Origin of the sequence: Alistipes sp. (genome assembly GCF_020026455.1) — a bacterium.
In the GTDB taxonomy this organism is placed as follows: Bacteria; Bacteroidota; Bacteroidia; order Bacteroidales; family Rikenellaceae; genus Alistipes.
In genome coordinates this window covers 173,015-220,571 of record NZ_JAHHQJ010000003.1, presented here as the reverse complement: position 1 = coordinate 220,571, position 47,557 = coordinate 173,015, and the positions used below count along the sequence as shown (strand labels likewise).

General features: G+C 56.6%; 33 protein-coding genes, 2 tRNA genes and 1 pseudogene (1 of these 36 only partly in view). 18 read left to right on the top strand and 18 right to left on the bottom strand.

The features are described from left to right. The first annotated feature begins 116 nt into the window (after window positions 1-116). Window positions 117-1,037: a DMT family transporter gene (locus tag QZ460_RS03065; protein WP_290540123.1), complete on the top strand. Its 921-nt coding sequence runs from the start codon at window positions 117-119 to the stop codon at window positions 1,035-1,037. 70 nt (window positions 1,038-1,107) lie between these two features. Here the strand turns inward: QZ460_RS03065 and rplI are convergent, their stop codons facing one another. From rplI to thiL, 4 genes are all read right to left on the bottom strand, one after another. After that, window positions 1,108-1,548, bottom strand: coding sequence for a 50S ribosomal protein L9 (gene rplI, locus QZ460_RS03060; RefSeq protein WP_290540122.1), 441 nt, complete (start codon window positions 1,546-1,548; stop codon window positions 1,108-1,110). Between the two features lie 19 nt (window positions 1,549-1,567). Next, window positions 1,568-1,846, bottom strand: coding sequence for a 30S ribosomal protein S18 (gene rpsR, locus QZ460_RS03055; protein ID WP_018694586.1), 279 nt, complete (start codon window positions 1,844-1,846; stop codon window positions 1,568-1,570). A 3-nt stretch (window positions 1,847-1,849) separates the two neighbouring features. Beyond that, window positions 1,850-2,194, bottom strand: coding sequence for a 30S ribosomal protein S6 (rpsF, locus tag QZ460_RS03050; protein WP_064974706.1), 345 nt, complete (start codon window positions 2,192-2,194; stop codon window positions 1,850-1,852). Between the two features lie 246 nt (window positions 2,195-2,440). Continuing rightward, on the bottom strand, window positions 2,441-3,475 hold the full coding sequence (gene thiL / locus QZ460_RS03045) for a thiamine-phosphate kinase (protein ID WP_290540121.1): 1,035 nt from the start codon (window positions 3,473-3,475) through the stop codon (window positions 2,441-2,443). Between the two features lie 94 nt (window positions 3,476-3,569). Between thiL and QZ460_RS03040 the strand changes: the two genes are divergently transcribed. Beyond that, window positions 3,570-4,145, top strand: a complete 576-nt coding sequence (locus QZ460_RS03040; RefSeq protein WP_290540120.1) for an adenylate kinase — start codon at window positions 3,570-3,572, stop codon at window positions 4,143-4,145. A 454-nt stretch (window positions 4,146-4,599) separates the two neighbouring features. Here QZ460_RS03040 and rpsT read toward each other — a convergent pair whose 3' ends face one another. Beyond that, window positions 4,600-4,851 (bottom strand): 30S ribosomal protein S20, encoded by a 252-nt coding sequence (rpsT, locus tag QZ460_RS03035; protein ID WP_015547344.1) that lies wholly within the window; start codon window positions 4,849-4,851, stop codon window positions 4,600-4,602. Between the two features lie 243 nt (window positions 4,852-5,094). Then, window positions 5,095-5,166 (bottom strand) — tRNA-Glu (locus tag QZ460_RS03030). A gap of 143 nt (window positions 5,167-5,309) precedes the next feature. On the opposite strand from QZ460_RS03030, the gene QZ460_RS03025 reads away from it, so the two are divergent. The 3 genes from QZ460_RS03025 to QZ460_RS03015 are packed head-to-tail and all read left to right on the top strand — an operon-like array spanning window position 5,310 to window position 6,316. Next, complete coding sequence (locus QZ460_RS03025) at window positions 5,310-5,498, top strand: glycosyltransferase (protein WP_290540119.1); 189 nt, start codon at window positions 5,310-5,312, stop codon at window positions 5,496-5,498. A gap of 24 nt (window positions 5,499-5,522) precedes the next feature. Then, on the top strand, window positions 5,523-5,975 hold the full coding sequence (locus QZ460_RS03020; RefSeq protein WP_290540118.1) for a hypothetical protein: 453 nt from the start codon (window positions 5,523-5,525) through the stop codon (window positions 5,973-5,975). After that, a complete protein-coding gene (locus tag QZ460_RS03015; protein ID WP_290540117.1) occupies window positions 5,924-6,316 on the top strand; it encodes a glycosyltransferase in 393 nt (130 codons plus the stop codon). Before QZ460_RS03020 ends, QZ460_RS03015 begins: the two co-directional genes overlap by 52 nt. Here the strand turns inward: QZ460_RS03015 and QZ460_RS03010 are convergent. The 3 genes and pseudogenes from QZ460_RS03010 to QZ460_RS10205 form a co-directional block, all read right to left on the bottom strand. Then, window positions 6,229-7,089, bottom strand: coding sequence for an ABC transporter ATP-binding protein (locus QZ460_RS03010; RefSeq protein WP_290540116.1), 861 nt, complete (start codon window positions 7,087-7,089; stop codon window positions 6,229-6,231). The genes QZ460_RS03015 and QZ460_RS03010 overlap by 88 nt on opposite strands. Window position 7,090: 1 nt before the next feature. Further along, window positions 7,091-8,098 (bottom strand): iron ABC transporter permease, encoded by a 1,008-nt coding sequence (locus QZ460_RS03005; RefSeq protein ID WP_290540115.1) that lies wholly within the window; start codon window positions 8,096-8,098, stop codon window positions 7,091-7,093. A gap of 72 nt (window positions 8,099-8,170) precedes the next feature. Beyond that, window positions 8,171-8,326 (bottom strand): annotated as a pseudogene (locus tag QZ460_RS10205) (hypothetical protein); the annotation flags it as partial. A 428-nt stretch (window positions 8,327-8,754) separates the two neighbouring features. On the opposite strand from QZ460_RS10205, the gene QZ460_RS02995 reads away from it, so the two are divergent. The 11 genes from QZ460_RS02995 (at window position 8,755) to QZ460_RS02945 (ending at window position 28,849) form a co-directional block, all read left to right on the top strand. Continuing rightward, window positions 8,755-8,829, top strand: a tRNA-Pro gene (locus tag QZ460_RS02995). A gap of 340 nt (window positions 8,830-9,169) precedes the next feature. After that, complete coding sequence (locus tag QZ460_RS02990) at window positions 9,170-10,828, top strand: DUF6377 domain-containing protein (protein ID WP_290540113.1); 1,659 nt, start codon at window positions 9,170-9,172, stop codon at window positions 10,826-10,828. A gap of 620 nt (window positions 10,829-11,448) precedes the next feature. Next, entirely contained in the window at window positions 11,449-14,538 is a 3,090-nt protein-coding gene (locus QZ460_RS02985; protein WP_290540112.1) for a TonB-dependent receptor, read from the top strand. A gap of 27 nt (window positions 14,539-14,565) precedes the next feature. Beyond that, window positions 14,566-16,422, top strand: a complete 1,857-nt coding sequence (locus tag QZ460_RS02980; protein WP_290540111.1) for a RagB/SusD family nutrient uptake outer membrane protein — start codon at window positions 14,566-14,568, stop codon at window positions 16,420-16,422. Between the two features lie 20 nt (window positions 16,423-16,442). After that, complete coding sequence (locus QZ460_RS02975) at window positions 16,443-17,936, top strand: SusF/SusE family outer membrane protein (protein ID WP_290540110.1); 1,494 nt, start codon at window positions 16,443-16,445, stop codon at window positions 17,934-17,936. Window positions 17,937-18,028: 92 nt separating this feature from the next. Then, complete coding sequence (locus tag QZ460_RS02970) at window positions 18,029-19,471, top strand: glucan 1,6-alpha-isomaltosidase (protein WP_290540128.1); 1,443 nt, start codon at window positions 18,029-18,031, stop codon at window positions 19,469-19,471. A gap of 25 nt (window positions 19,472-19,496) precedes the next feature. Continuing rightward, window positions 19,497-20,936 carry a glucan 1,6-alpha-isomaltosidase gene (locus tag QZ460_RS02965; RefSeq protein WP_290540109.1) on the top strand — a complete coding sequence of 480 codons (1,440 nt, stop codon included), beginning with the start codon at window positions 19,497-19,499 and terminating at the stop codon, window positions 20,934-20,936. Between the two features lie 12 nt (window positions 20,937-20,948). After that, on the top strand, window positions 20,949-23,285 hold the full coding sequence (locus QZ460_RS02960) for a glycoside hydrolase family 31 protein (RefSeq protein WP_290540108.1): 2,337 nt from the start codon (window positions 20,949-20,951) through the stop codon (window positions 23,283-23,285). Between the two features lie 34 nt (window positions 23,286-23,319). Next, on the top strand, window positions 23,320-25,461 hold the full coding sequence (locus QZ460_RS02955; protein ID WP_290540107.1) for a glycoside hydrolase family 97 protein: 2,142 nt from the start codon (window positions 23,320-23,322) through the stop codon (window positions 25,459-25,461). 515 nt (window positions 25,462-25,976) lie between these two features. Continuing rightward, complete coding sequence (locus QZ460_RS02950) at window positions 25,977-28,076, top strand: KamA family protein (RefSeq protein WP_290540106.1); 2,100 nt, start codon at window positions 25,977-25,979, stop codon at window positions 28,074-28,076. Window positions 28,077-28,135: 59 nt separating this feature from the next. Then, window positions 28,136-28,849 (top strand): pirin family protein, encoded by a 714-nt coding sequence (locus tag QZ460_RS02945; RefSeq protein ID WP_290540105.1) that lies wholly within the window; start codon window positions 28,136-28,138, stop codon window positions 28,847-28,849. Between the two features lie 81 nt (window positions 28,850-28,930). On the opposite strand, the gene QZ460_RS02940 is transcribed toward QZ460_RS02945, so the two are convergent. Next, complete coding sequence (locus QZ460_RS02940; RefSeq protein WP_290540104.1) at window positions 28,931-30,514, bottom strand: peptide chain release factor 3; 1,584 nt, start codon at window positions 30,512-30,514, stop codon at window positions 28,931-28,933. Window positions 30,515-30,517: 3 nt separating this feature from the next. Further along, window positions 30,518-32,074: an L-aspartate oxidase gene (gene nadB, locus QZ460_RS02935; protein ID WP_290540103.1), complete on the bottom strand. Its 1,557-nt coding sequence runs from the start codon at window positions 32,072-32,074 to the stop codon at window positions 30,518-30,520. Between the two features lie 81 nt (window positions 32,075-32,155). Between nadB and QZ460_RS02930 the strand changes: the two genes are divergently transcribed. After that, window positions 32,156-33,367, top strand: a complete 1,212-nt coding sequence (locus QZ460_RS02930) for an S-adenosylmethionine:tRNA ribosyltransferase-isomerase (protein WP_290540102.1) — start codon at window positions 32,156-32,158, stop codon at window positions 33,365-33,367. 69 nt (window positions 33,368-33,436) lie between these two features. Here QZ460_RS02930 and QZ460_RS02925 read toward each other — a convergent pair whose 3' ends face one another. Both QZ460_RS02925 and QZ460_RS02920 read right to left on the bottom strand, forming a co-directional pair. Further along, on the bottom strand, window positions 33,437-34,036 hold the full coding sequence (locus QZ460_RS02925) for an outer membrane beta-barrel protein (RefSeq protein WP_290540101.1): 600 nt from the start codon (window positions 34,034-34,036) through the stop codon (window positions 33,437-33,439). A gap of 214 nt (window positions 34,037-34,250) precedes the next feature. Further along, entirely contained in the window at window positions 34,251-35,435 is a 1,185-nt protein-coding gene (locus tag QZ460_RS02920) for a sodium:proton antiporter (RefSeq protein WP_290540100.1), read from the bottom strand. 198 nt (window positions 35,436-35,633) lie between these two features. On the opposite strand from QZ460_RS02920, the gene eno reads away from it, so the two are divergent. After that, a complete protein-coding gene (gene eno / locus QZ460_RS02915) occupies window positions 35,634-36,935 on the top strand; it encodes a phosphopyruvate hydratase (protein WP_290540099.1) in 1,302 nt (433 codons plus the stop codon). A gap of 721 nt (window positions 36,936-37,656) precedes the next feature. On the opposite strand, the gene QZ460_RS02910 is transcribed toward eno, so the two are convergent. The 5 genes in view from QZ460_RS02910 to QZ460_RS02890 are tightly spaced (at most 17 nt apart) and all read right to left on the bottom strand, a layout consistent with a single transcriptional unit that may run on beyond the window. Next, window positions 37,657-40,104 (bottom strand): glycoside hydrolase family 2 TIM barrel-domain containing protein, encoded by a 2,448-nt coding sequence (locus QZ460_RS02910; protein WP_290540098.1) that lies wholly within the window; start codon window positions 40,102-40,104, stop codon window positions 37,657-37,659. Window positions 40,105-40,106: 2 nt separating this feature from the next. Further along, window positions 40,107-41,159, bottom strand: a complete 1,053-nt coding sequence (locus tag QZ460_RS02905) for a glycosyl hydrolase 53 family protein (RefSeq protein WP_290540097.1) — start codon at window positions 41,157-41,159, stop codon at window positions 40,107-40,109. A gap of 17 nt (window positions 41,160-41,176) precedes the next feature. Continuing rightward, complete coding sequence (locus tag QZ460_RS02900; protein ID WP_290540096.1) at window positions 41,177-42,892, bottom strand: DUF5114 domain-containing protein; 1,716 nt, start codon at window positions 42,890-42,892, stop codon at window positions 41,177-41,179. Window positions 42,893-42,900: 8 nt separating this feature from the next. Further along, complete coding sequence (locus tag QZ460_RS02895) at window positions 42,901-44,514, bottom strand: RagB/SusD family nutrient uptake outer membrane protein (RefSeq protein WP_290540095.1); 1,614 nt, start codon at window positions 44,512-44,514, stop codon at window positions 42,901-42,903. A 10-nt stretch (window positions 44,515-44,524) separates the two neighbouring features. Next, window positions 44,525-47,557, bottom strand: partial view of a TonB-dependent receptor gene (locus QZ460_RS02890; RefSeq protein WP_290540094.1) — the 3' portion only. It continues 6 nt past the right edge of the window; the window shows 3,033 of its 3,039 coding nt (coding positions 7-3,039); its start codon lies off the right edge, out of view; its stop codon occupies window positions 44,525-44,527.

The window sequence follows — 47,557 nt, the reverse complement described above, 5'->3', positions numbered from 1 at the left end:
AAACTTACAACTGAATCCTATTTCATTTACACAAAATTTTGGACAGTGTCTTTGTGCCCCTGCCGTGTGGCGACTCAGGTACTGTTTTTGCCTTTGCGGGGGAAACGGCAAAACGAATGAACAGACTCAAACCCCATTTGGCCCTGTTGGCCTGCAACGTCCTCTGGGCCTTGGACTATCCCTTTTACAACATGGTCCTCCCGCGTTATGTGGACCCGATGGCCATGGTCTCGGCGTCGCTCGTCGTCACGGCGCTCCTTTCGCTCGTGCCGCTGCTGTGGCAGAAGCCCGAGAAGGTCGCACGGGCGGATATGCGCAAGCTGATCGGTGCCGCGCTGCTGATCGGCGTATTGCGCAAGGTATTCATCATGTACGGATTGTCGCTGACCTCGCCGATCGACGGGTCGATCATCGGCACCATTGTGCCGCTGCTGGTGCTGGTGCTCTCCGTGCTGCTGGGAATGGACCGCTTCACCCGGCTCCGGATCGCGGGACTGGTGCTCGGCATGGCCGGGGCGGTGGCGGTGGTGCTGACCGGGGGAATGTCGGTGCACGCGCAGTCGCATCTCTGGGGGAATGTGATGATCTTCCTGTGTGCCTGCGTCACTTCGGGATACATGGTGTGGTTCAAGCGGCTGATTGCCCGGTATCGCATTACGACCGTGCTGCGCTGGCTCTACTGTGCGGCGGCGGTCATGGCCCTGCCGTTCGGAATCGGGCCGATTGTTCACACCGATTTTGCGGACATTGCTCGCCACGCCCTGCTTCCGACGCTCTTCGTGCTGGTGCTCCCGACCTATGTGCCCAACCTGATGCTCAACTATGCCCTCAAGACGGTGCAGCCCACCGTGTCGAGTATCTACGCCTATTTGCAGCCCGTGCTGGCGATCGCTGTTTCGGTGGGGATGGGGTTGGACAAACTGCATGCCGACACGGTGGTGTTTGCATCGGTGATTTTCGTGGGGGTGGGGCTGGTGCTCCGTTCCTATGCGGCGAAGCCGCGGCGGGACGGGCCGCCTGCCGTGGGGCCGCATTGACGCATCGTTCGTCGAAAAAAAAGAGCCTCCCGATACCGGAAGGCTCTTTTTGTACAGCTTTCAGTGTGCGTTACTCGGCAGCGGAAACCGAGAACTTGATCGTAGCCTTGACCTCCTTGTGCAGGCGGACCGTAGCCTCGAACTCGCCGACGGTCTTGACAGCATCGACGTTGATCTGCTTGCGGTCTACGGTGATGCCCTTGGCTGCGAGAGCCTCGGCCAGGTCCGTTGCCGTGACCGTACCGAAGAGTTTGCCCTCCTCGGCCTTCACCGACAGCGACAGCGGCAGGTTGGCGATGGTCTCGGCCAAAGCCTGTGCGTCGGCCAGGATCTTGGCGTCCTTGTGGGCGCGCTGCTTCAGGTTCTCGGCGAGGACCTTCTTGGCGGCGGCGGTAGCCGACTTGGCATAGCCCTGGGGAATCAGGTAGTTGTTGGCGTAGCCGGGCTTCACGTTCACGATGTCGTTGGCGTAGCCCAGGTTTTCGATATCTTTGATCAGAATTACTTCCATGGTCTTGTCCTCCTTTTAATTATTTCATGCAATCGGTTACGAAGGGCAGGATGGCCAGGTGGCGCGCACGCTTCACGGCCTGGGCGACCTTCTTCTGGAACTTCTGCGAAGTACCCGTCAGACGGCGCGGAAGAATCTTGCCCTGCTCGTTGAGGAACTTCTTGAGGAACTCTCCGTCCTTATAGTCTACATACTTGATGCCGAGCTTCTTGAAACGGCAGTATTTTTTCTTCTTGACGTCTACCGATACGGGGTTCAGGTAACGGATTTCCGACTGTGCTTTGTTCTCCTGTGCCATGGTTTACTCCTCCTGTTTGTTAGAAAGTTTTGCACGACGCTTCTCCGAATATTCCACGGCGTATTTGTCCTGCTTGAAAGTTAAGAAACGGATCACGCGCTCGTCGCGGCGGTACTGCGTTTCGAGCGTGTTGATGAGCGAACCTTCGCCCGTGAACTCTACCAGGAAGTAGAAACCGGTGGTCTTCTTCTGAATGGGATAGGCGAGCTTGCGAAGGCCCCACGACTCCTTGTTCACAATCTGACCGCCGTTTTCGGTGATGACACCCTGGAATTTGTCAGCAACCTCCTGCACCTGTGCATCGGACAGAACCGGCGTGACAATGAAAACGGTTTCGTAATTGTTCATAATGCTTTTAATTAGTTGATTAAATCCCCTAAGGGACCGCAAAGATAGGGATAAATCCGGGAAAAACAAAATATACCCTCCGATTTTATCTCCGGCGGCCGGATTTTGGCAGCCCCGGGCGGCGGGTCTGACCCTCGGGCAGGGAAAACCGGGGCGGCGGCTGTGGTCGGTTGTCGCGCTGGGCCGGATTCCGGTTTGCGTCGCTGCTTCCTGCTTCCTGCGGGCGGGAGCTGTGGCGGCAGAGGCTTATTTTTCCGGGAAACCCTGCGCTTTCAGCTTTATCTCCTGGCCGTCGGGTGTGACGAGGTAACAGCCCGTGGAGGCGGGGGTGATGTGGCCGATGACGTCGACAAGGCCCAGTTTCATGATCTGCTCCTGCAGCGTGAGCGGCACGGTGAAGAGCAGTTCGTAGTCCTCGCCGCCGTTGAGCGCCGCCACGACCGGGTCCGAGTGCATCTCCTCGGCCAGGGCCGAGGTCTGACGGGCGATCGGGATGCGTTCGAGGTAGATGCGTGCACCGCAGTCCGACGATTTGCAGAGCTGCATCAGGTCGCTCGCCAGACCGTCCGAGAGGTCGATCATCGACGTGGGGAGGATCTTATCCTCGGCCAGAGCCTGGATGATATCGGTGCGGGGACGCGGTTTCAGGTATTTTTCGAGCAGGTATTCGTAGCCCTTGAACTGCGGCTCGGGATCCTTGACATCGCGGAGTACGCGCTTCTCGCGTTCGAGAAGCTGCAGGCCCATGTAGGCGGCCCCGAGGTTGCCCGTGATGCAGATGAGGTCGTTCTGCCGTGCGCCGTCGCGGTAGACGATCGTCTCCTTTTCGGCGTAGCCGAGGGTGGTGACGGTGATGACCAGTCCGGTCATCGAGGCCCGCGTGTCGCCCCCCACGAGGTCGATATTCTGCTCCCGGCATGCGAAGGCGATGCCTTCGTAGAGGTCCTGGAGGGCCTCGACGGGCAGTTTCGACGAGACACCGAGCGATACGGTGATCTGTGCCGGGAGGGCATTCATGGCCAGGATGTCGCTCACACCGGAGGTGACGACCTTATAGCCCAGGTGCTTGAGCGGGAAGTAGGTGAGGTCGAAATCGACGCCTTCGTAGAAGGAGTCGGTCGTGCAGAGCACCGCCTCGCCGTGTCCCGGGGCGAGCACCGCGGCGTCGTCCCCCGCGCCCCTGAGCGTCGAGGCATTCTTCGGGGTGAATCCGCTGGTCAGCAGGTCGATGAGTCCGAATTGTCCGAGCGAAGCGATCTCGGTGCGCTTTTTCTGCTCCATGAATCTGAAATTTTTTACAAAATTAAGGAAATACTCTTGTTTCCCCAAAAAATAACTTAATTTTGCCCAATCCAAATTACTAAAAGGGTTAGTTATGGTAAATATCGTCTTATTCGGCGCTCCGGGTTGCGGCAAAGGCACGCAGGCACAGCGCCTGAAGGAACACTACGGAATTGATCACGTTTCCACGGGCGAGGTGATCCGCGACGAAATTCGCCGCGGTACGCAGCTGGGACAGAGCATGGAAGCCTATATCAAGGCCGGAAAGCTGGCTCCCGATGAGATCGTAATCGGCATGATCGAGAACTATGTCGCCGAGCACAAAGATGTCGCCGGCTGCATTTTCGACGGCTTTCCCCGCACCACGGTGCAGGCCGAGGAGTTCGACAAAATCCTTGCCGGACAGGGGTTGAAGGTCGACATGATGATCGACATTCACGTGCCCGAGGAGGAACTGGTGCGTCGCATCCTGCTGCGCGGCAAGGATTCGGGGCGCGCCGATGACACTTCGGAAGAGGTGATTCGCGGGCGTCTGGACGTGTACCACAAGCAGACGGCCGTCGTGGCCGACTTCTACGCCGCACAGGGCAAATATGCCTCGGTGGACGGCGTGGGGACGATGGAGGAGGTCTTCTCCCGCATTGCCGCGGTGGTCGATGGGCTGAAATAGAGTGCCTGCGTCCGGAGGAGTAATGTCTCCCGAACGGAAATTCGCCCCTGTCGGAATTCAGTCCGGCAGGGGCGAATTGTGTACCGGGGCGAATTGTGTACCGGCCGGCTGGTGTGCAGGGCCCGGGCTGGTGTGCAGGAGGCGAGCTGATTGTGTCGTCCAGGCCGGGCGGGGGTGCAGGTCGGGCAGAGCACAGAGATGGCTGGTGCACACTCTGGATGTGCCGCAGTTCGGGCTTGTGCGTAGGGAGGATATGTATGTAGCTGGTTTTGTGTGTAGGAGGGATGTATTTTGCCCGGATTTGCGTGCCGTTAGGGCAGGAGCGCCGCTCGGGTGCGTCGTCGGTGCTTTTTTGCTGCGCCGGGTGGGACCGGGATACGAAAAAAGCCGCCCGTTTCCGGTGCGGCTTTTCGGTCTCGCTGTGGGAGAGCTGCCCCCCCCCTCGGACGAAGATTTAGAGCGCGTTCACGTGGAGCTGGATCGAGCTCTTCAGGTTCGCAGCCTTGTTCTTGTGCACGATGTTGTGCTTTGCCAGTTTGTCGAGCATAGCGGTTACTTTCGGGAGCAGGGCCTCGGCGGCGCTCTTCTCGGTGGTCGTGCGCAGGGCCTTCACGGCGTTGCGGGCCGTCTTGTGGAACAGACGGTTGTGAGCACGCTTCGTCAGGGTCTGGCGAATTCTCTTCTTCGATGACTTATGGTTTGCCATAATCCGTTAATTGTTATTTTTTTACTTTTTTCAGTCGTTTGGCTTGAAACGGCCTTGGCCGCTTTCGGATAGACCGGAGTCCGCTCCTCGAAAAGTTTTTCACCCGTAGGGGACGCTCCGGCTCTTTTGGCTGCGGCGGAGATTTCAACGCGGTTCGGAGATTTCGATCCTCCTCCCTTTCTCCCTTCCTTCTCTCGTCCTTTCGTCCGTCTGGCTTCTGTTCCGGCCCCGGCCCCTTCGTTGTAGCCCATAGGAGAGTCGAACTCCTCTTTCAAGAATGAAAATCTTGCGTCCTAACCGATAGACGAATGGGCCTTTACCACTATCGCGAACCCCGAATGGGGGCGCTTTAGCGGTGCAAAGGTAAGCAAAAAAGTGACTTGTGCAAAAAATATGTGAAAAAAAGAGCTGAAAAAATGGAATTATTGTATTTTTTGTACGCGTTAACCCCTTGTATTATGGATATTATTCAGGTTGTGGACGCAGTGTTGCCTGCGGTTCGTTACGGCGGTACGGAGCGTGTGGTCTGGGCCCTGGCCCGGGAACTGGTTCGCGCCGGACATCGTGTGACCTTTCTCGCGCGTGCCGGGTCGGTGTGCGATTTCGCCGAGGTGGTCGTGCGTGACGACAGGCCGCTTGCCGAATAGATCGCGGCGATCGGAGGCGACATCGTGCATTTCCACGAAGGGCGCGGAATCTTTACCGATGAGGAGCGGGCGGCGATGAAGCTGCCGTCGGTGACGACCGTCCACGGCAACGTGTCGGGGGAGATCGGTGAAAATGCGATTTTCGTGAGCCGCAACCATGCCGAAAGGCACGGCGCCCGCACGTATGTATATAACGGATTGGATTGGGACGAATACGCTGCGCCCGACCTCGGCGGTTTTCCCGGCCGCCGGTATTTCCATTTCCTGGCCAAGGCAGCATGGCGGGTGAAGAACGTACAGGGGGCCATAGACGTGGTGCGCGGCCTGCCGGACGGGCAGCTTCGCGTGCTGGGCGGAACCCGGCTGAATTTCAAGATGGGATTCCGTTTCACAATTACCCCCCCCCTTGTGTCCGGTTTTTCGGGATGGTGGATCAACGGCAGAAGAGCTTTCACCTGCGCGGCTCCCGTGGCTTGATTTTCCCCGTGAAATGGCACGAGCCTTTCGGCCTTGCCGTAACCGAAAGCCTGTGGTTCGGGATGCCTGTCTTCTGTACCCCTTACGGGTCGTTGCCGGAGCTGGTCGTGCCTGAGGTGGGGGCTTTGTCGGCGAGCGCCTCGGAGTTGCGGGAACGGCTTTTGCAATGGAATGCGTATTCACCCCGTATCTGTCACGAATACGCCCGCGATCTGTTCAATGAGCGGGTCATGGCCGAACATTATCTGGCCAGCTACGAGCGGGTGTTGGGCGGCGGGAAGCTCAATGACGGCCGTTCGCTTGCGTGTGATACTGCTTGCCGGCTTCCTTTCAGCAAATAGGTTTCTTGTTCCTCTCGGGCGAGCCGGACGGTCCGCGTCTCGGGGTCGAAGCGGGCGTTCTCGCCCGAGAAGAGACGCTCGATCAGTCCGCTGCCGACCATCTCTCCGGCGGGGAGGTGGTGCAGCGAGGGTGTGTCGATCAGCGCCACCGAGTCGCAGAGCGAGAGCGCCACGTCGAGGTCGTGTGTCGAGAAGAGGATGCATTTGCCCTCGTCGCGGGTCAGCCGCCGGAGCAGTGTCGCCAGTTCGTAGCGGTTCGGAAGGTCGAGGAAGGCCGTGGGTTCGTCGAGCAGGATGATCGGGGTGTCCTGGGCCAGAGCCCGGGCGATCATCACCCGCTGGCATTCGCCGTCGGACATGCGGTCCATGGTCTTGCGGGCGAAGGACGACATCCCCACCAGGCGGAGTGAGCGTGCGACGATGGTGCGGTCGGTCTCCTGCATGCGCCCGATCCAGTTGGTGTAGGGGGCGCGTCCTAGGGCCACGACGTCCTCGCAGGAGAGGTTGGCGATACGGACCTTGTCGGTGGTGACGAATCCCACGGTCGTGGCCAGCTCGTGGGGCGTGAGCGACGTCAGCGGGCGGCCGCAGAGTCTCACCTCGCCGCCGGTGGTTGCCCCGAGGCCTGCGATGGCCCGCAGCAGGGTGCTTTTGCCCGTGCCGTTGCGGCCGATCAGTGCGGTCAGCGATCCTGGGGCGAAGGCGGTGCTGACATCTTCGAGCAGCGTGCGGCTGCCGTAGGAGAGTGTGGTATGGTTGAGGGTGATGTTCATGTCAGAAGATATTGCGGTTGCGGACGACGACGAAGATGACGACCGGGATGCCCATCAGGGCCGTGATGGTGTTGATCGGCAGGGCGAGGCTCTTGGCCGTGAGGTCGCAGACCAGAAGCAGGGCCGCGCCCGCGAGCATCGATCCCGGCATCAGGATGCGGTGGTCGGCCGAGGCGAAAAGCATGCGCGTGAGGTGCGGCACGGCCAGTCCGATGAACCCCACCGGGCCGCAGAAGGCGGTGACGGTACCCGCGAGCAGGACCGTGGAGAGGAAGATCAGCGTGCGCGTGCGCTGCACGTTGAGGCCCATCGTGCGGGCGTAGTGTTCGCCCAGCAGCAGCAGGTTGAGCGGCTTGATGACGGCGACGGCAAGCGTCAGTCCCGCGGTGACGACGGGAAGCAGCAGGGCGAGCTGGCTGCCCGTGACGTCGCCCAGCGATCCCATGGTCCAGACGACGAACGATTTGAGGGCCGCCTCGCTCGACAGGTATTGGAGGATTTCGACGATCGAGCTGATGCCCGAGCCGAGCATCATGCCGAGGATGAGGATGACCATGATGTCCTTGATGCGGCGGCTGACCGCCATCACGACGAACAGAACGAGCGCCGAGCCGAGCCACGCGGCACCGGCCACGCCCAGCGAGCGGACGAACGAGTGGCCCGCCACGCCCAGCAGGGGCGCGCCCAGCAGGAACAGGGCGACGCCGAGGCCTGCTCCCGAGCTGACGCCCAGCACATAGGGTCCGGCCAGCGGGTTGCGGAAAAGGGTCTGCATCTCGAGGCCCGCGGCGGCGAGGGCGGCGCCGGCAAACAGGGCCATGACGGCTTTCAGGAGGCGGATCTGGAGGATGATATCGCGGGTTGCGGGGTCGCAGCAGCCGCCCGTGAGCGCGGCCCATACCTCGCCGAGCGGCACGGCGACCGATCCGACGGCGAGGTCGGCGATGAAAAGCGCTGCGGTGAGCAAGCCGAGTGTTGCGAAGAGGAGCGAGGTTTTGTGTGGGGTCATTGGGCGGAGATGGAATTTGAGCGGTATTTCGTGGCGGACGTCGGTCGGTGCGTCGATTGGTTTTCCGGTCGGTTTTCCAGTTGGTTTGCCGGTCGGTTTGCCGGTCGGCCGTCGGCGGGGGTGGCGGCGGGGGATGCTTTCAGAAGCTGGCGGTTTCGGGCGATCCGTTGCGGCGTGTCGTCTCCGGCAGTGCGCAGGTCGAGAAGTCCGGCTGTGGGGCCCGGCCATTCGGTTTTGCCCTGCGGGGATTCCTCCATGCGTTTGCCTTTATATATTATATAGGAACGGCCCGGTTTGCGGTGTTTGGCTGTGGCGGCGGAGGTTTTGCCTGTCGCGCCGTAGGGCGGCATGAGGTCGGGGCGACAGGCGGCGGGCAGTTCGAAATCGAGGTTCGTGTCGTGGCCCACGTTGCGGGCTTCGCCGTGGAGGCGGCGTTCCCGGATGTAGGGGTTTGAGGCGAGGCCGATGCCCGAGGCAGGCCTCGAAGAACTCCCGCAGGCCGATGCGGGGACTGCGGAAAAGAGGAGCAGAAGACGTGAAAATCGTTTCATTTCTGCAAAAATAGAAAAAAAACTGGCGGAAATGTGTTTGTTTTCGAAAAATGTACTATATTTGCAGTCCCAAAGCGAAGGGTTTTGCTCTTTTGCCAAAGGAATCGGGGCGTAGCTCAGTCCGGTTAGAGTACACGTCTGGGGGGCGTGTGGTCGCTGGTTCGAATCCAGTCACCCCGACTGAAGAAAAGGCTTGGTAATCATCAGATTGCCAAGCCCTTTTTCGTTTGCGGCTGATCCTTCGGGGATGGCGGCGGGGTGGGTTTTCGGGATTGGAGCCAGGTTGGTCGGGGGCAGCCGGAGCGGATGGGGCTGGCGTTGCGTTCTGGAAACCGGCAATCGGCAATGCGCCCTTCCCGGCGGAGGGGCGGTGCGTCTTCGGGCCACGCAAGGAGGGGGCTGGCGGAGGATGCGATGAATCGTGAAATAGCGCGGACAAAAGGGCCGAAGTCTTTGGCTTTTTAGTTACTTTTGCGAAGAAACTTTCAAGCATGGAGTTTTTTGATTGATTCCTAAAGCCATGAAAAGGATAGTTGCAATTGGGTGTTTGTGCATTATGGGCATGTGTCGTGTCTATGCTGGCGACAGTAGCCGGGTAGATTCTTTATTGCTGAAATTGGATCAGGCGATAGAGAAACGGCCCATATATATGGAACAAAAAGAGGTGAGGCTGGAGAAGCTGAGGAGGCAGTTGTTTCAGGCAATATCGGATGAAGACCATTTTGCCATTCTCGGGGCTTTGTTGGATGAGTATCGTTCCTTCAATACGGATTCGGCCCTCCGTGTGGCCGAGGAGAGGGAGCAGATCGCCATGCGTATCGGAAACCGGGAATACATGGATAATGCCCGGATGAATAAGGCCGATGTCCTGGGGCTGACGGGCATGTACAAGGAGGCGATGGATCTGATGCGCGATATTCATGCGGAGCAGTTGTCGGAAAACCTCCGGCCCTATTACTACCATATTTATCGCACGATCTACGGGCTGATGGCCGATTATGCGGTTACGAAGAATGAGCGGATTCTTTATGCGGAACTTACCGACAGATACCGGGATTCGTTGTTGCAGGTCAATAAGGACAATCTGTTGATATATACCTTGATTCGGTCCGACCAGTATAATGTGCGCAACGAATACGATAAGGCCATTTGTCTGCTGACGGATTATCTGGCCCGGCAGGAGGAAGACGAGCATGAGGTGGCAATTGGCGCCTATACCTTATCGGAATCCTATCGTCTGAAAGGGGATCGGGAGAAAGAAAAAGAATTTCTGATCGTTTCGGCCATTGCCGATATGAAAACTGCTGTCCGGGAGTATATCTCGTTGCGTAAGCTGGCCGTATTGCTTTATCAGGAAGGAGATATCGAGCGGGCCTATTCTTATGTGAAGATCTGCATGGAAGATGCCGCAGCCTGCAATGCCCGCTTGCGTAAACTGGAGATCCTGGAGATTTTCCCCATCATCAACGACGCTTATCAGCAAAAGACGGAGAAACAGCAGGAACAAATGGAATGGACGCTGCTGTCAATCAGCATCCTTTCATTTTTTCTGTTGCTGGCCATATTCTATGTCTACAAGCAGATGAAGAAGCTGGCTGTAGCCCGCAGAGAAGTGATCGACGCCAACAAGCGGTTGAAGGAGCTGAATGAAGAACTCCACCTCTCGATGCTCAAACTCAAGGAGGCCAACCACAGTATCGCTGAAAACTCGTATCTGAAGGAGGAGTATATCGGCCGATATATGGATCAGTGTTCGATCTATTTGGAAAAGATGGATACCTACCGCCGGTCATTGGGCAAGATTGCTGCCGCCGGAAACATGGACGAGCTTTACAAGACGATTAAGTCTTCCAAATTCATAGAAGGAGAGTTGAAAAAGTTCTATGCAAACTTCGATGATGCCTTCCTGCAACTCTTTCCTGCTTTTGTAGAAGATTTCAATGCTTTGCTTGCCGCCGATGAGCAGATTGTCTTGAAAAACGGCGAAAGGATGAATACCGAGTTGCGTATCTTTGCATTGATCCGATTAGGAATTACCGACAGTGTGAAGATAGCCCAGTTTCTGCGCTATTCCATCACCACAATTTATAATTATCGCACGAAGGTGCGCAACAAGGCTGCCGGCAACCGGGACCTGCTGGAGCAGGAGGTGATGAAAATAGGTCGGGCGAAGGACTGAAAAGAGTTTTTGTGGGTCGTGTGACAAAATCGGTGTCGCCGGTTGCCCTGTCGTGATTCGATGACGATGGGGCGCCGGCCTTTCCGTTTTTTCTTCCGGTTTGAAGGAGGTCCGTTTCCTGCGGATCCCAAATCCCGACTGCCCGGGAAAGGCATTGCACATCTTTTCGGAATCCCTTCTGATTTTTGGATCCTGCGCACAAATGCGCAGGAGCTTTTTTGCGCCGTTTTGCGATCCATGGGATGAAAATCGTCTTTAGGATGCTGATAGTTTCACTACTTTTTTATGGGGTCTTTCCAGTTTCATATTGTTGATAAACAGTGTTTTAATTGGATATAGACGGTGCGTATCACTACTTTGCCACTCACTTCATTATGATTGGATTTTTTATCGAATACTTTTGTATTGTTTCTTTTCCCAAAAAAGAGACGTTTGTCGCTTATACTTATTTACCAACTTTAAAATTTTATACTAATCTATGCGAAAGAACAAGCCTCAAATTCGAAAACAGAGGGTAACATCCCGAATCGCCAGCGAGTATCCGCTCCCGCGATATGGCGTCCTGCTCAATGGACTGTGGTATTGCAACCAATGGCACTAATCTTTTAATCGGAAAAACTATGAAAGTAAAAACTACTATTCTTGCACTACTATTTTTGTGGGCGGGCTTCTTCGTGGTTCATGCTGCCGACTCCGTGGCGGAAAACGTGGCTGCCCAACAACAGACAAAAGGTATCCGAATCAGTGGAACCATAGTTGATAAGGAGAAGTCTCCGCTCCCGGGGGTTAATGTGACGATCAAAAATGAACTGAAGGGAACCGTGACCGATGTGGACGGACACTTCTATCTTGAGGTGCCGAATAAACAGAGCGTCCTTAACATCTCTTACATCGGCTTCAAACCGAAGGAAATCGTGGTCGGAAATCAAATCAATTTCAATGTTGTGTTGGAAGAGGATGTGGCTGCGTTGGATGATGTCGTGGTCGTAGGTTTTGGGAACCAGAAGAAACTCTCGGTGATCGGTTCAGTGCAGACCATAGAACCCTCCAACCTGCAAGTCGGATCCTCCCGGTCGCTCAGTAACAATCTGGCCGGACAGTTGGCGGGTGTGATCGCCGTACAGCCGTCGGGCGAACCCGGATACGACAACTCGAATTTCTGGATCCGAGGCATTGCTTCTTTCAGCGGAAACACTTCGCCGCTGGTGTTGGTCGATGGTGTGGAGCGCAGCCTGAATGACCTTGATCCGGCTGAAATCGAATCTTTTTCTGTTTTGAAGGATGCCTCGGCCAGCGCCATGTATGGCGTGCGCGGAGCCAATGGTGTCATTATCATCAATACGAAGCGCGGAGCAATAGCCGCCCCTTCGATCAATCTCCGTGTCGAACAGTCCATTTCGGAGCCTACCAAACTCCCTGAATTTATCGGAGCTGCCGAATACATGAGCCTGCTCAATGCTCTGGAGCGCGATCCGGAGAAACGTATGTTTACAAAGGATCAGATCCTGAAAACTTATTATGGCTACGACAAGGATTTATATCCGGATGTAAACTGGATCGACGCCATTACCAAAGATTATGCAACCTCCACCCGTGCCAATCTTACGGTGAGCGGAGGAACGGAAATACTCCGCTATTCTCTGACGGCATCTCTCTATCACGAAAACGGAATTATGGCCGCCGATAAGAGTCTGCCTTATGATACCCAGAGCAAGTTGAACCGTTACAACATCCGGGCGAATGTCGATTTGGACCTGACTAAAACGACGCTGCTCCGTTTTAATGTAGGCGGTTACCTGCAGAACCTGCATAAAAGTCGCAGCGGGACGGATGCTGTTTTCAGCGCCGCTTTCGAAACGCCTCCGTTCGTACACCCCGCCGTGTATTCGGATGGAACCATTCCTATTGCCAGCGGCTACCGTTCCAATCCGTGGGCTATGAGCACGCAGACCGGTTATTATCGTAGCGGACGGAGCAAACTGGAGTCCTTGTTTGCCGTTGAGCAGAATCTCAAGATGATCACTCCGGGACTGAAAGCCAAGGTTACGTTTGCGTTTGATACCTACAACGAGAACTTTGTGACCCGTGGCCGGGAGCCGGATTATTATAGCGTGGCGAAATCTCGCAATGATGAAGGCGAACTGGTGCATAGCATCTTGAAATACGGAAGCGAGTTCCTGGACCATTCCAGCAATGCGAATTATGGCAATCAGAGCGTTTATCTGGAAGCGGCGCTCAGCTATAATCGGACCTTTAATGACAAACACATGGTGGATGCGCTCCTTTTGTATAATCAGCGCAGCTATGATTGGGGAGATATTCAGCCGAACCGCACGCAAGGTATTGCGGGACGTCTTTCGTATACGTTCGACCGCCGCTATATTTCTGAATTCAACTTTGGATACAACGGTTCGGAAAACTTTGCCAAGGGCAAGCGTTTCGGCTTTTTCCCGTCCTTTGCGCTCGGATGGCTCATCAGCGAGGAGAAATTCATGGATCCTGTGCGCGATGTCATCAACAAGCTGAAACTCCGGGCTTCGGTGGGATCGGTCGGAAATGACAATATCGGAGGACGCCGTTTCGCCTATATCACAACCATCAATGCAAACGCCAATGGTTACAACTGGGGATATACGGGAGATACCTATCGTGCCGGTGTGCAGGAGGGAGAAGTCGGCGTGGAAAATCTGACTTGGGAGAAGGCCCTGAAAACGAATATCGGTATCGAAATAGGCCTTTGGAACGAACTCGACTTCCAGATCGACCTGTTTAAAGAACGCAGAAGCAGCATTTTCATGCAACGTGCCACTATCCCCACCCAAACCGGACTTATCAACAGTCCGTATGCCAACTATGGCAAGGTGGACAACAAGGGTGTCGATCTGTCGCTGAACTACAACAAGCGGATCAACAAGGATTGGAGCGTCAGCGTAAGAGGAACCTTTACCTATGCCAAGAATAAGATTATTGAACGGGACGAACCGGAGTCGGTCAAGGGAACCCATCGTTCCATAACCGGACATTCAATCAATACGCTGTGGGGACTGCACGCCCTGGGGCTTTATACTGAGGATGATTTTGTGGATGGAAAGCTGAAAGAGGGAATACCCATCCCGCAACTGGGCGGCGAAGTGCGTCCGGGCGACATCAAATACCGGGACATGGATAACGATGGGTACATAACCAGCGCCGACGAAGGTTATATCGGCGGGACTACCGATCCGCGCATCGTCTACGGTTTTGGCGGAAATATCAATTTCCGGAACTGGGATCTGAGTTTCTTCTTCCAGGGATGCGGTGACACCTACCGGATTATCGGCGGATCGGATTATTTCATTCCCGGTAGCGGTGCCGGTGTTCTGGGCAACGTCTATACCAACTATACGGACTGCTGGACCGAGGAGAATCCTTCTCAGGATGTCTTTTGGCCGCGTCTTTCCCAGAGTACCAATACGAACAACAACCGGTCCTCGACTTTCTGGAAGAAGAACATGAGCTTCCTCCGGTTGAAAACTCTTGAAATCGGTTACAGCCTGCCGAAGAATATCGTCAATAAAATCAAGGCGAAGAGTATCCGCATCTTTGCCAGCGGGAACAACCTGTTCTATTTTTCCAAGTTCAAACTCTGGGATCCGGAACTGGCAACCTCTGACGGTTTGAAATATCCGTCCATGCGTTCCTTTATGTTTGGCGTAGACGTGCTTTTTTAATGTGGAATGAACTAAAGAGACTGAACAATGAAATTTATCAAAAATATCCTTTTGGGATTTGCAGCTGCAACTTCTTTGATTTCCTGCACTGACTTTCTTGACAAAGAGGCTGATACGGAATTGACCCTTCCCATGGTTTTTGAGGATAAAACCCGTATTGAGGGGTGGCTTGCCAATATCTATTCGGCAATACCCGATCCCTATTGGGGATATACCAACACATTGGGTTGGGAAATCCTGGCCGATGACCAGACGCCGTCCGAACGTTGGCGGCAGTGGGGGTGGAAGGTAATTCCCTATATTCTGGGAGAGTGGACCCCGAACAGCGGTTGGGACGGAAATTATTGGAAGCTTCTTCCGCAATGTATCCGGGAGGCTAACATTTTCCTGAAGCACATACATCCGCTTCCGGCACAGGGCATAAGCGCAAAGGAGGTGGAATTTATGAAGGCGGAGTGCAAATTCATGAAAGCCTACTATTACTATTTGCTGGCCAATACGTATGGTGCCGTTCCGTTTGATCCCGATTATATCGCTCCGACTGATTTCGTGCTGTCGGATCTGATGAAGGGGCAGGCGCCTTATTACACCGTCATCGACTGGGCCGACAGGGAAATGCTCGAGGCTTCCAAGATCCTGCCTGCCAAATATACCGAAGCCCGCAAATACGGACGCGTTACCAGCATCATGTGTTTGGCCGTGCGGGCACGCATGTTGCTTTTTGCTGCCAGCCCGCTGGTGAATGGAAATTCGGATTATGCGGATTACAAGAACGAGAAGGGGGAAAATATCTTCAGTCCCGTTCATGACCCGGCACGTTGGGAAAATGCGGTCAAGGCCTGCAAGCTGTTGATCGACGAGGCCGATAAGGCCGGGCATAAACTCTATGTGGAACGGAATACGGATGGAAGTATTGACCCGTTCATGTCTTATCAGAACGTATTCCTGAAGCGTTTTGACGAGGGGAATACCGAAATCCTGTTTGCACGTCCGAGCTCGGATTTCGGGACGTATGAAAGACACGCAACTCCGACCATCAGTGGCGGTAACGGCGGATTGGGGGTAACTCAGTCGCTGGTCGATGCCTTCTTTATGCAGGACGGACTTCCCTATGAGAAAGCCAACGACGAGGGATTCTCCGAGTCAGATGTAAAACGCGATAATACGATTTGGGACGATGAGGTAAATGGGGGTGCCATTACGTATGCGGGGACGTATAATATGTACTGCAATCGCGAACCGCGCTTCTACATATCCGTAGCCTTTAACAACTCCTATTTCCCTGCCGAGAAACGCAAATTCGAGTTTTTTAACGGACAGAAAGACAATACGCATACGCACGATGCTCCTCAAAACGGGTATCTTATCCGCAAGCGGGTGTCTCCCAAGACGAATGTCAAGGAGAACAATTACCAGTACCGTCCCGGGATTATTTACCGCTTGGGTGAAGCGTATTTGAACTATGCCGAGGCGTTGAATGAGGCCAAGGATGACCGTATGGCCCGCGAGGAGGCTTTGAGCTATGTGAACAAGATCCGCGAACGTGCCGGCATTCGTCCTTATACGTTCGGTCCGAGCGATGCCCGGAATATCCATGTGGACGACAGTCGGGATGCCGTGCGTAAGGTCATTCGTGCCGAACGCCGTGTCGAGCTTTGTGGAGAAGGGGTGCGTTACGACGATTTGCGCCGTTGGAAAGAGGCTGAAAAAACGCTGAATGGAGACATGTACGGAATGAACTATAGCGGAAAGGACGCTGCCTCGTTTTATGTGCGTACGGCCTATCAGACGCGTGTGTATAAACCGGCTTATTACTGGCTCCCCATTCATCAGAGCGAAATGGATAAGAACAAGAATCTGAGACAACTCCCGTTCTGGAAATAAACCCTATAAAATCAAGCAAAATGAAAAATAAAATCTTTTTTTTACTGGCAATGCTCTCTTGTTTGGTTGTGGGCTGTGAGGACGAAGATATGCGTTATCGGATAGAGCGTCCCGACGATACCATGCTCCTGCAAGTGTCGCATGAATATGTCGAGTTGGATCAGAAACTCAGTAGAAAGGAGGCGGTCGCTTTTTCATGGAATGGGGTAACCAATGCCCCTGAGGGTGCCAAGGTGACCTACTATTTTAAGATGGACATTGCCGATAATTTTTTCGGCTCGGCCATTGAAAAAATGAAAATTCCGGAAGGCGAGTACAGCGTGAGCTTTACCCATAAGAAGCTGAATGCTCTGCTGGCGAGCTGGAAAATCGCTCCCGGTGAAAAAGCAACTTTGGAGGCTGAAGTCATCGCGGAGATGGAAGGCTCCGACTATTATGTGAAACCCGAACTGTCGACCGTGCGGTTTGATGTGGTGGGGTATGACGTACAGCCGTACGACATCTATGTCGTGGGAACGGCTCTCGAAGGCGCCTCCGATCCGGATAATGCGCTGAAAATGACGGAGGTGATCTCGGAGGAGGAATACACCTGGTGCGGCATGATGCAGGAGGGTTCCTACAAGTTTGTCCTGAATACCGCCGGCCAGTCGCCCTCCTATACGCAGGGTGCCGACGGAGGAGTGGTCTTCAACGAGCAGGAAACCGGCAACGAAACCCTCTTTACCATTGACAAAACCGGATTTTATGCGCTGAAGTTGAATATCGAAGCCGAAACTTTGGAGGCGGAATATCCGACTACCGACTATAAGGATGTTTGGATGGTGGGAAATGCGACTCCGGCCGGTTGGGAGATTCTGAATTCAACAAAACTGAAGAAGGATCCGGTCAACCAGGTGGCTTTCTATTACGAAGGTCCCCTGAAGGTCGGAGAGATGAAATTCCCGTTGGCGCTGAAGGGCGACTGGAACGTGCCATGGCTGATGCCGGTGGAAAACGGGACTCATGAATTCGGAGACAACCGGATGGAGCGCATCGAGGCCGGGATACAGGGACACGACTACAAATGGAACATTACCAAGGAAGGCAACTACCGGGTGACGCTGAACATGTACTCCATGACCATCGACTTCAAACTCTTGCAGCGTATCCCGGATGACCTGCCTTGCAAGGAAATATGGATGTTGGGTGATGCGACTCCTGCCGGTTGGGTGCAGGGGAGAGAGCCCTTCGTCTATGATTTCAAGGCTGCCAAAGGAACGTTCTATTGGGAAGGCGATTTAAAAGCCGGAACCTTCAAATGTCCGATAAATGTAGATGGAAATTTTGCAATCACCTGCTACATGCCCAAACAGGTGGGGGAAAACGGAACGGCGTCTCTCGCCGTGACCGATGTCCAGCTGGTCGAACCGGGTGGCAACGACTGCAAATGGAAAGTCGAAGACAGTGAAGCGGGTCGATACCGTGTGGAACTGAACGTATTGACCAATAAAATTAAATTTGAAAAGAAAAATTAGTAATCCTGCGAGTGCAGACCCAAACAGTCTGCACTCGCTTTAAAATGGGACGGAGCATGAGGTGTAAGAATATAACTTTGTTTTGCTTGTTGATGATAGCTTCTTTTTCTTCTGCAAGTTGTAAGGATGAAGGTAGGGCATGGGCTCCGGACATGACGTCCGATGATGAGGCGGGCCTGCCGGATCATGACGAAGAGGTGGATATCAGCAATATTCACCGATTCAAAGCCCCGCTCTATTGGAGCGTGTATGAATTCTGTATGGAGATGGCTGATGCCGGGATTCCGGAATATCAGATGGATATGAGCGAGGAAGAGTGGGACAAAACAATCGACTGGGTTGCCCGGAATTTGAAACCCTATGGTTACGACATGCTCTGTACGGATGGATTTATTCCGATGCTGTGCGAACGCAACGAACATGGATACATGGACAAATACGGCAGCATGTATTTGAAGGATCTGGTGGCCAAATGCAAGGCAAAAGGGTTGAAGCTCGGCGTGTACGACAACCCGTTGTGGTTGCACGGCAAAGATGAAACGCCTGTGCAGAACACCGACAATATTACATTGGGTCAATTGAGGTATGATCCCGAAAGCGACGTCGTGGCACATCCGAACGAGCCGGATAAGTTTTTTACCTATGTGGTCGCCACCCATAAAGGAGCAAAAGAATATATTGACGGTTTTTTCAGACATTATAAGAAATTGGGGGTGGAGTACATCCGCATGGACTTCCTCAGTTGGTACGAAGATGGATTTGACCGTGGTATGGAGGTTTTCTGGGGAAACGGACTGGTGGGAAGAGGTTATGGAAGAGCCTGTTATGAGCAGGCATTGGAGTATATCTGTACTTCGGCCGCCCGTTACGGGATTTTTACTTCGTTGGTTATGCCGCATCTTAAAAACAATGCCGAACTGGAACGGAAATACGGGAATATGGTGCGCATTGTGGCTGATACGGGCCAGGGCGGATGGAACCATTTTTCCGACGACCACCGGGGCAAGATCTATGAAGGCTGGCCCAACTGCATGAACATGTTCGACGGATTTGTATACTGGTCGAAGGTGACGGGGCGGAATCAGGTGATTCCCGATGGCGATTTTATCCGTCTGAACACCTTTGACTCCGATGCGGCGAAAGAGTCGGTCGTTTCGTTGCAGTTGCTGGCCGGAGGTCCGGTAACGGTGGCTGACCGGCACAACACCATAGGGGATAACCTGAGATTTTATCAGAATGAGGAAATGCTGGCGCTGAATGCCGACAGATTCGTCGGAAAGCCCCTTTCGGGCGATGTGACCGACACTGAAAAGAACCGGATTTGGTACGGCCGGATGTCCGACGGTGACTACATCGTGGGTTTTTTCAACCGCGACAAGGAAAAGACGACCTGCGAACTAAGTCTTTCGGAGATCGGTATAGAGGGGAAATTGAAAGTCCGTGATTTGTGGAAACACGAGGATGAAGGAGAAACGGATAAATTAGTTGTGGAACTCAATGCTTATGCCTGTAAGATTGTACGGTTGAGCAAATAATTACTATCTGGAAAATACGATGTCTTTGTCTAAAAAATTAACAAGTACATTATTCGTGCTGGCACTGCTCGTTTCGGGCGGATGTGAAGACGGGGGAACCGAATGGAGACCCGACGAAATTCCTGAGGATTCGCAGCCCGAGAAGGAGGAGCTGGAGTATCACAGATATAAGGCGCCGCTTTACTGGAGCGTGTATGAATACTGCAAGAAGCAGGAAGATGCCGGCAACAAAAAGATTGACATGGCAGAGGGAACATGGCAGGATATTATTAATTTTGTAGCCGAACACATGGCGCCCTATGGTTTTGACATGATTTGCACGGACGGCTTCATCGCTATGGATGGGACTACCGAACCGGATGAATTTGGTTATATGACCCGTTATGGTGATATGCGATTGGATAAATTGGTCGCCATGTGTAAACGCAAAGGCTTGAAACTGGGAGTTTACGATAATCCGCTGTGGGTGCACGGCCCTCATGAAACGTTGGTGAAAGGAACAAATGTAAGGCTTGGAGATTTGCTTTACAAGCAAGGTGAGGACGAAGTGAATCATCCGGATGCCACGGATCTTTTTCCTTGGGCGGTAGCTTCTCGTAAGGGAACCAAAGAATTGATCGACGGCTTTTTCGAGTATTACAAGAAAATGGGTGTGGAATATATCCGCATGGATTTTCTTAGTTGGTATGAGGATGGAAACGATCGTTATGCCGGAATACAAGGGCGAGGATACGGGCGTGAAGAATATCGGATGGCCTTGAGATATATTTGTGAGTCGGCGGATAAATATGGGATCTTTACTTCGTTGGTCATGCCCCACTTGTATGAAGATGCCGAGATCGAAAAAGAATATGGTCATATGGTGCGTATCGTATCTGATACGGCGATGGGTGGATGGCTCCATTTTTCAGAGGGTGACCGGGGGAAGGTTTATACGCAATGGCCTCAATGCATGAATATGTTTGATGGTTTTGTGCATTGGTCGCATATCGGTGGTCGCAACAAGGTGATTTTGGATGGAGACTTTACCCGTTTAAATACCTTTAAGACCGAAGGCGAAAAGCAGAGTGTCATATCCCTGCAACTTATGGCTGGAGGCCCGATCGCCATTGCCGATGTGCCGGGCGACAGTTTTGACCTGGAGGATTTGAAATATATCCAAAACAAAGAGATGCTTGCACTAAACACCGACGGTTTTGTCGGCAAACCCTTGAGTGACGCTGCGGGAAGCTGGGATGCGAAAACGCAAATATGGTGGGGTAAAATGACAAACGGTGATTATGTGGTGGGACTTTTTAACCGGGAAGATACCAGGCAGAAGCGTGTCATTGATTTTCGAGAAATAGGGATCGACGGCGAAATGAATATCCGCGATCTTTGGACGCATGAGGATGAGGGAAAAGCGTCCATTCTGGATGTTGAATTGATGCCCCATTCCTGTAAAATTGTAAAACTAACCAATTAAGATGCTATAAAAATGGCTGAAAAAAGAAACTTGAAATGGATTCAGATGGCGGTGGTGTTGTTTGTTGCTCCATTTGTGCAGATTATGGCCCAGAATGATCCGATGGCAAATCCCGAGGCTGTGGTTACATGTGGCAACGCGCGCTTTACGGTGCTGACTCCCGAGATGATTCGTATCGAATACAGCGAAAAAGGCGTGTTCGAAGACCGGGCCACCTTTACGGTTGTCAACCGGAATCTGGAATTGGCGGATTTCAAGAAAAAAGAAGATGACCGTTTCCTGTATATCCAGACCGACAAGGTAAAACTCAAATACCGGAAAGGAACCAATCCGAAGACGAGTCCGGCATCCCCGGAAAACCTCTCTGTTGTCCTTGAAAACCGGGGCTGCGAGACGATTTGGTATCCCGGGAAGAAGGATCCGCTGAACCTTAAGGGAACGTGCCGGACGCTCGACGGAAGCAATGGCGACAACAAACGGGGCGAACTGGAAAACGGGTTGATATCCCGGTCCGGTTGGGCGGTGATTGACGACTCGTGGTGTGTTGCGCGTCCGGACGGGGGGCATTCGTTTGCCATGCAGCACAATGCGGAACTCGGATTTGACTGGTGGACGGAACGCAGGGATCCCGAAGCCCTCGACCTTTATTTTCTGGGGTACGGCACCAATTACAAGAAGGCGCTGTCCGACTATACGAAGATCGCGGGACAAATCCCCCTGCCGCCTGATTATGTATTCGGATATTGGTATAGCAAATACGCGGTTTATTCATCGGAGGATTACAGAACGATCATGGCCGAACTCGAGCGCAACGAAATTCCGTCCGATGTCATGATCCTGGATATGGACTGGCACTGGAATCGGGGAAATGGATGCTCGGGCGATCGAGGCGGATGGACGGGATGGTCCTGGAATACAAACCTGATTCCCGATCCCGAAGGGCTGCTGGATGAGATGCATGACAAAAATTTCAAGGTTGCGCTGAATCTTCATCCGGCCGATGGCGTCAATCGCCATGAATCCCCGGAATACTTTGCCCGCATGAATGCCGATTTGAACGGAAAGTATCTGAATGACCAACAGGACAATGTCTCGTGGGCCATTGATTATGTCGATTTTACAAAAGCATTCTTTGAGAATGTGATTCATGATCACGAAAAGACTGGCGTGGACTTCTGGTGGATTGACTGGCAGCAGCATCTGACAAGCCATTTTACGCCGGAATTGAGCGAAACCTTCTGGATCAATCATACGTTCTTTAATGAAATGAAGAAAAACAGAACCGATCGCCGTCCGGTCATCTTCCACCGTTGGGGAGGACTGGGCAGCCACCGCTATCAGATCGGTTTTTCGGGCGATGCGCTGATCAACTTCCCGACCCTGGCCTTCCAGCCCTATTTTACGGCTACGGCGTCGAATGTGGGATATGGCTATTGGGGCCATGATTTGGGAGGACATGCCTTTACGGATGAGGCTACGGTGAATAATCCGGAACTTGTTCTTCGCTGGATTCAGTTTGGCGTGTTCACTCCGATCTTCCGGACACATGCCACGAACGATTCGCGCATAGAGCGCCGGATGTGGAAATTCGGGAATTTCCCCGTGATGCTCGAAGCGGTGCGTCTGCGCTATTCGCTGTTCCCGTATCTTTACACGATGGCCCGCAAGACGTATGACACGGGTATATCCATCTGCCGCCCGCTCTATTATGAATATCCTGAAACGGAGGAGGCATATATTTATGAGGGGGAGTACTTCTTTGGCGATGATATTTTGGTGGCACCCGTTACCGAGGCTTCCGAAAACGGCAAAAGTATCAAGACCATCTGGTTCCCTGAAGGAAAATGGTGGAGTGTGGCCACGGAGGAGTTGATCGAAGGGCCCTGCCGGAAGACGATGAGTTTCACGCAGGAGCAAATCCCGTACTTTTTCAGGCAAGGGGCGATTATCCCGTATAATCCGCCCACGGTGATGCATGTGACGGAACGTCCCGAGCATCTGATCCTAAATGTGGTGTCGGGATGCCCGGGTGAGGGGATGTTGTATGAAGATGATGGTGACAGTAATGATTACGATAGCGTTTTTGCAACAACGGCCTTCAAGCAGTCGTTCAAAAACAATCGGGGGGAATATGTCATTGCTCCGCGTCGGGGGAATTATACGAACGGCGTCCATGCACGTTCATATACCTTCCGCATCCACAATACGACGCAGCCTGTGGCGGTAGCGGTGAATGGGGTGGAAACTTTGGCTTATTCCTATGATGCAAAGGGAAAGTGTACGCATATTGACATCCCTCGCACCGACTGTGCAACCGAAGTGAAAGTTCGTGTCGTTTATTCCAAATAAGAGAATTTGTAAAAAACAGAAAAGAAAGATAGATATGAAAATGATCATGGCTGCCGTCCTGCTTTTGTCGGGCTTTATGGCAAAGGCGGAAAGCATCTCTTCGCCGTCGGGAAATATTACGCTTGAATTTTTGGTCAATGAGAGCGGGGTGCCGACCTATCAGGTCGCTTATAAGGGTATTCCCGTGGTAAAGCCCAGCACGTTGGGGATCGAATTGAACGAAGAGAATTCGTTGATGGATGCTTTCCGCATCAATAGAACGTCGACGTCGACGTTTGATGAAACCTGGGAACCCGTATGGGGCGAAAACAGGCATATCCGTAACCGCTATAACGAACTGTTTGTGGAGCTGGAGAAGCCTTCGAACGGGCGCTTCATGAATCTTCGGTTCCGGGTGTATGATGACGGTGTCGGGTTTCGGTACGAATTCCCTTCGCAGCAGTATCTGCCTTATTTCGTCGTGAAAAAGGAGCATACCCAATTCGCCATGACCGGAGATCATACGGCGTGGTGGATTCCGGGGGACTACGATACGCAGGAATACGACTATACCGAGTCGAAACTCTCCGAAATTCGCGGTTTGCTGAGCGGTGCCGTTGACGGCAACCTGTCGCAAAGCGTCTTTTCGCCCACCGGCGTCCAGACTTCGTTGCAGATGAAGAGTGCCGAAGGCCTGTATATCAATCTGCATGAGGCTGCTCTGGTCGATTATTCGTGTATGCATTTGGAGCTGGACGACACGAATTTCGTATTTACCTCGCACCTTACGCCTGATGCACAGGGAAATATGGCCCATATGCAGACACCTTGCCACACTCCCTGGCGTACCGTCATGGTGAGCGACGATGCGCGCGACATTCTCGCTTCAAACCTTATCCTGAATCTGAATGAACCCTGCAAGTATGAGGATACCTCCTGGATCAAGCCGGTGAAGTATGTCGGGGTCTGGTGGGAGATGATTGCCGGAGGCAAGCCGTGGGCATATACCTGGGATGTTCCCTCTGTGAAACTGGGGGAAACGGATTATGCCGGGGTCAAGCCCAACGGACAGCATCCGGCAAACAATGAGAATGTGAAAAAATACATCGACTTTGCGGCCGAGCACGGATTCGATCAGGTGCTGGTGGAGGGTTGGAACATCGGATGGGAGGACTGGTTCGGCCACTCCAAGGATTATGTGTTTGACTTTGTGACTCCCTATCCGGATTTCGATATTCGTATGCTGAACGAGTATGCCCGTTCCAAGGGGGTGAAGCTGATGATGCACCATGAAACGTCGTCTTCGATCCGGAACTACGAGCGCCACATGAAAGCTGCTTATCAATTGATGAACGATTATGGATACAATGCCGTGAAGAGCGGATATGTGGGCAATATCATTCCGCGCGGCGAACATCATTACGGGCAATGGCTGAACAACCACTATCTCTATGCCGTGACCGAGGCGGCCAAACACCGTATCTTGGTAAACGCGCACGAGGCCGTACGTCCTACCGGGTTGTGCCGGACGTATCCGAACCTGATCGGCAATGAATCGGCCCGCGGTACGGAATACGAGGCTTTCAGCGGAAACAAGCCGTTCCATACGACCGTCCTGCCGTTTACCCGGTTGCAAGGTGGTCCCATGGATTACACCCCGGGGATCTTCGAGATGGATATGAGCAAACTCAATCCGAACAGCAAAACTCACGTGAACTCCACGCTTGCCCGCCAGCTGGCGTTGTATGTCACCATGTATAGCCCGCTCCAGATGGCAGCCGATATTCCGGAAAACTACCAACGGTTCATGGATGCCTTCCAGTTTATCAAGGATGTGCCGGTGGATTGGGAGGAGAGCCGGTATCTGGAAGCCGAGCCGGGACGCTATATCGTGGCGGCACGCAAGGGAAAGGGATCGAATGACTGGTTCATAGGTTGTACCAGTGGCGAGGAGGGGCATTCGTCCACGCTGAAACTTGATTTTCTGGACAAGGACAAGAAATACGTCGCAACGGTTTATGAAGATGGCAAGGATGCGCATTATCGGGATAATCCGCAGTCTTACGCCATCCGTAAAGGCATCGTAACGGCCAAATCGGCCTTGAAGATGACGGCGGCGGCAGGCGGCGGCTATGCGATCAGTATCTTCGAGATAACGGATAAAACGGATCTGAACGGCCTGAAGAACCTGAAATGATGTTCGTCCCGGCTTCGGGGACACGATATTGGGAGCCGTGTCCGAATCCGGTGTCGCGCTGCATTCGGATACGCTCTTTGGACGCACCCCCGATTTTTAGATCATGCGCGTGTCGTCGGCAACATCGGCAACCTCCTCGTGGGGTTGCCGATGTTCGGTTTCGGGCAAGGGATTGTCGGCTTTTCGCATGGGTGGGGTGTATTCCGGGTGTGGCCGTCGGTTTGTTTTTCGGAGGCTGGGGCATGGATGTTGGGTCGGGGTAAAATCGATGAGAAGGGAGGTGGGAAGGGGATATGGCGGAGGTTGGGGTTTGGCCGTCGGAGGGGCCTTTGAGGGGGTGTTTGGGGGAATTGGGCGGTTTTTCGGGCCGGGAGTGCGGGGATTTGCGGGGAGGAGGCTTGCGGTTTTGGAAAATTTTTGCTATATTATAGCCCTGCATGTAATCCGAAGGCCGGAGCATGCTCCGTTTTTACCGGCCCGTTTTTTGAATGGTTGCGTTGTTAAAAAAGATGCTTATGAAACAAAAGAAAATGCTTGCACTGACCCTTCCCCAACTCGTACTGCTTTATCGTCAGGAGTTTCCCGAGCTTGCGGCCCTTGCCGACGCCAGTGGCGACGGCGAGCGGTTTCGCAGCGCTCTCAGGGAGTTCGTGGACGCACATCGGGCGGCGGAAGGCGAAGCGGCGGAGCAGATTCGAGTGTTGATCGATTACGACGGACGCAGCGTCCGCGAATTATCCACCGACCGGCAGCTGGAGGTTCGGACAATCACCCTGCTGTGGCAGTTGCTTGTCGGACGGCTCGAAAATCCCGAAATGCCTTCCGACCTGTTTGTCGATCTGTATCATCTCTTCCGGCTGTTGGAGGTGCCGGAGCTTCCGCAGCCCTCGTCCCAGCGTGTGCGCAGCCGCACCGAACGCTGGCCCTCGGGGCAGGACGAGGGGGTGCAGGCCATTCGCGCCGACAACCGCGAGCGGATGCTCCACCTGTTGGTGCAGAAGATCGAGACCCGCAAATCGAAGATCCCGTCGCGATTCCAGTTTGCCGACGGCATGACCTACGAGGAGAAGTACCGGCAGGTGGCGGCCTGGTGGGGCGATTATCGCTTCCAGCTGGCGATGGCCGTGAAAAGCCCCTCGGAGCTGAACCGCTTTCTGGCCGGATCGCTCTCGTCGGAGACGATGTATCTGCTTTCGAAAGCCCGCAAGAAGGGGATGCCCTTCTTCGCTACCCCCTATTACCTTTCGCTGCTCGACGTCACGGGCGGCGGCTATGACGATAGTGCCATCCGCAGCTACATCCTCTATTCGCCCCAGTTGGTCGAGACTTACGGGTCGATCCGCGCCTGGGAACGCGAGGATGTCGTTGAGGACGGAAAACCCAATGCCGCCGGGTGGCTGCTGCCCAACGGAAACAACATCCACCGCCGTTATCCGGAGGTGGCGATTCTGATTCCCGACACGATGGGCCGCGCCTGCGGCGGGCTGTGTGCCTCGTGTCAGCGGATGTATGATTTTCAGAGCGAACGCCTCAATTTCGAGTTCGAGACCCTGCATCCCAAGGAGAGCTGGAACCACAAGCTGCGCCGGCTGATGACCTATTTCGAGGAGGATACCCAGCTGCGCGACATCCTCATCACGGGCGGTGATGCCCTGATGAGTCAGAACAAGACGCTGCGGAACATCCTCGATGCCGTCTGCCGCATGGCCTGCCGCAAGCGCCGGGCCAATGCCGGGCGTCCCGACGGGGAGAAGTATGCCGAATTGCAGCGCGTGCGTCTCGGGTCGCGTCTGCCGGCCTACCTGCCGATGCGCGTGAATGACGAACTGGTCGAAATACTCCGCGAATTCCGCACGAAGGCCGCGGCCGTCGGGGTGAAGCAGTTCATCATCCAGACCCATTTCCAGACTCCGCTGGAGGTGACGCCCGAAGTCGAGGAGGCCATCCGGAAGATTCTTTCGGCCGGGTGGCTCATCACCAACCAGCTGGTCTACACCGTAGCCGCATCGCGCCGCGGGCACACCGCGCGGCTGCGGCAGGTCCTCAATTCGCTCGGCGTGGTCTGCTACTACACCTTCTCGGTCAAGGGTTTTCGGGAGAATTACGCCGTTTTCGCCCCCAACAGCCGCTCGATGCAGGAGCAGGTCGAGGAGAAGGTGCTCGGGAGGCTCACTCCGGAGCAGGCGGCCGAACTCGACGGCCTGTTGGTCGACGGGGTGGATACGGCCGCGAAAATCCGTCGCTTCATGCGTCGTCACCACCTGCCGTTCCTGGCCACGGACCGCAGTGTGCTGAATCTGCCGGCCATCGGCAAGAGCATGTCGTTCAGGTTGGTGGGCATCACGGACGAGGGCAAGCGGCTGCTGCGTTTCGACCACGACCGGACGCGGCGACACAGCCCGATCATTGACCGGATGGGCGAAATCTTCATCGTCGAGAACAAGTCGCTGGCCGCCTACCTGCGCCAGCTGGGGACAATGGGCGAGGACCCCGAGGACTATGCCTCGATCTGGTCCTATACGCACGGCGAGACCGAGCCGCGTTTCGGGCTGTATGTCTATCCCGATTTCGGATTCGCGGCGACCGATCGGGTGAGCAACCTGGAGTTGGTGTGACGCAAGAAACGGCATCCGATTTGCAGTCGGATGCGAGGATTGTTGAAAAAGGAAAAATGATGAAAAAGACGATTCACAGAGCCGCGACACGCGGCTATGCCGATCACGGCTGGCTCCGGACCCACCATACGTTCAGCTTCGCCGGATACTACAATTCCGAGCGGATGCATTTCGGCGCCCTGCGTGTGCTCAACGACGATGTCGTGGCCCCGGGCGAAGGGTTCGGAACGCATCCCCATGCTGACATGGAGATCGTTTCGCTCGTTCTTTCGGGCGCCTTGAGGCACGGCGACAGCATGGGCAACATGCAGGTCCTCAGACCGGGCGAACTGCAGGTGATGACTGCCGGTACGGGCATCACGCACAGCGAGATGAACGCCAGTCGCGAGGAGCCGGTGCAGTTTCTGCAGATCTGGATCCTCTCCGACGCCGAGGGGCACAGGCCCCGTTACAGCCAGGTCGAGCTGGCGCCCGCGAAGCGCAACGAGTTGCGGCTGATCGTGGCTCCCGAAGGCCGCAGCGGGGAGTGTGTGGGGTGGATTCACCAGATGGCATGGTTTTATACGCTCGACCTCGATGCCAGGCGGGAGGTTCGCTACCGCATGAATCTTCATGGCAACGGGGCCTATGTCTTCGTGATCGAAGGTGCGGTCGAGGTTGCGGACGAGCAGCTTGGGCCCCGCGACGGCATGGGCGTGTCGGAGGCCGACGATTTCCTGATCCGCGCGTCTGAAAATGCGCGCCTGCTGGTCATTGAGGTCCCGATGATCTGACGTGCGGCAGGGTTGATGCGAAAAGCCGCCGGAGCACCAACTCCGGCGGCTTTTTGGGAAGGTAGGGATGGATTCCGCGGGCTAAAACTCCGAGGTGAAGTGGAAGCGGATGTCCTTGAAATTCTCCTGTGCGAGGGCCAGTCCGTAGCTGGTGTCGGCCAGGAAGACATCGCGCCCGTGCTTGTCCACGGCCATGTTGGTGTGCTTGCGGCGCTTGAAGTCGGCCAGCTGCGCGGCGTTGTCGCTGTCGATCCAGCAGGCCTTGTAGATCGAGATCGGCTCCCAGCGGCATGCGGCGTTGTATTCGTGCTCCAGGCGGTACTGGATGACCTCGAACTGGAGCACGCCCACCGTGCCGATGATCTTGCGGCCGTTGAGCGACGAGACGAACAGCTGCGCCACACCCTCGTCCATCAGCTGGTCGATGCCCTTGGCCAGCTGCTTGAACTTCAGCGGGTCAGCGTTTTCGATGTAGCGGAACTGCTCGGGGGCGAACGACGGGATTCCGGTGAAGCGTAGCTTCTCGCCTTCGGTGAAGGTGTCGCCGATCTTGAAGTTGCCCGTGTCGTGCAGCCCCACGATGTCGCCCGGATAGGCAAAGTCGATCACCGACTTTTTCTCGGCCATGAAGGCCGTCGGCGACGAGAATTTCAGCTGCTTGCCGCTGCGTACGTGGAGGTAGTTTCTGTTGCGTTCGAATGTGCCGGAGCAGATCTTCAGAAACGCAATGCGGTCGCGGTGGTTGGGATCCATGTTGGCGTGGATCTTGAAGATGAAGCCCGTCATTTTCGGCTCCGCAGGCTCCACCGACCGGTTTTCGGTAGGCGCCGGGCGCGGCGAGGGGGCGATGCGCACGAAGCATTCGAGTAGCTCGCGCACGCCGAAATTGTTCACCGCCGAGCCGAAGAACACCGGGGCCAACTCGCCCCGCAGGTAGGCCTCGCGGTCGAACTGGTCGTAGACGCCCTCGACCAGCTCCACGTCGGAGCGCAGCTGGTCGGCGAACTTCTCGCCGATGTAGCTTTCGAGTTCCGGCGAGGCGAGGTCCGAGATTTCGGCCGTCGAGGCGTCGGCCGTGAGTTTTTCGTCCGACGTGAAGAGCGAGAGGTTCTTCTCGTAGAGGTTGTAGACGCCCTTGAACGTGGGGCCGTTTGAGATGGGGAAAGCCAGCGGCCGCACGCGGATGTGCAGCTCCTTCTCCACCTCGTCCAGCAGGTCGAAGGGCTCCTTCGACGGGCGGTCGAGTTTGTTGATGAAGACGATCACGGGGGTTTGGCGCATGCGGCAGACCTCCATCAGCTTGCGGGTCTGGGCCTCGACGCCCTTGGCGCCGTCGATGACGATGATCACCGAATCGACGGCCGTCAGCGTACGGTAGGTGTCTTCGGCGAAGTCCTCGTGGCCCGGGGTGTCGAGAATGTTGATTTTGCAGCCCCGGTACTCGAAGCCCATCACGGCCGTGGCCACCGAGATCCCTCGCTGGCGTTCGATTTCCATGAAGTCGGACGTGGCGCCCTTCTTGATCTTGTTGCTCTTGACGGCTCCGGCAACGTGGATGGCGCCGCCGAACAACAGCAGTTTTTCCGTAAGGGTGGTTTTGCCCGCGTCGGGGTGGGCGATGACCGCAAACGTGCGGCGGCGTGTGATCTCTTCTTGTAATGTCATGCGTTATTCTTTCGGGTAATCGGCATTATAGTGGCAGCCCACGGACTCCTTGATCTCACGCCCCTGTTTGATGACCAGGTAGGCGATGGCGATCATGTTCCGCAACTCGCACAGTTCGCGGTTGGGCTTGGTCTTGTTGTAAAGTTCTTCGGTCTCCTGCCAGAGGATTTCGAGTCGGTGCATGGCGCGCTTGAGCGAGAGGTTCGACCGGACGATGCCCACGTAGTTGGACATGATCGTCTGCATCTCGCGCTTCGACTGGATGATCATCAGCATCTCCTCGGTGTGCTGCGTGCCTTCGAAATCCCAGTCGGGGATGCCCTCCTGGAACTCGACTTTCTCCAGAAGCGACGCCGTGTGGCGTGCGGCCTGATCGGCATAGACCACCGCCTCGATCAGCGAGTTCGAGGCCAGGCGGTTGGCGCCGTGCAGGCCCGTACACGAGGCCTCGCCCAGGGCATAGAGCCGTTTCACGGAGGTTTCGCCGTTGGTGTCGACCTTCACGCCGCCGCAGCAGTAGTGAGCCGCAGGGGTGACCGGAATCCAGTCTTTGGTGATGTCGAGGCCGATGGTGAGGCATTTCTCGTAGATATTCGGGAAGTGGCTCTTCACGGCTTCGGGGTCCTTATGCGTCACGTCGAGGTAGACGAAGTCGGAGCCCCGTTTGGTCATCTCGCGGTAGATGGCGCGGGCCACCACGTCGCGCGGCGCGAGGGATTTCATCGGGTGGTATTTGTCCATGAACTCCTGACCATCGGGCAGGCGCAGGATGGCCCCGAAACCGCGCATGGCTTCGGTGATGAGGAAGTTGGGCTTCTCGCCCGGGTTGTAGAGCGTCGTGGGGTGGAACTGTATGAATTCCATGTTCTCGGTCATCGCCTTGGCGCGGTGGCACATGGCGATGCCGTCGCCCGTGGCAACCACCGGGTTCGAAGTCGTGGAGTAGACATTGCCGCAGCCTCCCGTGGCCACGACGGTGAATTTCGAAAGCATCGTCTCGATCTCGTTGGTGTCGAGATTCAGGACGTAGGCCCCGAAGCAGGCCAGGCCGCGCGTGTGGCGGGTGACGAATTCGCCCAGGTGGTGCTGTGTCAGCAGGTCGATGGCGAAGTGGCGTTCGAGAACCGTGATGTTCGGATGCTCCCTGACCGACTGCACGAGGGCCCGTTCGATCTCGGCTCCCGTGAGGTCCTCGTGGTGGAGGATGCGGTGCTCCGAGTGGCCGCCTTCGCGGTTGAGTTCGAAGCGTCCGTCGGGGGTCTTGTCGAAACGCGTGCCCCAGGCTATGAGGTCGGCGATCAGCTCCGGAGCGCGCCGGACGACCAGCTCGACGGCCTTCTCGTTGCACTTGCCTGCGCCGCAGACCAGCGTGTCGCGGATGTGTTTTTCGAATGTGTCGGGGGCATACGTTACCGAGCAGATGCCGCCTTGTGCATAGTTGGTGTTGCACTCTTCGATGGTGCCCTTGGTGACGATCGTGACGTGTCCGTGGGCTGCGGCTTTCAGTGCGAACGAAAGGCCCGCAGCGCCGGAACCGATAACCAGAAAGTCGGTTTTCATGGGTTTTTCCTTTTTCTAATGCTTTGCAGCGCCGCAAAGTTACAAAAAATAGTAACTTTGCCGCATAATTTCGGGCAAAATATGGAACGACATATCGACATCGGTCGCTTCGATTACGACCTTCCGGACGAGCGGATCGCCAAATTCCCGCTCGCCGAGCGCAGCGCCTCGAAGCTGCTCGTCTGGCGCGGCGGCGAAATCGCCGAGAGGCATTTCGCCGACATCGGCGACGTGCTGCCGGCCGGGGAACTGCTGGTTTTCAATAATACAAAGGTGATCCGGGCGCGGATCATCATGCACAAACCCTCCGGGGCGCGTATCGAGGTCTTCTGCCTCGAACCCCGCGATCCGGCCGACTACGAGCGGGCATTCGCCGTCACGGGGCAGTGCACCTGGTCGTGTATCGTGGGCAACCGCAAGAAGTGGAAGGAGGGTTATGTGGCGATCGACTTCGAACGCGGGGGAGGTGCCGAGCACCTTCGGGCATGGATCGTCGAGGACCACGGGCGCGAGTGTCTCGTGCGTTTCGAGTGGACGGCCCCGGTCTCCTTCGGGCAGCTGCTCGAAGAGCTCGGGCGGATTCCGATTCCGCCCTACCTGAACCGCGAGAGCGAGGAGATCGACAACACGCGCTACCAGACGGTCTATTCGAAATTCGAGGGTTCGGTGGCTGCGCCGACCGCCGGGCTGCATTTCACGCCCGAGCTGATCGGGGACATGAAGGCCCGCGGATTCGGGTTCGAGGAGGTGACGCTCCATGTCGGGGCGGGGACGTTCCTGCCCGTCAAGGATGAGGACGCCGCGCGCCACCCGATGCATACCGAGCACTTCGAGGTGTGTCGCGCGACGGTGGACCGTCTGCTGGAGAGCTGGGGGCACATCACGGCCGTGGGCACGACTTCGGTGCGGACGCTCGAATCGCTTGCGGCCCTTGCGTGGCGCATCCGCACGTCCGGAACGCCCGATCTCGGGCGGGTCGTGGGGCAGTGGGAACTATACGACATTCCCGTCGGATTCTCGGGTCGCGATGCGCTGCAGGAGTTGTCGGGCTATATGGAGCGCGAGGGGCTGGACCGGATGAAGGCCGCGACGCAGATCATGATCGCACCGCTGGGCTACGAGTTCCGCATCGTGCACAATATCGTCACCAATTTCCACCAGCCCAAATCGACCCTGCTGCTGTTGGTTTCGGCATTCGTGGGCGACGGGTGGCGGCAAATTTACGACTATGCCCTGGGCCACGGCTTCCGCTTTTTGAGCTACGGCGATTCGTCGGTCTTGCTCCGGGAATAGGCGTTTGTGCAGAACGGAAAAAGGGACGCCCTCTAAGGGCGTCCCTTTTTTTATCGGGGCAGGGGCGGATTAGAAATTGTATCCGACGCTGAGCGTGAAGCAGTTGTTGCGCATCGAGCCTCCGTCGCTGTACTTGGCCAGATTCAGGCAGCCGATGTCGTAGCCCAGTCCGAAGTAGATGTGCTTCCAGACAACGCCGGCACCCAGACGTACACCCAGGTCGGAGCGCTTCAGTTCGCCGTTGTCTCCGAAGATATCGCTCTTCTTGTCGCCGATTTTCGCTTTGCCACCGAGGCCGAGGCCGTAGTAAAGACCTGCGAACGGCTGGATCGTGACGATGTCCTTGATATTGAAGTGGTAATTCACCAACATGGGGATTTGCAGGTAGGAGGGGCGGAACGTTGCGTTGTCGACCTTGCCGCCGCGGCTCGAGAAGGCGAGCCCGGTTTCGAGGTAGAAGGGGAGCCTGCGGCAAAGCAGGATCTGATCGGTCACGGCGACATGGAACGAGGCCCGCGAGTTGGTGCTGATTGATACACCGCCGGCCGAGAGCGTGTAGCTCGCCAGGTTCAGTCCGGCGCGGACGCCCAGAATGTTCTTTTCGTAGTTTTGCGACGAGGCGGCGCTTGCCAGCAGGATGGCCGCCGCGATGAGCAATACTTTTTTCATAAATGGATGGGTTTAGAGTTATAGCAGGGCAAATATAGGATAATTTTCCCCGAAAAGATTCCCCTCCCGGAATTTTTTCGGAGACCGGGAAAAGACGGGACGGGGCGTGCTTTTTCCGGCCGGAAGGATTTTCGCGTGCCGCTGCGTCCGGGCGGTTTCCTCCATCCGCAGGGCGGGCCGGGGGATGCCTGTCTTTTCAGGTCGGTCGGAGGGGTTATGCTTCGGGCGTATAGCTCTTCAGGGCCAGTCGCTTGACCCAGACGACGAAGCCGCCCGTGAGGATCAGGTTCAGCACCAGGGTCAGCACCGAGATGATCAGCGCCGGGCCGCCGAGGTTATAGCCCAGGGCGATGAAGATGATGCCCGCGCCCACCTCGCCGCGGGTGAACATGCCGATCGAGAGGGCGAGCCGCTCGCTCAATTTCCGGTCGCGGTAGAAGAAGACCGGAACCAGTTTCCCGATGTTCGAGAGGGTCGAGACGGCCACGACGTGCAGGAGCAGCACTCCCCACGGCATTATGGGCTGCGACGCCGTGATGGAGGAGGCCTCGGTGGCTGCCGAGGCTGCCGAGGTGCCCGTCACGAGCGGCATGCTCATGCCGACAAGCAGCATGAACAGGAACGAGATGCCTGTTGCGGCGCGGCGTTCGGTCGGGGTGTCGATCTCCTTGTGTTTCATCAGCATGCCGATCACAAAGGCCGGGAGCAGCACCTCGATGTGGATGCTGTTTTCGGGGCCGTACCACCGTGCGGTGACGATGTAGAGCGCCTGCGTCAGGGTGCAGACCACCACCGAAAGCCCCAGGATGCGTTTCCAGTCCTGCCGGACGTTCCACCGCGCCTGCCACCGCCAGCCCACGGCGAGCAGCACGACGACCACGCCCACGATGGCGAACATCTGCCATTTGAGGCCGATCATCAGGATTTGCAGCGGGATCATCAGCAGGATGGTGTCCAGATCGTCGAAGATCGCCAGCACCTGGATCTTGCGGTAGATCCAGCTCTTCTTCAGGCTTAACGCCGCGAGCATCGTGAAGAGGATGCCGGCTGAGGTCGGGGCCGCGAAGCGGCTCAGCAGCAGGTTCTCCTTCCACGCCCCGGAGTCGGCCCAGAGGTCGGGGGGAAGCAGTACGAAAATATAGTAGAGGACGATCAGCAGCCACGGAAGCGCCGCGGTGGCCATGGCGATGAAGTAATCGGCGGTGTAGGAGCGCCAGCGCGTTTTGTCGATTTCGAACTCCCGGCCGACGTTGATCATGATGAATCCCAGGCAGAGGTAGAGCAGGATGTCGGTCGTGGCCTTGAAGCCCGGATAGGCCGTGCCGAGTGCGCCGGGAAGCAACTGCGAGGCAACGAGACCCAGCATCAGAAAGAGCGAGAACGAAAGAATTTTTCGCATTGATGGAACGTTGTTTACAGGTTATGCAACGGTGTTGGCGGCAAAGATAGCATATTTCCGGCAGAATCGGAATATCGGAGCCCGGAGTCGTGAAAAAAATAACAACAAACAAATCGCAATTCATAATTATTTTGTACCTTTGTCGTGCCGTTTGAAAAGTCAGTATTCAAACACCATAAAATTCAAACTATTACAACTATGCAGATTGTAGAGATTCACGCAAGGGAGATCCTCGATTCGCGAGGCAATCCGACCATCGAGGTCGAAGTTCGTACCGTATCGGGCGCATTCGGCCGCGCTGCCGTTCCGAGCGGAGCGTCGACGGGCGAGAACGAGGCCCTTGAGCTTCGTGACGGTGACAAGGGCCGTTATCTGGGCAAAGGCGTCCTGAACGCCGTGAAGAACGTTAACGAAGTGATCGCTCCGGCCGTTATCGGCATGAACGTTGCCGATCAGGTGGGCATCGACAAGGCCATGATCGCTCTGGACGGAACCCCCACCAAGTCGAAGCTCGGCGCAAACGCCATCCTCGGCGTGTCGCTGGCCGTTGCCCGCGCCGCTGCCGACTACTTCGGCATGCCCCTCTATCGCTATATCGGCGGCTCGAATGCCAAGACGCTGCCCGTTCCGATGATGAACATCATCAACGGCGGTTCGCACTCGGATGCTCCGATCGCATTCCAGGAGTTCATGATCCGTCCCGTGGGCGCGCCTTCGTTCAAGGAGGGCATCCGCATGGGCGCCGAGGTGTTCCACAACCTGAAGAAGGTGCTCCACAACCGCAACCTCTCGACGGCCGTAGGCGACGAGGGTGGTTTCGCTCCCGCACTCAACGGCACGGAGGACGCCATCGAGTCGATCATCGAGGCCATCAAGATGGCCGGCTACAAGCCCGGACGCAAATGCGAGGGCGGCGACGTGTCGATCGGCATGGACTGCGCTTCGTCGGAGTTCTATAAGGACGGCGTTTACGACTACACCAAGTTCGAGGGCGAGAAGGGTGCCAAGCGTACGTCGAAGGAGCAGGTCGAGTATCTGAAGGGCCTCGTGGCCAAATACCCCATCGACTCGATCGAGGACGGTATGTCGGAGAACGACTGGGAAGGCTGGCAGATGCTGACCGCCGAAATCGGCGACAAGTGCCAGCTCGTCGGCGACGACCTGTTCGTTACGAACGTGGACTTCCTGAAGAAGGGTATCGAAATGGGCTGCGCCAACTCGATCCTGATCAAGGTTAACCAGATCGGTACGCTGACCGAGACGCTCGACGCCATCGAGATGGCGCACCGCGCCGGCTATACGTCGGTGACGTCGCACCGTTCGGGCGAGACCGAGGATTCGACCATCGCCGACATCGCCGTGGCTACGAATTCGGGTCAGATCAAGACCGGATCGGCTTCGCGTTCGGACCGTATGGCCAAGTACAACCAGCTGCTCCGCATCGAGGAGGAGCTCGGCGACGAGGCTATCTATGGCTACACGAAGATCTACCGCAAGTAATTTGCCGGTAGGATAAAGAGAACCGGATGCCGCAAGGCGTCCGGTTTTTTTTGTGATTACGGAAGCAAACACCCCGGAGCCTGCGCTCCGGGGTGTTTGTATGTCGGGATCGGGCGAGCGATGCGGTTCGGGCTTGCGGAGGCTTCATGTCCAAGGACGCAGCAAACTGTTTTTCCGACCCTTTCTGCTCTCCGGCTCCCCGGCCCACCCCGCACTGCTGTCCCTGCTGCTCTCCGGCTCTCCTGCCACCCCCGCACAGCTGTCCTGTCTGCACTCCGGCCCTTTCTGCACTCCGGCTCTCCTGCCCACCCCCGCACAGCTGTCCCTGCTGCCCCTTCGTCTCTCTTGTCTCCTTTCGGGTGGGGGCTGAAAATGAAAAAAACTTACATATCCCGAGGATACATAAGGTTTTTTGCTTGTTTTGGCGCTTCCTTTTTTACGCTCTGGGGTGGAAGATGGGGCTCGAATCTATGGTTATTTGCTTCTGTATATCAATGTTTTGTAGCTGATTCTTTGTTGCCGGATCACTGATTTGTTAGGGCCATTTTACATTCCAATATTTTCCCTTGCTACAGAGCAAAGAGATGAAATTTGTTGTAAATTCTGAAACTTGGATTGTTTTTCGGTGATTATGAAATCCCGGAGGACAACTGTTGTGGTCAAAAGAACCCCCGGCAGCATATTTCTGCCGGGGATTCTGATTGTCGGAAGATTTTGATGATTACTTGGGAATAACCGGGATCTCCATGCTCGCGGATTTTACACCCGAGGCCGAGACGGTGAATCGTACCGTGCCGGGCGTTCGGGCCGACCGCACGATCGCCGTGGCAGCACCACTGAATAATTTCATCCGCGACTCCCGGAACGACATCGTACAGGTCGGATCCCCGTTGGCTGTGGCCTCAAAGGTCCCCGCCCCCTCGACCCGGAACGTCATCGTCCGCGTGTCGGCCGGAACCCGGTTACCGTCGCGGTCTTCAACCTCCACGGTCACATACAGCAGGTCGTCGCCCGTCGCGACAAGCCGTTGGCGGTTGGGTGTCACGACAAGGCGGTAGACCTTCCCGGCCGTGCGGACAACTCGCTCCTCGGCAGGCCGGTTCTCCGTATCGTAGGCCACCACGCGGATCTCCCCGGGTTGGTACTTCACATCGTTCCACATCAGCCGGTAACGCTGTGCGGGATCGCCCGACGTGGCCTTTTCACGGACGCCCTGGCTCTCGCTGTTGACAAACAACTCGGCCTTCGGGTAGGAGGTATAGACAAACACCGGCGTAGTCTCGCCCTCGCGGCCCGGCCAGGTCCAGTGAGGCAGCACGTGGAGCGTCTCCTCGTGCTCGTTCCACTGCGCACGGTACAGGTAATAGCGGTCCTTGGGAAGGTATGCGAGGTCGATGATCCCGAATAGCGAACTGTGGCTCGGCCAGGCATCGGTATCGTAGGGCGATGGCTCCCCAAGATAGTCGAATCCCGTCCAGACAAACTGCCCGAGCACCCAGTCGTGGTCGTCGTCCCGTGAGAAGTCGAGGTCCGGCGTATTGGACCATGAGCAGGTCTCGTTGTCGTAGCTCGATGACTGGTGGTCGTCGTGCAGCACCACGTTGTGCTCAGCGAAGGTGACCGGGAAGTGGTAGATGCCGCGCGACGAGACCGTCGAGGCGGTTTCCGAGCCGAGGATCTGGCGCTGCGGAAGGCGTTCGTAGGCTTCGTCGTAGAATTGCGGCTTGTAGTTGAATCCCGGGATGTCGAGGGCCGCGGCGAAGCCGTTGTCCAGTACGGCGCCGATCTGGTCCATGCCGCAGGTAACGGGGCGCGTCGGGTCGAGGCGGTGCGCCAGATCGCGCAGCATCACCAGTTCATCCATCCCGTCCGGGCCCCATTGCGACGGAACCTCGTTGCCGATCGACCACATGACTACCGACGGTGCGTTGCGGTAGGCCCGGATCATGTTCGTCATGTCGCGTTCGGCCCACTCCGCAAAAAAGCGTCCGTATCCGTTGGGTGACTTGGGGCGGAATCCCCAGTCGTCGAAGGGCTCGACCATCAGCATCATGCCCATCTCGTCGCACAGCTCGACCAGCTCGGGGGCCGGCATGTTGTGGGCCGTGCGGATGGCGTTGGCGCCCATCTCCTTCAATAGCTCGATCTGGTAACGGATCGCCGAGCGGTTGACGGCTGCTCCCAGCGGCCCCAGGTCGTGGTGGATGCAGACGCCCTTGAATTTCCTCGGTTGGCCGTTCAGGAAGAAGCCCTTCTCGGGAACGTACTCCAGCGTGCGGATGCCGAAGCGCGTGGCGTACTCGTCGAGTACCTCTCCGTCGCGTTTGATCTGCGTGCGGGCCGTGTAGAGAACCGGGGTGTCGGGCGACCACAATTGCGGATCGTTCACCAGAAAGTGCTGCGTGAAGGTCTGGCCGCGGTAGACATAGCGGTTGCGGGCCGTGGCGACCGTGTTGCCTGCGGCATCGAGAAGGTCGGTGACCAGATCGATGCTCTGATGCTTCGCAAGTCCCTCAACCTCGATCTCCAGCGCGACGCTGGCGTAATCGTCATGGACCGAGGGGGTGGTGATGTGGGTCCCCCAGACCGGAATATGGACCTTGTTCGTGGAGATCAGATGCACGTTGCGGTAGAGACCCGCCCCGGGATACCAGCGCGAAGCCTTTTCGAAGTTTTCGAGCGACACTTCGATCCGGTTTTCACCGGGTACGGCCACCGAAGTCATGTCGGCGACGAACGAGTTGTAGCCGTAGGGCCAGTAGGCGATTTCGCGGCCGTTCACCCGCACGCGGGCATTGCTCATCGCCCCGTCGAAGAGCAGCACGTGGCTCCGGTCGGTGGTGTCGGGAATCGAGATCGTCGTGCGGTAGCAGCCTTTGCCGAGGAAGGGAAGACCTCCCGTGCGGCCGGTCTTGATGGTGGCAACCTGTTCGCCGTTCTGTTCGACGGCCACCTCCTGCAGGTCGTTGTCCCGCGAGAAGGGACCGTAGATGGCCCAGTCGTGCGGAATCCGGACCGATTGCCACGACTTCTCGGCCGAGGCTTCACCTCGGGTAAACTCCCATCCGTCGTGGAGTGTAACGGCCGAGCGCGGTGATGCGGCGCGGGCAGCGGTCATGGCTCCTGGAAAAGCCATGACCGTACACAGAAAGAATATACGTCTTATCATTGTTATTGAACTTTGAAGGCATCGAGTGCTACTGTCGGGACTCCGTTGTCGAAACAGCCCATGTTATATCCGCCGTTGTAACCGGCCGGGGCCTCGGGCTCCCAGTAGAAGATACCTTCGACGTCGGCCGCCATCATCTTCTTGATGAGCAGCCTGCACGCCTCGGCCTGGTCGTGGGGCATACCGATCTCGCAGATCATGACCGGTTTGCCGTAGGTCTTCCGCAGGTGCTCGATGTTCGCCAGGCAGTCGTCGGCGACCTTTTCCCAGCCGCCCGTTTCCCCGGCCTGCTCCGCCCAGTAGGGATAGACCGACATGCCGATCATGTCGTAGCGCCCGCCGTAGTTCTCCAGAATGCCGAACATCCGGTCGTAACGCCACTGGTCGTTGCCGCCGTCGAGATGCACGATCACCTGTGCATCGGGGTAAACCTCCTTGACGGCGTCGTATCCGGCATTGTTCAGCGCCACAAGCTGGTCGGGAGCCTCGACCGAACCCATCGGGAGCAGCATTCCCGGCGTCGTTTCGTTGCCGATCTGCACCCACTCGGGGGTGACGCCGGCGGCCGAGAGGGCCTTCAACGTCGTGGAGACATGGGCGGCGACGGCTTCGCAAAGCTCTTCGAGCGCGAAGCTGCTCCATGCGGCGGGGATCTGCTGGTGGCCGGGATCGGCCCAGGTGTCGGAGAGGTGGAAATCGATCATCGTGCGCAGTCCCAGCCGTTCGGCACGACGGGCCTTCACCACCACGTCGGCCACCCCGCACCAGCCTTCGGCTGGATTGACCCACACGCGCAGACGGATGGCGTTGACGCCGCAGCAGTCGTGCAGCAACTGCATGCACTCCATCTCCTCGCGGTTCTCGCCTGGCCTGTAGAATTTCAGCCCTTCGGACTCCATCTGCGTCAGCCAACTCACGTCGGCCCCGCAGGCAAAGCCGGTCTCTTTTTCGGGAATAATGATCTCCTCTTGGCGCGGATTGGTCACGGGACCCTCCTCCGCGCAGGATGCGCCCAGCAGTGCCGAGCAGAACAGAATGGATGTTATGGTTGTCATTTTCATGGGTTATGCGGTTATTTGAGCGTATAGGCATAGGTCTGTTTCCCGAGGTCGACGGTCAGAAGGTAGGTCTGGCCGATCTCAAAGTCGTTGTCGCCGTCGAAGCCGTTCGTGGCATCCGAGTGTCCCAGACGCAGGGTGCCACTGCCGCCTCCAAAGAAGAGTCCCCAGTCGTGGTTGATCAGTACCTTCACGCCCCACGGGGCCTCCTTCTTCTTGACAAACTCCCCGACAAAGACCTCGGGATTCTCGGTGGATTGCGTCATTTCGTGCTCCGACCAGTCGTCGTTCAGTCCGGTGACGGTCACCGATTTGACGGCTGTCAGGGTATAGGTCAGGTTCTTCATGCTGAAATCCAGAATATACAGACCTGCCTCGGGAGCCGGAATGTTCGCGTTGGATTCGGCCAGCATTAGCGTGCCCGCAAGACCGGTAGATCCGGCTCCGGCGTGGTAGGCGAGGTCCCATTCCTGGGTGGAATAGACTCGGTAGCCCCATTCGGAGTCGATCCAGTGCGCTCCGCCGTAGCTCAGCGACGGTTCGTCGTAGAGCGTCAGATACTCGTCGGGCACACTGCCCCAGGTGACGAGCCCCGAGACGTAAAGCAAGGTGGCCACTTCGGGCTCCTCCGTCGCCTCGCCGGTCGTGAGCGTCCAGCACAGCGGGTTGGAGAGGTCGAGAATGAGGGCATTTTCGCCGGCCGGAACCTCGACGCTGATTGTGGACCCCGTTTCGCTGAACTGCAGGTCGTTGCTCGCACCGCCGAAGGCGACATTTTGTGCGATGGCCGGTCCCATGTCGGTCGTTTCACGGTTGTAGAGGCTACCTTGTCCCGAAATCGTGATGTTGACGGTCGCTGCGGTCGGGAGGTTTACGGGAAGTGTCCACTGCAGGGTCTTGCGATTGAATTCCATCTCACCTGAGAGGTCGCCCGCAACGGTCAGTTGGTCGATATGGAGTCCGCTCCACCATCCCTCCACCGTATTGAGGGTCGTGTAGTAGCATCCTGCGAGTCCCGGGAAATAGAAGTTCCAGTGGCTGTCGTCCGATGAGGCGTAAAAGGTCTTGCCGTCCTCGCCGAGGTTGCCCCACACGGTGTTGTTCGCCTCGCGGAACCACCAGTTCTCCCATCCGGCGACGCCCATGAAGCCCGTATAGATGCCGTTCTCCTCGGGCGATGCCAGACGCATCGAGGTCTCGCTCCAGTTGCGGTCCAGTACGGTGCCGAGTGTCAGACTGATGATATAGATCTGCACGTTGATCTCCAATACGTTGGAGTAGGTCGGAGCGATGTTGGCGCCCAACACCGACCGGAGCCGGATATAGAGAGGTGCCATCCGGTCGGCCTCGTATCCCAACCGACCGAGCAGCGTGTTCAGATCTTCGTTGAGGAACTGGTACGAACGGGCCTCCTTGTCGAGCGTGATTTCGAGCTTATTGACAAACTCGGCGTCGCTCGCCAGTTCGATGGTCTGTTCGGCGTAGTTCACGGGGGCCTGCAGCTGCGGATCGCTCAACGAGATCTGCCCGTCGCCGCTCCAGTAGAGGGTTAGGACAAGGGCGTTCGGCGTGTCGGGCTTCAGTGTGATATCGTGTGATCCGCCGCCGAGCGTGATGTCGTCCGTCGGTTCGATGTAGACCGGATCGATTTCGCTTGCGCAGGAGGCAACTCCCAAAAGCGCCGCGCAGAGTAGACTCCGGCTGAGGATGGATTGAAATATGTTTTTCATGGGCGATTCTAATAAAGCGGGTTCGAAAGGTTGGGGTTGGCCGTAAGATCCGTGTCGGGGATCGGGTAGATGTTGTAGCGGGCGTTGACCGCGCGTCCGTCCAGCGCGCCGCCCTTCCACTGCCAGAGGTAGCTGTCTGTCGTGAAGCGGTCGAAACGGATCAAGTCGGTGCGGCGCACCGATTCGAGATAGAGCTCGCGACCCCGTTCGTCGAGTAGAAAATCGAGCGTCAGGTCGGCGTCGGTGATCTTGCCGCTCTCGTCCTGCCGGTAGGCGCGCAGACGCACCTGGTTGACAAGATCCAGCGCTTCGCTGCGTGACAGCCCCGTGCCGCCGCGGAGGCAAGCCTCGGCAGCCATCAGGTAGACGTCCGCCAGTCGGAACAGTGGGTAGTCTGTCGAACAGCCCGTGGCCGCGGAGTTCGAAGCCGCCTTGCCCTCGTCGGTCAGGTTGGTGAATTTCTCGAAGAAGTAGCCCTCGGCTTGGTTGTCGATGGCTCCTGTGAAGTATTGGGTCTGCCCGTCGGTGTGGAACAGCGCCCGGCTGTCTGCCGTCGCTGCCACGTCGCCGAACTTCTCGACGATCTCACCCCGCGCCCGGAACATGCCCCAGCCGCTCGAAAGTCCGTATTTTGCGGGATCCTGTGAACTGGAGTTTCCGCACGACCCGCAGACGAGGTAGGTGCCGCCGCCCCACGTTACAGAGGTTGTGGCGTCGCATACCATGGCAAAGAGAATTTCGTGGCTCCGCTTATGGTTGTCGGCATTGAAGAGCATTGTATAGTCCGGCTCCAGGTAGAAGGCCGAATTGCCGATAATCTGTTGACAGGCCGATATGCAATCCGTGTAGTATTGCACGACGACGTTCCCGCGGTAGACGGCGCTGTTGAGGTAGAGGCGCGCCAAAAGCGCCCAGGCAACGGGCTTGCTGGCCCGGCCGTATTCATTCGTGTCGGGGAGGGCCTGCCCCGAGGCGTCGTCGACAAGGGTGGTCAACTCCGACTTGATGAAGTCGAACAGCCCCGTACCGTCGAACGCTTCGGGGATGTAGCCGCTAACGGGCGTATTCTCATCGACCTTGGGGCCCTGGTGGTAGAGGTCTAGTACCATCCAGTAGCTCAGGGCGCGCATGAAGCGCGCCTCGGCGCGATAGGTGCGGATCTCGGCCTGCTCCGAAGCCTCGAAACGGGCGATTTCGCCCTCCGTACAGTGGCGCAGGAACTCGTTGCAGAGCGAAATGTTGAAGTAAAGCCAGTAGTAGGAGTCCGACACCCAAGCATCCTTCTTGCTCCAACTTATGTAGGTCAGGTCCGAGAGGTTGTTGCCCGAGAGCCACGTGTTGGCCACCTCGTCCGTAGCGGCCTCCTGTAGGTTGAAGTAGCAGCGCGAGAAATCCTGCCCGTTAATCGTCGTCAGATCACCGTTGGCTCCGCTCTGACCCTGCCCGGCAAGGACGTATGAGGCGTAGATCTTCGCCAGCACCATCCGGTAGTTAGAGGCTAGTGTGTAGACCTCCGAGGAGGTGGTTTCGGTCGTGGGCATCTGGTCGAGGTCGCCGACACAGGATGCGGTCAGCAGCCCCAGCCCGAAAAGTGCGGTATATAGAATGGTTCGAATTTTCATGGTTGTAGGTTTAGAAGTTAAGACCGATTGTCAGCGAATAGATGCGCGGTCGGGGATAAACCGAGGAGTCTACGCCGTTGGCCGTCTCGGGATCGACGCCCGAATAGTTGGTCAGCGTGAAGACATTCTGCACTATGGCCGAGATCTGCAGGTTGAGATGCTTGCATACCTTTCCGAAGTCGTAGGTCAGCTGCAAGTTGTCCATCTTCAGGAACGAGGCGTTCTCCAGATAGTAGTCGCTCTGATACTGGCGCTTGGTGAAGCGTGTGTCGAGGAAACTGCGGTTGAGGTTGTTCAACTGGTAGTCGTTGTAGCTCATCGTTTCCCAGGCTCCCGTGTTCATCGCCATGCTGTTGAAGATATATCCGCCGAGGTTGGCGCGCAGTGAGGTTGAGAGGGCCCAGTTGCGGTACCGTACCGAAGTCGAGAATCCGAGGATCCAGTCCGGAGCCGGTGAGTGGCAGTGGTAACGGTCGTTGGTCGTGATCTCTCCGTTACCGTCCAAATCGGCGTACATACCTTCGATCGGGCGCCCCGTTTCGGGGTCGTAGAGTTGCTTGTAGAGGTAGAACGAGTAGGGGGCGTAATCCGTCGAGAAGACCTGCATCTGGTAGGCGTCGATCCACGGTCCGACCTCCGTATCGGGGCTCGGAGCTCCGGGCGTCAGAGTGAGGTTGCGGATTCGAATCTGTTGCCAGGAGGCGTTGGCGCTGGCCGTCCAACTCCAGTCCTTCGTATTGAGGATATGGGCCGTGAGGGAGAGTTCGATGCCTTGGGAGTCGACGTTGCCCACGTTTTCGAGCAGTAGCTTGTCGAAGTTCGTGCCCGCCGGAACGGGAACTGTCGCCAGAAGGTTTTCAGTCTTGCGCGTATAGTAGTCCGCCGAGAAGGTGATCCGGTTGTCATGCAGAGCCAGATCGAGGCCGTAGTTCCATGCCTTGGTCGTCTCCCACTTCAACTCGGGGTTATAGGCTTCGGGACGGTAGGTATAGACGGGGCTTCCGCCGAACTGGTATTGGGCACCGTCGAGTCCTGGCGTGTAGACAGGGATGTAGCCGTAGTTCGTGATGCCGTCCTGCTGACCCGTCACGCCGTATGATATGCGGAGTTTCAGGTCGTTGACCACCCGGCGCAGCGGTGCGAAGAACTCCTCCTTCGAGATGCGCCAGGCTAGGGCTACGGAGGGGAAGGTGCCCCAGCGATTATCCTTCGAGAAGCGCGATGAACCGTCGCGGCGCATGGTGACCGTCAGCAGATAGCGATCCATCAGGGTGTAGTTCATACGTCCGTAGTAGGAGATCAAGGCATGCCGCTGGTCGGTGGCCGCCGTCGAGGATTGTTGTACGCCATCGACGTTGAGTTCGGCGTAGAACGGCGTCGTGTACTTCCAGAACTGGTAGTCGTAACCGACCGTCAGGTCGATGTTCGAACGGATGGCCTCGATGTCGCGGTTGTAGTTGGCATAGAGGGTCAGCAGCCGGTTGTAGTTGCACTGCGGGCCATAATCATAATCGCGGCCGCCAGTCGTATAGTAGGCATAGGCCGCCTTCGGCACGTAGATGTGCCCCTCGCCCTGCGACCAGTCGTAACCTCCGGTGGCATGGAGCCGCAGCCCCTTGACCCAACGGACGTTCCAGTCGATATCGACGTTCCCGACCACGCGGTAGACATCCGACGTGGATTCGTGTTGATTCAACCGTCCTACGGCGTTGACTAGGGCACCCGTGACGGGTGCGCCGTTGTTGTCGACCGCCTCGGTGTAGCCGCCGAAGGCGTCGCTGCCCGAATAGACGGGGATCGTCGGATTGAGCGTCGCACCTCCCCAGATGGCTGAGGTGTCGGCGAAACGATTCTTGGAATAGGCTCCCTTGAGACTGATGTTGAACCGGAGGTCGTTCTGGAAAAAGGTCGGACTGAGGTTTAGGTTGCCCGTGAATCGGCGGGCGTTGTCGGTCTTGAGAATACCGTCCTGATAATAGGCTCCGGCCGAAATGCGGAAGGGTAGCCACTTGGCCGCGCGTCCCGACAGGCTGAGGTTGTTGTCCGTACCGAAGGCCAGTTGGTAGATCTCGTCGTTCCAGTCGGTGCGGGCTGTTCCCAGCAGCGATTTCTGCCGGTCGGTGCCGTACTGGTTCACGATGGAGATGAATTCGTCGGTCGAGAGCATGTCGGCCGTGCGGGTCTTCGTGGAGAGGGAGTTCGTCGTCTGGAACGAGAGCTTCAGGCCGTCACCCGAGCCCTTCTTCGTCGTGATGATGATGACGCCGTTCGAGGCACGCGATCCGTAGATGGCCGTCGAAGAGGCATCCTTCAGCACCGTCATGCTCTCAATGTCGTTGGGGTTGATCAGGCTCAGGAAGTTGCCGCTCCCGGAGACCGAGCCGCCCACCTCCATCGGTACGCCGTCGAGTACGATCAGCGGGTCGTTCGACGCGTTCAGCGAGGCACCGCCGCGGATGCGGATGGTCGATCCGGCCGTCGGTGAACCGCCGCCGTTGACGATCTGCACACCGGCGATCTTGCCGTTGACCAGCGCTTCGGGCGAAGAGATCATACCTTTGTTGAAATCCTTCTCGCTGACCGAGGCCACCGAACCGGTCAGGTCGTTCTTTTTACGGACACCGTAACCGATTACCACAACCTCCTCGACACTCTGAGCATCGGTGCGGAGTGTGATGTTCATGACATCGGCGGTGATATCAACCGTCTGCGTGACATATCCAACATAGGAGACGATTAGTTGTGCTGCAGTCGTCGGGACGTCGAGCTGATAGGCGCCGTTGAGGTCCGTGGCGGTTCCCACGGTGGTGCCGACCACTTGAACCGTGGCGCCGATAAGCGGCGTTCCGGTGTCGTCGGAGACGGTTCCTGTGATTTTTTTCGTGTTTTGGCCAAATGCGCCGGTCGGGTAGAGCAGCACTGTTGTAAGCAGGAGCCACACGCAGCGCCACAGGAGCTGCACCCCACCGGCCTTTTGCCGCCGGGCCGGAACGGGGGAATGCGATGCCATCGAATGGGGCATCCATGCGATGAGTTTAGGTTC

Coding starts and splice junctions, on each gene's coding strand:
- QZ460_RS02970 (WP_290540128.1), top strand. CDS start 18,029: ATGATAGCTTCTTTTTCTTCTGCAAGTTGTAAGGATGAAGGTAGGGCA.
- rpsF (WP_064974706.1), bottom strand. CDS start 2,194: ATGAACAATTACGAAACCGTTTTCATTGTCACGCCGGTTCTGTCCGAT.
- rpsR (WP_018694586.1), bottom strand. CDS start 1,846: ATGGCACAGGAGAACAAAGCACAGTCGGAAATCCGTTACCTGAACCCC.
- QZ460_RS02960 (WP_290540108.1), top strand. CDS start 20,949: ATGGCTGAAAAAAGAAACTTGAAATGGATTCAGATGGCGGTGGTGTTG.
- QZ460_RS02910 (WP_290540098.1), bottom strand. CDS start 40,104: ATGATAAGACGTATATTCTTTCTGTGTACGGTCATGGCTTTTCCAGGA.
- QZ460_RS02940 (WP_290540104.1), bottom strand. CDS start 30,514: ATGACATTACAAGAAGAGATCACACGCCGCCGCACGTTTGCGGTCATC.
- QZ460_RS02945 (WP_290540105.1), top strand. CDS start 28,136: ATGAAAAAGACGATTCACAGAGCCGCGACACGCGGCTATGCCGATCAC.
- QZ460_RS02920 (WP_290540100.1), bottom strand. CDS start 35,435: ATGCGAAAAATTCTTTCGTTCTCGCTCTTTCTGATGCTGGGTCTCGTT.
- rpsT (WP_015547344.1), bottom strand. CDS start 4,851: ATGGCAAACCATAAGTCATCGAAGAAGAGAATTCGCCAGACCCTGACG.
- QZ460_RS02900 (WP_290540096.1), bottom strand. CDS start 42,892: ATGAAAAACATATTTCAATCCATCCTCAGCCGGAGTCTACTCTGCGCG.
- QZ460_RS03005 (WP_290540115.1), bottom strand. CDS start 8,098: ATGACCCCACACAAAACCTCGCTCCTCTTCGCAACACTCGGCTTGCTC.
- QZ460_RS02950 (WP_290540106.1), top strand. CDS start 25,977: ATGAAACAAAAGAAAATGCTTGCACTGACCCTTCCCCAACTCGTACTG.
- QZ460_RS03015 (WP_290540117.1), top strand. CDS start 5,924: ATGGTGGATCAACGGCAGAAGAGCTTTCACCTGCGCGGCTCCCGTGGC.
- QZ460_RS03010 (WP_290540116.1), bottom strand. CDS start 7,089: ATGAACATCACCCTCAACCATACCACACTCTCCTACGGCAGCCGCACG.
- QZ460_RS02990 (WP_290540113.1), top strand. CDS start 9,170: ATGAAAAGGATAGTTGCAATTGGGTGTTTGTGCATTATGGGCATGTGT.
- QZ460_RS02905 (WP_290540097.1), bottom strand. CDS start 41,159: ATGACAACCATAACATCCATTCTGTTCTGCTCGGCACTGCTGGGCGCA.
- QZ460_RS02930 (WP_290540102.1), top strand. CDS start 32,156: ATGGAACGACATATCGACATCGGTCGCTTCGATTACGACCTTCCGGAC.
- eno (WP_290540099.1), top strand. CDS start 35,634: ATGCAGATTGTAGAGATTCACGCAAGGGAGATCCTCGATTCGCGAGGC.
- QZ460_RS02925 (WP_290540101.1), bottom strand. CDS start 34,036: ATGAAAAAAGTATTGCTCATCGCGGCGGCCATCCTGCTGGCAAGCGCC.
- QZ460_RS02955 (WP_290540107.1), top strand. CDS start 23,320: ATGAAAATGATCATGGCTGCCGTCCTGCTTTTGTCGGGCTTTATGGCA.
- QZ460_RS02895 (WP_290540095.1), bottom strand. CDS start 44,514: ATGAAAATTCGAACCATTCTATATACCGCACTTTTCGGGCTGGGGCTG.
- QZ460_RS03025 (WP_290540119.1), top strand. CDS start 5,310: ATGGATATTATTCAGGTTGTGGACGCAGTGTTGCCTGCGGTTCGTTAC.
- QZ460_RS03065 (WP_290540123.1), top strand. CDS start 117: ATGAACAGACTCAAACCCCATTTGGCCCTGTTGGCCTGCAACGTCCTC.
- QZ460_RS02975 (WP_290540110.1), top strand. CDS start 16,443: ATGAAAAATAAAATCTTTTTTTTACTGGCAATGCTCTCTTGTTTGGTT.
- QZ460_RS02980 (WP_290540111.1), top strand. CDS start 14,566: ATGAAATTTATCAAAAATATCCTTTTGGGATTTGCAGCTGCAACTTCT.
- QZ460_RS03040 (WP_290540120.1), top strand. CDS start 3,570: ATGGTAAATATCGTCTTATTCGGCGCTCCGGGTTGCGGCAAAGGCACG.
- thiL (WP_290540121.1), bottom strand. CDS start 3,475: ATGGAGCAGAAAAAGCGCACCGAGATCGCTTCGCTCGGACAATTCGGA.
- QZ460_RS02985 (WP_290540112.1), top strand. CDS start 11,449: ATGAAAGTAAAAACTACTATTCTTGCACTACTATTTTTGTGGGCGGGC.
- rplI (WP_290540122.1), bottom strand. CDS start 1,548: ATGGAAGTAATTCTGATCAAAGATATCGAAAACCTGGGCTACGCCAAC.
- nadB (WP_290540103.1), bottom strand. CDS start 32,074: ATGAAAACCGACTTTCTGGTTATCGGTTCCGGCGCTGCGGGCCTTTCG.